52 protein-coding genes (2 of these 52 cut by a window edge) are annotated in these 57,671 nt (G+C 53.7%); 45 read left to right on the top strand and 7 right to left on the bottom strand.

Going from position 1 to position 57,671, the window contains the following annotated elements; all coding sequences use genetic code 11:
- On the bottom strand, positions 1-777 hold the 5' portion of the coding sequence (locus B5F35_RS00820; RefSeq protein WP_087237253.1) for a UTP--glucose-1-phosphate uridylyltransferase. It extends 99 nt beyond the left edge of the window; the window shows 777 of its 876 coding nt (coding positions 1-777); it begins with the start codon at positions 775-777; the stop codon falls past the left edge of the window.
- 62 nt (positions 778-839) lie between these two features.
- A complete protein-coding gene (locus B5F35_RS00815; RefSeq protein ID WP_087237102.1) occupies positions 840-1,985 on the bottom strand; it encodes an RING finger protein in 1,146 nt (381 codons plus the stop codon).
- Positions 1,986-2,248: 263 nt separating this feature from the next.
- Between B5F35_RS00815 and prfB the strand changes: the two genes are divergently transcribed.
- The 25 genes from prfB to hpf all read left to right on the top strand — a co-directional run bounded on the left by prfB (position 2,249) and on the right by hpf (position 30,878).
- The gene (gene prfB, locus B5F35_RS00810) at positions 2,249-3,379 is read left to right on the top strand and encodes a peptide chain release factor 2 (protein WP_087237100.1); all 1,131 of its coding nucleotides are present in this window, start codon (positions 2,249-2,251) and stop codon (positions 3,377-3,379) included.
- Positions 3,380-3,948: 569 nt separating this feature from the next.
- Entirely contained in the window at positions 3,949-5,898 is a 1,950-nt protein-coding gene (locus B5F35_RS00805) for a ribonuclease J (protein ID WP_442856406.1), read from the top strand.
- Between the two features lie 58 nt (positions 5,899-5,956).
- Positions 5,957-7,939 (top strand): DHH family phosphoesterase, encoded by a 1,983-nt coding sequence (locus tag B5F35_RS00800; RefSeq protein ID WP_242969339.1) that lies wholly within the window; start codon positions 5,957-5,959, stop codon positions 7,937-7,939.
- Between the two features lie 47 nt (positions 7,940-7,986).
- Positions 7,987-8,430: a 50S ribosomal protein L9 gene (gene rplI, locus B5F35_RS00795; protein ID WP_087237098.1), complete on the top strand. Its 444-nt coding sequence runs from the start codon at positions 7,987-7,989 to the stop codon at positions 8,428-8,430.
- 15 nt (positions 8,431-8,445) lie between these two features.
- On the top strand, positions 8,446-9,819 hold the full coding sequence (dnaB, locus tag B5F35_RS00790) for a replicative DNA helicase (protein WP_087237096.1): 1,374 nt from the start codon (positions 8,446-8,448) through the stop codon (positions 9,817-9,819).
- A complete protein-coding gene (tilS, locus tag B5F35_RS00785; RefSeq protein WP_087237094.1) occupies positions 9,809-11,194 on the top strand; it encodes a tRNA lysidine(34) synthetase TilS in 1,386 nt (461 codons plus the stop codon). The genes dnaB and tilS overlap by 11 nt, the downstream gene beginning before the upstream one ends.
- Positions 11,195-11,212: 18 nt before the next feature.
- The gene (gene hpt / locus B5F35_RS00780; RefSeq protein ID WP_087237092.1) at positions 11,213-11,752 is read left to right on the top strand and encodes a hypoxanthine phosphoribosyltransferase; all 540 of its coding nucleotides are present in this window, start codon (positions 11,213-11,215) and stop codon (positions 11,750-11,752) included.
- Positions 11,753-11,784: 32 nt separating this feature from the next.
- Complete coding sequence (ftsH, locus tag B5F35_RS00775; RefSeq protein ID WP_206423987.1) at positions 11,785-13,743, top strand: ATP-dependent zinc metalloprotease FtsH; 1,959 nt, start codon at positions 11,785-11,787, stop codon at positions 13,741-13,743.
- A gap of 136 nt (positions 13,744-13,879) precedes the next feature.
- A complete protein-coding gene (locus B5F35_RS00770; protein ID WP_087237090.1) occupies positions 13,880-15,859 on the top strand; it encodes a DNA gyrase/topoisomerase IV subunit B in 1,980 nt (659 codons plus the stop codon).
- A 14-nt stretch (positions 15,860-15,873) separates the two neighbouring features.
- Complete coding sequence (locus B5F35_RS00765) at positions 15,874-18,111, top strand: DNA gyrase subunit A (RefSeq protein WP_087237089.1); 2,238 nt, start codon at positions 15,874-15,876, stop codon at positions 18,109-18,111.
- Positions 18,112-18,263: 152 nt separating this feature from the next.
- On the top strand, positions 18,264-18,869 hold the full coding sequence (locus B5F35_RS00760) for a YcxB family protein (RefSeq protein WP_087237087.1): 606 nt from the start codon (positions 18,264-18,266) through the stop codon (positions 18,867-18,869).
- 161 nt (positions 18,870-19,030) lie between these two features.
- Complete coding sequence (locus tag B5F35_RS00755) at positions 19,031-20,599, top strand: sodium:solute symporter family protein (RefSeq protein WP_162611282.1); 1,569 nt, start codon at positions 19,031-19,033, stop codon at positions 20,597-20,599.
- A gap of 67 nt (positions 20,600-20,666) precedes the next feature.
- The gene (secG, locus tag B5F35_RS00750) at positions 20,667-20,915 is read left to right on the top strand and encodes a preprotein translocase subunit SecG (protein WP_087237083.1); all 249 of its coding nucleotides are present in this window, start codon (positions 20,667-20,669) and stop codon (positions 20,913-20,915) included.
- Positions 20,916-21,099: 184 nt separating this feature from the next.
- A complete protein-coding gene (gene rnr, locus B5F35_RS00745) occupies positions 21,100-23,133 on the top strand; it encodes a ribonuclease R (RefSeq protein WP_087237082.1) in 2,034 nt (677 codons plus the stop codon).
- 84 nt (positions 23,134-23,217) lie between these two features.
- Positions 23,218-24,960, top strand: a complete 1,743-nt coding sequence (locus B5F35_RS00740; RefSeq protein ID WP_087237080.1) for a putative polysaccharide biosynthesis protein — start codon at positions 23,218-23,220, stop codon at positions 24,958-24,960.
- Positions 24,961-25,001: 41 nt separating this feature from the next.
- Positions 25,002-25,709, top strand: coding sequence for a nucleoside triphosphate pyrophosphohydrolase (gene mazG / locus B5F35_RS00735; protein WP_162611281.1), 708 nt, complete (start codon positions 25,002-25,004; stop codon positions 25,707-25,709).
- Complete coding sequence (hbs, locus tag B5F35_RS00730; RefSeq protein ID WP_330396257.1) at positions 25,675-26,043, top strand: non-specific DNA-binding protein Hbs; 369 nt, start codon at positions 25,675-25,677, stop codon at positions 26,041-26,043. The genes mazG and hbs overlap by 35 nt, the downstream gene beginning before the upstream one ends.
- Positions 26,044-26,127: 84 nt before the next feature.
- Complete coding sequence (locus B5F35_RS00725) at positions 26,128-26,370, top strand: RNA-binding S4 domain-containing protein (RefSeq protein ID WP_087237246.1); 243 nt, start codon at positions 26,128-26,130, stop codon at positions 26,368-26,370.
- A gap of 162 nt (positions 26,371-26,532) precedes the next feature.
- Positions 26,533-26,811, top strand: coding sequence for a sporulation protein YabP (gene yabP / locus B5F35_RS00720; protein ID WP_087237074.1), 279 nt, complete (start codon positions 26,533-26,535; stop codon positions 26,809-26,811).
- On the top strand, positions 26,808-27,365 hold the full coding sequence (yabQ, locus tag B5F35_RS00715) for a spore cortex biosynthesis protein YabQ (protein WP_087237073.1): 558 nt from the start codon (positions 26,808-26,810) through the stop codon (positions 27,363-27,365). Before yabP ends, yabQ begins: the two co-directional genes overlap by 4 nt.
- Positions 27,366-27,381: 16 nt before the next feature.
- Positions 27,382-27,648: an FtsB family cell division protein gene (locus B5F35_RS00710; protein WP_242969338.1), complete on the top strand. Its 267-nt coding sequence runs from the start codon at positions 27,382-27,384 to the stop codon at positions 27,646-27,648.
- A gap of 32 nt (positions 27,649-27,680) precedes the next feature.
- A complete protein-coding gene (locus B5F35_RS00705) occupies positions 27,681-28,127 on the top strand; it encodes a S1 RNA-binding domain-containing protein (protein WP_087237069.1) in 447 nt (148 codons plus the stop codon).
- Positions 28,128-28,231: 104 nt separating this feature from the next.
- Entirely contained in the window at positions 28,232-29,380 is a 1,149-nt protein-coding gene (locus tag B5F35_RS00700; protein WP_087237067.1) for an amidohydrolase, read from the top strand.
- A gap of 11 nt (positions 29,381-29,391) precedes the next feature.
- Positions 29,392-30,234, top strand: coding sequence for a fumarate hydratase (locus tag B5F35_RS00695; RefSeq protein WP_087237065.1), 843 nt, complete (start codon positions 29,392-29,394; stop codon positions 30,232-30,234).
- A gap of 107 nt (positions 30,235-30,341) precedes the next feature.
- A complete protein-coding gene (gene hpf, locus B5F35_RS00690) occupies positions 30,342-30,878 on the top strand; it encodes a ribosome hibernation-promoting factor, HPF/YfiA family (RefSeq protein ID WP_087237063.1) in 537 nt (178 codons plus the stop codon).
- A gap of 68 nt (positions 30,879-30,946) precedes the next feature.
- Here the strand turns inward: hpf and B5F35_RS00685 are convergent, their stop codons facing one another.
- Entirely contained in the window at positions 30,947-31,615 is a 669-nt protein-coding gene (locus B5F35_RS00685) for a Crp/Fnr family transcriptional regulator (RefSeq protein WP_087237061.1), read from the bottom strand.
- A gap of 164 nt (positions 31,616-31,779) precedes the next feature.
- On the opposite strand from B5F35_RS00685, the gene pdaA reads away from it, so the two are divergent.
- The 5 genes from pdaA (at position 31,780) to B5F35_RS00660 (ending at position 38,076) form a co-directional block, all read left to right on the top strand.
- Entirely contained in the window at positions 31,780-32,586 is an 807-nt protein-coding gene (gene pdaA / locus B5F35_RS00680; protein WP_087237059.1) for a delta-lactam-biosynthetic de-N-acetylase, read from the top strand.
- A gap of 223 nt (positions 32,587-32,809) precedes the next feature.
- Complete coding sequence (locus tag B5F35_RS00675) at positions 32,810-33,181, top strand: BlaI/MecI/CopY family transcriptional regulator (protein WP_087237057.1); 372 nt, start codon at positions 32,810-32,812, stop codon at positions 33,179-33,181.
- Positions 33,178-34,425: a M56 family metallopeptidase gene (locus B5F35_RS00670; RefSeq protein ID WP_087237055.1), complete on the top strand. Its 1,248-nt coding sequence runs from the start codon at positions 33,178-33,180 to the stop codon at positions 34,423-34,425. The genes B5F35_RS00675 and B5F35_RS00670 overlap by 4 nt, the downstream gene beginning before the upstream one ends.
- Before the next feature lie 303 nt (positions 34,426-34,728).
- Positions 34,729-37,533, top strand: a complete 2,805-nt coding sequence (locus B5F35_RS00665; RefSeq protein WP_087237053.1) for an SH3 domain-containing protein — start codon at positions 34,729-34,731, stop codon at positions 37,531-37,533.
- A gap of 216 nt (positions 37,534-37,749) precedes the next feature.
- Positions 37,750-38,076 carry a helix-turn-helix domain-containing protein gene (locus tag B5F35_RS00660; protein WP_087237051.1) on the top strand — a complete coding sequence of 109 codons (327 nt, stop codon included), beginning with the start codon at positions 37,750-37,752 and terminating at the stop codon, positions 38,074-38,076.
- 64 nt (positions 38,077-38,140) lie between these two features.
- Here the strand turns inward: B5F35_RS00660 and B5F35_RS00655 are convergent, their stop codons facing one another.
- Entirely contained in the window at positions 38,141-39,673 is a 1,533-nt protein-coding gene (locus B5F35_RS00655) for a YifB family Mg chelatase-like AAA ATPase (protein WP_087237049.1), read from the bottom strand.
- A 217-nt stretch (positions 39,674-39,890) separates the two neighbouring features.
- On the opposite strand from B5F35_RS00655, the gene B5F35_RS00650 reads away from it, so the two are divergent.
- Both B5F35_RS00650 and B5F35_RS00645 read left to right on the top strand, forming a co-directional pair.
- Positions 39,891-40,487 (top strand): sigma-70 family RNA polymerase sigma factor, encoded by a 597-nt coding sequence (locus B5F35_RS00650; protein ID WP_087237047.1) that lies wholly within the window; start codon positions 39,891-39,893, stop codon positions 40,485-40,487.
- Positions 40,488-40,602: 115 nt separating this feature from the next.
- A complete protein-coding gene (locus tag B5F35_RS00645; protein WP_087237045.1) occupies positions 40,603-40,878 on the top strand; it encodes a zinc-ribbon domain containing protein in 276 nt (91 codons plus the stop codon).
- 66 nt (positions 40,879-40,944) lie between these two features.
- Here the strand turns inward: B5F35_RS00645 and B5F35_RS00640 are convergent, their stop codons facing one another.
- Positions 40,945-41,829 carry a LysR family transcriptional regulator gene (locus B5F35_RS00640; protein ID WP_087237043.1) on the bottom strand — a complete coding sequence of 295 codons (885 nt, stop codon included), beginning with the start codon at positions 41,827-41,829 and terminating at the stop codon, positions 40,945-40,947.
- Between the two features lie 158 nt (positions 41,830-41,987).
- Here B5F35_RS00640 and B5F35_RS00635 point away from each other — a divergent pair, with 158 nt between their 5' ends.
- The 4 genes from B5F35_RS00635 to B5F35_RS00620 all read left to right on the top strand — a co-directional run bounded on the left by B5F35_RS00635 (position 41,988) and on the right by B5F35_RS00620 (position 46,762).
- The gene (locus B5F35_RS00635; RefSeq protein WP_087237041.1) at positions 41,988-42,464 is read left to right on the top strand and encodes a MarR family winged helix-turn-helix transcriptional regulator; all 477 of its coding nucleotides are present in this window, start codon (positions 41,988-41,990) and stop codon (positions 42,462-42,464) included.
- Positions 42,436-44,202 (top strand): ABC transporter ATP-binding protein, encoded by a 1,767-nt coding sequence (locus B5F35_RS00630; protein WP_087237040.1) that lies wholly within the window; start codon positions 42,436-42,438, stop codon positions 44,200-44,202. The genes B5F35_RS00635 and B5F35_RS00630 overlap by 29 nt, the downstream gene beginning before the upstream one ends.
- Positions 44,202-46,112 (top strand): ABC transporter ATP-binding protein, encoded by a 1,911-nt coding sequence (locus B5F35_RS00625; RefSeq protein ID WP_087237038.1) that lies wholly within the window; start codon positions 44,202-44,204, stop codon positions 46,110-46,112. Before B5F35_RS00630 ends, B5F35_RS00625 begins: the two co-directional genes overlap by 1 nt.
- Positions 46,113-46,339: 227 nt before the next feature.
- The gene (locus B5F35_RS00620; RefSeq protein WP_087237035.1) at positions 46,340-46,762 is read left to right on the top strand and encodes a hypothetical protein; all 423 of its coding nucleotides are present in this window, start codon (positions 46,340-46,342) and stop codon (positions 46,760-46,762) included.
- Between the two features lie 82 nt (positions 46,763-46,844).
- On the opposite strand, the gene B5F35_RS18620 is transcribed toward B5F35_RS00620, so the two are convergent.
- Both B5F35_RS18620 and B5F35_RS00615 read right to left on the bottom strand, forming a co-directional pair.
- Complete coding sequence (locus B5F35_RS18620; RefSeq protein WP_162611280.1) at positions 46,845-47,021, bottom strand: hypothetical protein; 177 nt, start codon at positions 47,019-47,021, stop codon at positions 46,845-46,847.
- A gap of 20 nt (positions 47,022-47,041) precedes the next feature.
- On the bottom strand, positions 47,042-47,239 hold the full coding sequence (locus B5F35_RS00615) for a hypothetical protein (RefSeq protein ID WP_087237033.1): 198 nt from the start codon (positions 47,237-47,239) through the stop codon (positions 47,042-47,044).
- 182 nt (positions 47,240-47,421) lie between these two features.
- Here B5F35_RS00615 and recQ point away from each other — a divergent pair, with 182 nt between their 5' ends.
- The 9 genes from recQ to B5F35_RS00570 form a co-directional block, all read left to right on the top strand.
- Entirely contained in the window at positions 47,422-49,305 is a 1,884-nt protein-coding gene (recQ, locus tag B5F35_RS00610) for a DNA helicase RecQ (protein ID WP_242969337.1), read from the top strand.
- Between the two features lie 209 nt (positions 49,306-49,514).
- Entirely contained in the window at positions 49,515-50,957 is a 1,443-nt protein-coding gene (locus tag B5F35_RS00605) for a lipopolysaccharide biosynthesis protein (protein ID WP_140401111.1), read from the top strand.
- Positions 50,958-50,987: 30 nt separating this feature from the next.
- Positions 50,988-51,662 (top strand): HAD family hydrolase, encoded by a 675-nt coding sequence (locus B5F35_RS00600; RefSeq protein ID WP_087237030.1) that lies wholly within the window; start codon positions 50,988-50,990, stop codon positions 51,660-51,662.
- On the top strand, positions 51,659-52,534 hold the full coding sequence (locus tag B5F35_RS00595) for an FUSC family protein (protein WP_162611279.1): 876 nt from the start codon (positions 51,659-51,661) through the stop codon (positions 52,532-52,534). Before B5F35_RS00600 ends, B5F35_RS00595 begins: the two co-directional genes overlap by 4 nt.
- A gap of 26 nt (positions 52,535-52,560) precedes the next feature.
- The gene (locus B5F35_RS00590; protein WP_087237026.1) at positions 52,561-53,226 is read left to right on the top strand and encodes an acyltransferase; all 666 of its coding nucleotides are present in this window, start codon (positions 52,561-52,563) and stop codon (positions 53,224-53,226) included.
- Between the two features lie 8 nt (positions 53,227-53,234).
- Positions 53,235-54,080, top strand: a complete 846-nt coding sequence (locus tag B5F35_RS00585; RefSeq protein WP_087237024.1) for a pyridoxamine kinase — start codon at positions 53,235-53,237, stop codon at positions 54,078-54,080.
- A 45-nt stretch (positions 54,081-54,125) separates the two neighbouring features.
- On the top strand, positions 54,126-55,877 hold the full coding sequence (locus B5F35_RS00580) for an FtsW/RodA/SpoVE family cell cycle protein (RefSeq protein WP_087237023.1): 1,752 nt from the start codon (positions 54,126-54,128) through the stop codon (positions 55,875-55,877).
- Between the two features lie 6 nt (positions 55,878-55,883).
- Positions 55,884-57,257, top strand: coding sequence for a penicillin-binding transpeptidase domain-containing protein (locus tag B5F35_RS00575; RefSeq protein WP_087237021.1), 1,374 nt, complete (start codon positions 55,884-55,886; stop codon positions 57,255-57,257).
- Positions 57,258-57,408: 151 nt separating this feature from the next.
- Positions 57,409-57,671 carry the beginning of a type I phosphoribosyltransferase gene (locus B5F35_RS00570; protein ID WP_087237019.1) on the top strand. 379 nt of this gene lie beyond the right edge of the window, so only the first 263 of its 642 coding nucleotides appear in the window; it begins with the start codon at positions 57,409-57,411; its stop codon lies beyond the right edge, outside the window.

Here is a 57,671-nt window from a genome sequence, read left to right as displayed (position 1 = left end):
CTTGTTGCCCATATCGTAGCGCGTTCCTGTGAAATCCACGGCGACCATACCGCTGCGCCGCGCCATGGTGCACATGGCGTCCGTCAGCTGGATTTCTCCGCCCGCGCCCGGCTCTGTGTGGTCGAGAATATCAAAAATATCCGGTGTGAGCACGCAGCGGCCCAGGATGGAGTAGAGGGACATGATTTTATCCGGGGTGGGCTTTTCAATCATATCGGTACATTTAAAATAGTTGTCACGGATCGGTTCCACTTTCAGGGAACTGTATTTGGTGATGGCTTCGGCAGAGACCTGCTTGACGCCGAGCACACCGGTGCCGAATTCCTCATAGGCACGGATCAGCTGGCCGCAGGCGGGATCCTCTCCGATAATCACATCGTCACCATAGAGAACGGCAAACGGTTCGTTTCCGACAAAGGAGCGGGCGCGGCTCACCGCATGTCCCAGTCCGCGCGTTTCCTTCTGACGGACGAAATAGAAATTGGCAAGGTGCGAAATGTCCACCACCTCGCGCAGGATATCCGCCTTTTGCGCGCCACCGCTGGTCAGCTTTGCTTCGAGCTCCGGCACACGGTCAAAATGGTCCTCAATCAGTCCTTTGCCGCGGTTTGTGATGATCAGAATATCGGTGATTCCGGAACGAACAGCTTCCTCCACGATATATTGAATGGCGGGCTTGTCCACAATCGGCAGCATTTCCTTGGGCATGGATTTCGTGGCAGGGAGCACACGTGTTCCCAGTCCGGCTGCGGGGATCACCGCTTTTGTAATTTTCATTTTCACAAAACTCCTTCCTGATGGATCGCCGGACAGGTTCCGGCGTTTTTCGGGGAGACGGCTCAAATCAAGAGCCAAAGACGCGGCAGATAGACCGCCAGCATGTACGCAATCATCAAACCGACCGCAAGGGGAGTGTTGACACCGCCCTGAGTCCGCAGCTGCATTTCCCGATCAGCAGGCTCCGGAAAATTCGTGTCAATCGTTTTGATTTTGCGCGTGCAAAACTTTCCGTAGATTTTGTTGGCTTTTATACCAGTGATAATCATGATCACAAGCTGTACCACATTCAGGACGCGGGGAAGAAAAATCAGGATCAGCTCCCACGCAGGCTGCTGGGCCAGAAGAGAGCCAAGCTGCATGAGCTGTGCGGAGGAGGGCATCATCGTATCCAGATCGATGCCAACCTGGCTCATCAGCCGGAGAAGGATATCCTCGGACGCGTAGGAGCAGTAGAGGGAAAGAAAATAAATTCCCGCCATGACCGCGGTGAGGATTGCGCCGAGCTTATACTGCTTGCGGTAGAGCATCCAGCCGCCGGTGCAGAGAAAAGCGCAGAAATTGAACCGGTTGCGGCGGAATTTTTTCTGGTTGGTAAAGACCGGCAGATAATATTGTGTGTTGGCCTGCACAAATTTAGCCATGTCCGCAGCGGAAACGCCGTCCAAATCTTCGTCGGGCTTGACGCCGCCGAGCGGATCAAAGAAAAATGCGGCAGGACCGCCGGGAAACGGCTGATTGGGATTTTGCCCGTCCGGCCCGTTTCCGCCGTATGGAGAGGATTGACCGTATGGGGGAGTCTGGCCATAAGGCTGCCCCCATGGATTCTGGCTTTGCTGCTGTCCCTGTGGAAAATCGGTGGGGGAGGGGGCGGCGCCATAGCGGCTGTTGAACTGCCCATAGTTGTTTTGAGGCCCGATTGGAGGTTCCTCCGTCAGAGACATGCCGCAGTGGTCACAGAAAAGCGCGCCGGGAGCGTTTGACTTTCCACAGCGGGGGCAGCGCTTCTCTTCCGAAGAGCCGCTGGAAGCGCGGGGGTTTTTCCAGGCCTGACCGGTTCCATGCTTGTCGCTGAAAATACAGTGCCCTTCCTGCTGGTAGCAGTGCCTGTGGTAAGGAGCCCCGCATTCCGGACAGACGACGATATCGTCCTCCGCGCTGAAAGGCTTCCCGCACACGGGGCATTGAATGCCGGTATAGTCGATCATAAGCAGTATCCTCCTACAAAAGGGCGGCCTCGCCGTCCAAGGAATCCGGGTAACTGCATCTATTGTATATTTTTTTTTGAAAAACTGCAACTTGAAAATCAGGAAGTTTTCACGGTATTCACAATTTTTACAGCACGGCCATGAAAAAAGACGGTCTGTCTTTACATTTTTCGGAAAATCCCATATAATAAAAAAGAGTTTGCTTGTATCAATTTTAATCATCCCACAGAGAATGGGATGTGGAAAGGCTTGTGTGACCGGATATGCTGCAATTTGATGAAGTGCGACTGGAACTGGAGGGGCTTGAGCCGGAGATCAAGGATCTTGCCGAAGCGCTGGGGCTCAAGGCGATGGCGAATGAGGCGGCGGAGCTGGATATGAAAGCTTCCGAGCCCGGTTTTTGGGATGATACGCAGCGCTCCCAGAAGATCCTTCAGCGTTCCAGCTATCTGAAAAATAAAATCGCTGCCTATGAAAAACTGCAGTCCTCCTATGAGGACGCGCTTGCGCTTGTGGAGCTGGCCAATGAAGAAGGTGATCTCACCCTTCTTCCTGAAGCGCAGGAGGAGCTGGAAAAGATCCGTTCTTCTCTGGAGGAGCAGCGCCTGTCCACGCTTTTGACGGGAGAATACGATTCCAAAAACGCGATCCTTACGTTCCATGCGGGTGCGGGCGGCACAGAGGCGCAGGATTGGGCCGAGATGCTGTTTCGTATGTATAACCGCTGGGCGGAGCGCCACGGTTACAAGGTGACGACGCTGGATTATCTTGACGGCGAGGAAGCGGGCCTGAAAAGCGCCAGCATTCTGATCGAAGGAGAGAACGCCTACGGTTTTCTCAAGAGCGAAAACGGCGTTCACCGTCTGGTGCGCGTTTCTCCGTTTGACGCTTCCGGCCGCCGCCACACCTCCTTTGCTTCGCTCGAGGTGATGCCGGAAATTGACGACACCGTGGAGGTGGAGATCAACCCCGACGATATCAAGATGGAGGTTTACCGTGCCAGCGGCGCGGGCGGACAGAAGGTCAACAAGACTTCCTCTGCCGTCCGCCTGATCCACATTCCCACCGGAATCGTGGTTTCCTGCCAGGTGGAGCGCAGCCAGTATCAGAACCGTGACGTGGCTATGCGCATGCTCAAATCCAAGCTTCTCGAAATCAAGGAGCGTGAGCATCTGGAAAAGATCGAGGATATTAAAGGAGATCAGAAGGAGATTGCCTGGGGAAGCCAGATTCGCTCCTATGTTTTCATGCCTTACACGCTGGCAAAGGACCACCGCACCGGGTTTGAAAACGGAAATATCAACGCGGTGATGGATGGCGATATCGATGGCTTTATCAACGCATATCTGAAAGCACAGAGTCTTGGGACGCTGGGAAACTACGGCGACGAATAAACAGGAAAATAAAAAAGGGGACGCTGCGGCGTCTCCTTTTTGTTTATCTTTTGTGAAATGGGCAATACTAGCATTGACGGCCGTTTACATTCTGTTTTATTGCGGAGAGAAGCGAGGCATGTGAAATGGAATTTCCATAAAATAGGGAAGAAAACGCGGATGCGGGTGAGCGAATTTCACAATCTTGAAGATCGGTACGAAGGGAAGGGCATCGATCCGTCTTGACAGCACTTTAGAATGCATGTATTATTAATGTAATGTTTGTGTCCGGAATCTTTTCCCCCGTGTCTGCTCCTGCCGAGGCGTGTGAGCAAAAGGGGCGGGGAAGACCAGGGAGCTTGACTCTTTGGTGTTTGTGAGACAGAAAAACATAAAAAATTTGCCGCGAGGGCGGTGTGGGCGTTATGTCTGGCGCATGAGATGCGGCCGGACTCTTTTTCCTTATGCCCAGCGTTCCGCGGAGTTGGGGGTTATGTAATTTGTCAGATGAAAATGCAATCGGATTGTATGGGAAAATTGAACCGATCAGAAAACCGGCGGATCAGGAGATCGGAGGAAACGCTGTCTCTGTGACAGAGGTACAGAGCGCTTCCGGGGAAAACCGGCAGGAAGCACAGAAGGAGTCCCGCCAGCGCAAGCCGCGCCGCCGCGCGCCGCAGAAAACGGAAGAGAAGGCGGGCGTGCAGGAGAAGGTGAAAGCGGGCCGCACCGCCGCGCAGGAAGAGAAAAAATCGCCTGTCCGTGGGAGAAGGGAGCCCGCACAGAACGCGGCGCTGAAAAATACACAGAAACCGGCCCGGACGGCAGGAAGCAGGCAGCCACGCCAGCAGAACGGAAGAAGAGGTAAGGCTGCTCCCGCGAAGCCGCCGGTGCGGGTGTATTTTCTGGGCGGCTTGAATGAGATCGGAAAAAACTTTACGCTGTATGAATGCGGCGAGGATATGATCATTGTCGACTGCGGCATGGCATTCCCGGATGGTGATATGCTTGGTGTCGATCTGGTTTTGCCCGACTTCACCTTTGTGGAGCGCAACGCGGATCGGATCCGGGGAATCGTGATCACCCACGGGCATGAGGATCACATCGGCGCGCTGCCGTATCTGCTCAAGCGTGTGAACCTGCCCGTGTACTCCACACGCCTTACGATCGGCCTGATTGAAGGCAAGCTCCGGGAGCATGGCCTTCTGGGGAAGGCACGACTCAATGTGGCAAAGCCCGGCGACACTGTTCGCCTGGGCTGTTTCGATGTGGAGTTCATTCATGTGAACCATTCGATCCCGGATGCGGTGGCATTTGCCCTGCATTGCCCCGCAGGCATTCTGATCCACACAGGAGATTTCAAAATTGACTGTACGCCCGCGCAGGGGGAGATGATCGATCTTGGCCGTCTTGCGCAGCTTGGCAAGGAGGGGGTCCTGGCGCTTTTGCCCGATTCCACGAACGCGGAGCGTCCCGGTTTTACGCCCACGGAGCAGAAGGTGGACAATTCCTTTGAGAATCTGTTCCGCCGCGCGGAAAACAGCCGCCTGATTATTGCGACCTTTGCTTCCAACATCGGCCGCGTGCAGCAGATCATCAACTGTGCCGTGCGGTATGGCCGGAAGGTGGCTCTTTCCGGCCGATCGATGCTCAATGTGATGGGTATTGCGATGGAACTGGGATATCTGGAGGTTCCGGACGGCGTACTGATTGACATCGATATGATCAGCCGGTATCCGAAGGAGCAGATTGTGCTGGTGACAACCGGCAGCCAGGGAGAGCCGATGAGCGCGCTGGCCCGCATGGCCTTTGCGGATCACCGTAAGGTGGAGGTTGGCCCCGGCGACTTTATCATCATTTCCGCCAATCCCATTCCCGGCAACGAAAAAACGGTGGGCAATGTGGTTGACGAGCTGATGAAGCGCGGCTGTCAGGTGGTGTACGAATCCATGTATGAGGTTCACGTTTCCGGCCATGCCCGCCAGGATGAGCTGAAAATCATGCAGGGGATCGTGCGCCCGAAATATTTCATTCCGATACACGGCGAGCAGAAGATGCTGCAAAAGCATGCCGCTTTGGCCCGCAGCATGGGAATTCCGGACTCGCAGATCTACATCGGCGATATCGGCGATGTGCTGGAGATGAGCGAGAGCGGCATGAAGCAGGTCGGCACGGTTCCGGCCGGGCGTGTTCTGGTGGATGGTCTCGGCGTGGGAGATGTGGGCAGCGTTGTGCTGCGCGACCGCAAGCATCTCGGCGAGGACGGCCTGATCGTGGTGGTCTGCACAATTTCGAGAGAAACCGGCCATGTCGTGGCGGGACCAGACGTGGTTTCCCGCGGCTTTGTGTACGTTCGGGAATCGGAGCCGCTGCTGGATGATGCGCGCGCGCTGGTAAACCGTATTCTGAATGAATGTGCCGACAACGGTGTGCGTGAGTGGGGAACGCTCAAGACAAAGGCGAAGGATGCGCTGTCGCGCCTGCTTTATGACAGGACGCGGCGCAGTCCCATGATTCTCCCCATCATCATGGAGGTCTGATTCGGGCAAATTTGTGAGGATCGCGCCGAGCACGCGGACTTGTGAAGGAGTGGGCTGCTTGAAGAAAAAAAGGGTATGGGCTGCTTCCCCGGTGTTTTATATTTTGTCTGTCCTGCTGTTTGTGATGGCGGGAATCAGCTGGTTTCAGGGGAATACCGCGCTGTTTTGTGTGGAGCTTGTCGCGGCGGTGCTTGCCGTCGCGGCGGTGATCCTCTCCACAGAACACTTCAAGGCATATGTTGCAGCAGCTCTCAAAAGTGCAAAGTCCGTCCTTGGGGCGGAGGAGTTTGGAAATCTGCGCGATTTTACCATGCCGGTGGCCGTGATCGGCGAAGCGGATGATATCGTGTGGGTGAACGATGCGTTTCTGGCCACGGTGAGCCCGGGCCGTGAACTTCGCGGAGAAAGTGTGCTCAAGCTGATTTACCCCAAGACACTCCAGCAGCTTCTGGAGGCCGGCGGCACGGATATTGCACTGGAGGACCGCCAGTTTACCGTTTTTGCAAGCCGCACGGAGAGCGGCGCGATCCTGTATTTTGTCGACGATACATATTATAAGGAGATTAACCGCGAATTTGAGGAGACACGGCCCGTTGTCGCTCTTGCCTATTTTGACAACCGGGAGGAGCTGGCCCGTGATTCCAGCGGGATGGAGGACGCCAGAATCGCGTCCGAGGTGGAGTCGTGTGTCAACGAATGGGCGATTTCCATGGGAGGCTTCTGCAAGCGCCTTTCCGGTGGCCGTTATCTGATTTTGACAGATGAAGGACATCTGCGAACCGCGATGGAAAACCGTTTTGAGGTGCTGGATGCGGTGCGCCGCGTCAAAGGCGAGGAAAACCGCAGTGCGACAATTTCCATGGGTGTGGCGCGTGGGGCTGCGAGCCTGCAGGAGGCCGAACGCTGGTCAAGGGCGGCGCTGGATATGGCGCTGGGCCGCGGCGGCGATCAGGTGGCTGTCAAACAGAAGGGCGGCGCCTACTCCTTTTTCGGCGGCCTTTCCAAGGGAGTGGAAAAGCGCGACAAGGTGCGCACGCGCGTTATCGCCGCAACATTGGCCGACCATGCGCGCGCCAGCGACTGCATCTTCCTGATGGGGCATAAATTCTCCGATCTTGACGCTGTGGGCGCGGCTGTCGGTCTGTGGAGCGCGATGACAAAGGCGGTCGGCATGCCGGCTTATGTGGTGATCAATCGCGGCCAGACGCTGGCAGGGCCGGTGGTGGAGAGTATTGAAAGCCAGGGGCCTGATTCGCCCCATGTGTTCATCTCTCCGGCAGAGGCTTCTGCCATGGTAACGCCCAAGAGTCTTTTGATCGTGGTGGATACCCATTCGCAGGATTTTGTCGAAAGCCCCGAATTGCTCGATGCCTGCCAGCGCGTGGTGGTAATTGATCATCACCGCATGATGGTGCGCCACATCGAAAATGCTCTTGTTTTTTACCATGAGCCGTATGCCAGCTCCGCGAGTGAGATGGTAGCGGAGCTGGTGCAGTATCTCGGCGAAAACTGCCTGAACCGCCGGGAGGCGGGGGCGCTGCTTTCCGGTATCACGCTCGATACCAAGAATTTTGTGCTGAAAACGGGTGTGCGCACCTTTGAGGCCGCAGCCTACCTGCGTCGCCGTGGGGCGGATACGGTGGAGGTCAAGCGGATGTTCTCCGACTCGATCGATGCCTACAAGAAAAAATATGAAATTGTCTCGAACGCGGAGATTTCCGATAATTGTGCCATTGCCTCCGCGCGAGAGGAATTTTCCGACGTCCGCGTGATTTCGGCGCAGGCGGCGGACGAGCTTTTGTCCATCCAGGGCGTGAAAGCGTCCTTTGTCATTTTCCCAAGCGGCGGACAGGTCAACATTTCCGCCCGCAGCCTGGGTGAGGTCAACGTTCAGTTGATCATGGAGGCGCTGGGCGGCGGCGGCCATCTGACGATGGCGGCAACGCAGCTGACCGGCGTAGGAATTGAGGAGGGCCGCAGGCTTTTGAAGGGCGCAATCCGCAATGTGATGGAGCGCGCGCTTCCTGTGAAAGATTCCTGAGCAGGCGGCTTCGGATCAATGTAACAATGTAACAGGAGGGATTTTCCATGAAGGTTGTATTGCTGGAAGATGTAAAGGGAAGCGGGAAAAAGGGCGAGCTGGTCAATGTTTCCGACGGCTATGCCCGCAACTTTCTTTTCCCGCGTAAACTGGCCAAAGAGGCCAACGCGCAGGCAATGAACGAGCTCAAAAACGCGCAGGCCGCCGCCGAGCACCGTGTGCAGGTGGAGAAGGATAATGCGAATGATGCAAAGGCCAAGCTGGATGGCAAGAGTGTCAAAATTGTTGCAAAAGCCGGGCAGGGCGGCAAGCTGTTCGGTTCCGTGACCTCCAAGGAGATCGCAGAGGCTATCCGCGCTCAGTATCAGGTAACCATTGACAAGCGCCGGATCGAGTCCGCCGATATCAAGGCGTTCGGCACGTTCACCTGCGAAATCAAGCTGTATACCGGGATCAGTGCCAAGATCTACGTTGTTGTGGGCGAGGAATAAGAAGGAGCACAATTCATGGCGGATTTTACTGCGGATGCATATGGGGCGCTGAATCTGCCCTTTTCCCCGGAAGCGGAACAGTCTGTTCTCGGCGCTGTCCTGCTGGATTCCTCCTGTCTGGATACCGTGGCGGAACTTCTGCCAAGGCCGGAGTATTTCTATCAGTCGAACAACAGCATGATCTATGCTGCCATGCTCGACATGTTTACGCTCGGCCAGCCCGTGGACTTTGTCACGGTGTTGGAAAAGCTCAAGGAGCAGGAGGGCTTTGAACAGTCCGGCGCAAAGACATATCTCTTGCAGCTGGCCCAGCTGGTTCCTTCCATCACCAATGTGGAGACCTATGCCCGCATTGTACGGGATAAGTACGATGTGCGTACGCTGATTCTGACAGCTCGTGACATTGTGGAAGAGGCTTCCGCAGGAGGAGCCGACGCCTCCACGCTTCTGGATTCCGCGGAGCAGCGCATTTTTGATATCCGCCGCGGCAAGAATATGCAGGGGCTGCAAAAGCTCAACGAGGTGATTGTCCAGACCTTTGACCGTCTGGATCTCCTCAATTCGCCGGACAGCGAAAATTATCGGGGCGTCCCCACGGGGATCAAGGAGCTGGACGACACCATCACAGGCCTGAACCGGACGGACTTTATTCTGCTGGGCGCGCGCCCCGGTATGGGAAAAACCAGCTTTGCGCTGAACATCGCGCGCCATGCCGCTGTCAAGGCGGGGAAAACCGTGGCTTTCTTCTCACTGGAAATGGGCAAGGAGCAGCTTTGCTCCCGTCTGCTTTCCACGGAAGCTCTGGTAAGCGGTACCAAGCTGCGGACCGGCAAGCTGGAGAATGATGAATGGGTGCGCCTGGTGGAGGCGGGGGATATTCTTTCCCACGCCAACATCTATCTGGATGACACGCCGTCGATCACCGTGCCGGAAATGAAAGCCAAGCTGCGCCGCCTGCGGACGGTGGATCTGGTGATTATCGACTATTTGCAGCTGATGACAAGCGCCAGCCGCCGGGGGGACGGCAACCGTGTGCAGGAAATCTCCGAGATCACACGAAGCCTGAAAATCATGGCGAAGGAGCTGAACATTCCGGTTCTGACGCTTTCGCAGTTGGCCCGTGACAGTGAAAAGCGTACGAATCACCGTCCGGTTCTTTCCGATCTGCGTGATTCCGGTTCTATCGAACAGGATGCCGATATTGTGCTGTTCCTGTACCGTGAGGATTACTATTCCGCGGAAAATGAGCCGGGGCAGGAGACAGATCGCAACAGCGGCGAATGCATCGTGGCCAAAAACCGTCACGGGGAAGCCAAGACTGTGCCGCTGCACTGGCAGGGCGAATTTATGCGTTTTACAGCGCAGGAGGTTGTGCACCATGCCCCATGAGACGCGGGATGCGTCCATTGAAACAATTGAAGAAAAAATCAGAGGGGTAATCGCCCGGTATTCCATGCTTCCCACCGGAGCCGCTGTTATTGTCGGCTTTTCCGGTGGGGCAGATTCCGCGGCGCTTACCCATTTCCTTTCTGTGCACAGGAAAGAATACAGTATTTCACTGAAAGCCGCTCATGTCAATCATGGCCTGCGGGAAGCGGCAGGCAGGGACGAGGAGGCGGCCCGCATTTTCTGCGAGGAAAGAGGGATCCCCTTTTTCTCCCGCCGCGCGGATGTCGGTACGCTGGCCCGCGAACAGGGCCTTTGCGTGGAAGACTGCGGGCGCAGGCTCCGGTATGCCTTTTTCCGGGAACTGGCCGGGGACGATCCGAACGCCCGCATTGCCACGGCACACACGGCTTCCGACCATGCGGAAACCATGGTGATGAATCTGACGCGTGGCGCGGGGGCAAGAGGCCTGAGTGGGATTCCTCCGGTAAATGGATCGGTGATCCGCCCCCTGATCGCGCTGACGCGGGAGGAAGTGGAGCGGTATTGCGCATGGTATGACCTTCCCTATGTGCAGGATGAATCCAACTTTGAGGAGATCTATGCGCGCAATCGTGTGCGGCGCAGGGTGATTCCGGTGCTGCGGACACTCAATCTTTCTTTGGAAAGCAGTATGCTGCGGGCGGCGGAGCTTTTGCGAGAGGATGACGCGCTGCTGTGTGATCTGGCCCGGGACGCAATGGAGCAGTCGCGGCATGGTGGCGGCTGGAAGCTTTCCTCTCTGCGCGCGCTGCCGCGTCCCATCCTTTCCCGCGCGCTGATTTTGATGGCGAAGGAAGCAGGTGCGGGCCGTCTGACGCATGAACAGGTGGAGGATATGGAACGCGCTGTGCAAAATGGCGGCGCGGCGACGGTGGCGGGAGGAATACAAATCCTTGCAAAGGGCAATACTCTTTTTGCGCAGTCTCCGTCCCCGTGTCAGAGCGGGTGGAGCGTTCCTCTCCGACCGGAAGGAACGCTTTTACCGGATGGCAGAACGCTCCGTATCCGCATATTTCATGCGGGGGAAGCAGAAAATCAACAGAAATTTTATAAATTCCTGTTTCATAATCCCGGCAACTATGATACAATACAGAATGATATGGTCGTGAGGACTCGTTTGCCAGGCGATCGCTTCCGTCCAGCGGGCCGTGGGGTGACAAAACCTCTGCGCCGCCTGCTGGCCGAGGATGGCGTACCGCCTGCCGCCCGGGATCACCGGATTCTTCTGGCGGAAAGCGGAGGGGAGATCCGCTGGGCAGAGGGGCTGGGACCGTGTGAAGCGTGGGATGCGCGCGGCTGTATGGCTGGGGTGTTCCTCGTGGAAATAGAGAAATGAAGTAAGGAGTTAACGTCAATGGATCAGGACATTCAGGAAGTTCTGTACAGTCAAGAATATCTGGCTGGGGTCGTGAAGGAGCTGGGACGCAAGATCAGCGAGGATTACAAAGGGAAAAACCTCCTGATGGTCAGCGTGCTCAAAGGCAGTGTTGTCTTTATGGCCGATCTCATGCGCGCGATCACCATTCCGTGCAGCATCGATTTTATGTCTGTCAGCAGCTATGGCTCAGGGGTAAAAACGAGCGGTGTGGTCAAAATCATCAAGGATTTGGATATCAATCTGGAAGGGAAGGATCTCCTTCTGGTGGAGGATATTCTCGACAGCGGCATGACGCTTCATTACATACGCGACATGCTGAGCCAGAGAAACCCCAGAAGCATTCGGCTCTGCACGTTGTTTGACAAGCCGGAGCGCCGCACGGTCGACATTGCCGCCGATTATTTCGGAGCGGTGGTGCCGGATGCGTTTATTGTGGGCTATGGGCTGGATTACGACGAGAAATACAGGAACCTCCCCTATGTGGGAATCTTGAAGCCGGAGGTTTATGAAAAATAATTCTGCGATTCCCGAAAGGAGAGTGAACCTGTTTGGATAATAAATACAGATGGAAAACCCTGCTTTTGCCGGTGGCTGTGGCGCTGGTGTTTCTGTTCCTGATCTTTTCCTTGCTGGGCGGAAACTCGCGCTCCGGTATTGCGTATTCAGAAGTGATCCAATATTTTGAGGATCAGAAGGTGACGGGGTATTCGCTGGACTTCGGTTCCGGACGCCTTCAGATGACGCTCAGCGATCCGGCGGGCGCCGTGGTGATCTACGATGTCCCCAACATTGAGATGTTCGTCAATGAGACGGCTCCCTATGTGCAGGAATACAATGAGGCACACCCTGACGCCAAGATGGTGCGCGACTGGATCCGTCCGTCCGAGGCCAATTCCTGGATAGCGACGCTGCTGCCGATGATTGTGGTGCTGCTGTTGGGCGTCCTGCTGTGGTGGTTCATGATGAAGCGCATGAACTCCGTGATGGGCGATTCCGGCAAGCAGATGAACTTCGGCAAGGCGAAGGTTAAGCAGATGGCGGACGAGAAGCGCAAGACCACCTTTGCGGACGTCGCGGGAGCCGATGAAGAGAAAGAGGAGCTGCGCGAGATTGTGGAGTTCCTCAAAAACCCGAAGAAGTATAACGAGCTTGGCGCACGGATCCCGAAGGGCGTGCTTTTGGTGGGCCCTCCCGGTACCGGTAAAACACTGCTTGCCCGCGCGGTCGCGGGAGAAGCGGGTGTGCCATTCTTCTCGATTTCCGGTTCGGACTTCGTGGAAATGTTCGTCGGTGTCGGCGCGTCGCGTGTGCGCGATCTGTTCGAGCAGGCGAAAAAGAATTCGCCTTGTATTATCTTTATTGATGAGATTGACGCAGTGGGCCGTCAGCGCGGTGCCGGTTTGGGCGGCGGTCACGATGAACGTGAACAGACGCTCAACCAGCTGCTTGTGGAGATGGATGGTTTCGGCGCAAACGAAGGCGTTATTATGATCGCCGCGACCAACCGCCCGGATATCCTCGATCCCGCTTTGATGCGTCCCGGCCGTTTTGACCGTCAGGTGACAGTTGGCTATCCGGACGTGAAGGGCCGTGAGGAAATCCTCAAGGTTCATGCGCGCGGTAAGCCGATCGCGCCGGACGTGGATCTGCGCACGATTGCGAAATCGTCTGCCGGCTTCACCGGCGCGGATCTGGAAAACCTGCTCAACGAAGCAGCCCTTCTGGCTGCGCGCCGCAATCTCAAAGCCATCACCATGACGGAGATTGAGGAAGCGACGATCAAGGTTGTAGTTGGTACGGAAAAGAAGAGCCATGTGATGACCGAACGCGAGAGAAAGCTGACGGCTTACCACGAGGGTGGTCACGCCGTGGTGACGTATTTCTGTCAGACACAGGATCCGGTTCATCAGATTTCGATCATCCCGCGCGGCATGGCAGGCGGCTATACGATGCAGCTGCCTGCGGAGGACCGCTCCTATCGCACCCGCACGGAGATGCAGGAATCCCTGATTGTTCTGCTCGGCGGCCGCGTGGCGGAATCGCTTACGCTGGATGACATCTCCACGGGTGCCTCCAACGATATTGAGCGTGCGACCAAGACGGCCCGCGCGATGGTAACGAAATACGGTATGAGCGATAAGCTGGGTGCGATTGCTTACGGCCGCGACGACAGCGAGCCCTTCCTTGGCCGTGATATGGGCCATATCCGCGACTATTCCGAAGCGACAGCCTCCGCGATTGACGCGGAAATCAAGCATATTGTCAATACGGCTTATGAGCGTACGGAAAACATCCTGAAAGAGCACATGGATAAGCTCCAGCAGGTGGCACAGTTCCTGTACCACAATGAAAAGATGAGCGGGGATGAGTTCCGCGCCGTCATGGAGGGAAATCTGGAAGCCCTTGGGGATAAAAATCCGGAAAAGCTGGCAGAGGCCGCACAGTCTGCCCCGGAGGAGCAGGCAAGTTCACCGGAGCAGCCGGCGCAGAGCCCCTCAGAAGAATAATGCGGGAGAGGGAAATGAGCTTCATTTCCCTTTTTTCCTGTCCGTTTCCGGAAAAGTGCGGAAGAAGTGGAAAAGGGCCGCAGGATGAGGGTGGAGGAAGGTTGAATTTTATGGGTAAGGAGAAGACGAAACAGCTATGGCGGTGAAAAAACCGGTATACAATAATGAAAGTATTTCCATGCTCAAGGGGGCGGATCGTGTCCGTCTGCGTCCCGCCGTTATTTTTGGTTCCGACGGCATTGAGGGCTGTGAGCATTCTGTTTTTGAGATTCTATCCAACTCGATTGATGAAGCGCGCGAGGGCTACGGCAAGGAGATTACCGTTACGCGCTATGAGGATCTTTCGGTGGAAGTGGAGGACCATGGACGCGGTATCCCGGTGGATTTCAATAACCGTGAGCAGCGGTATAACTGGGAACTGGTGTTCTGCGAAATGTACGCGGGCGGTAAGTATAACAACGCTTCCAACGGCAGCTATGAATATTCGCTCGGCTTGAACGGCCTTGGCCTGTGCGCAACCCAGTACGCATCGGAGTATATGGATGTGGATGTGCGCACCGGAGATACCCGTTACACGCTCCATTTTGAGAAGGGCGAGAATGTCGGCGGGCTGCATCAGGAGCCGTACAAGGGAAAATCCGGCACCAAAATCCGTTGGAAGCCGGATCTCTCTGTTTTTACGGATATCAATATCCCGCTGGAGTATTATCTCGACACCATCAAGCGCCAGGCCATCGTCAACGAGGGGATCCGCTTTGTGCTGCGCAATCAGGCAGGCGGAAAGTTTGAAACAACGGAATTCCTGTATCAGCAGGGCATCGTGGATCATGTCAGGGAGCTGGCGGGAGAGGAGGCGATGACCTCCGTGCAGTTCTGGCAGGCGGAGCGCAATGTCCGCGATCGCGACGACAAGCCGGAATATAAGACGAAGATCAATGTGGCTCTTGCGTTTTCAAACCGGAACCATCAGATCGAATACTATCACAATTCCAGCTGGCTGGAGCACGGCGGCGCGCCGGACAAGGCGGTGCGCAGCGCGTTTGTCAGCCAGATTGACGCCTATCTCAAGCAGACGGGAAAGTATAACAAGAACGAGAGCAAGATCACCTTTGCAGACGTGGAGGATTGCCTTCTGCTTGTGATTTCCTCCTTCTCCAACCAGACCTCCTACGAGAACCAGACGAAGAAAGCTATCACCAACAAAGGAATCCAGGAAGCGATGACGGAGATGCTCCGCCATCAGCTGGAAATCTATTTCATCGAAAACCCGGTGGAGGCCGAGCGCGTTGGCGCGCAGGTGCTGGTCAACAAGCGCAGCCGTGAGGACGCGGAGAAAACGCGCCTGAACATCAAGAAGAAGCTTACCAGCAACATGGATGTCACAAGCCGTGTGGCGAAGTTTGTCGACTGCCGCAGCCGCGACGTGAACGAGCGGGAAATCTTCATCGTGGAGGGCGACTCCGCGTTGGGAGCCTGTAAACAGGCGCGCGATCCCGATTTTCAGGCCATCATGCCGATCCGCGGAAAAATCCTCAACTGTCTCAAGGCAGATTACGACAAGATTTTCAAAAGCGAGATCATCACCGATCTGATCAAGGTGCTCGGCTGCGGCGTGCAGGTGAAATCGAAGGCGAACCGTGATCTGTCCTCCTTTGACATGAACCTGCTGCGCTGGAATAAGGTGATTCTCTGTACCGATGCTGATTTTGACGGCTTCCAGATCCGCACGCTGCTTCTGACGATGCTGTACCGGCTGACTCCTGATTTGATCGAGGCCGGCAAAGTGTTTATCGCGGAATCGCCGCTGTTTGAGATCAACACGAAAAACGAAACGTATTTTGCCTACACGGAGCAGGAAAAAACGGAGATTCTCAAAAAGCTGGAAGGGAAAAAGTTTACACTCCAGCGCAGCAAGGGGCTGGGTGAGAACGAGCCGGACATGATGAACCTGACCACCATGAATCCAAAAACCCGCCGCTTGATCAAGGTGATGCCGACCGACGCGGAACAGACCGCGCAGATGTTTGATCTGTTGCTGGGAGATAATCTCAGCGGCCGGAAGGATTACATCGCGGAGTTCGGTCATCTGTATATTGATGAAGCGGACGTGAGCTGAGAGGAGGGACGAGAATGGCCAGAAAAAGAAATGACAGCGGGGCTGCCCGTCCTTCCGGAGCGGTGCATGGTGTGATCGAGCACGCCGGAGAGGTGATGGAGCAGCGGATCACCGATACGCTGGAAAAGAACTATATGCCCTACGCCATGAGCGTTATTTTGTCGCGTGCTATCCCGGAGATTGACGGCTTCAAGCCGTCTCACCGGAAGCTGCTCTTCACCATGTATAAAATGGGGCTGCTCGGTTCCGCCCGTACCAAAAGCGCCAACATTGTCGGCCAGACGATGAAGCTGAACCCGCACGGCGACGCCGCGATTTACGATACCATGGTGCGCCTGAGCCGCGGCTATGAGGCACTGCTGCATCCATTTGTCGACTCCAAGGGCAACTTCGGCAAATTCTATTCGCGCGATATGGCCTGGGCGGCTTCCCGTTATACGGAAGCACGCCTGGACAATATCTGTCAGGAGCTGTTCCGGGACATCGACAAGGATACGGTTGACTTCGTAGATAACTACGACAACACGCTCAAGGAGCCAACGCTTCTGCCCGCCACCTTCCCGTCGGTGCTGGTAAACGCCAATACCGGTATTGCGGTCGGTATGGCAAGCTCCATCTGCCCCTTTAACCTGGCGGAGGTCTGTCAAACGGCAATTGGACTCATCCGCGATCCGGATTTTGACGTGCTCTCCACGCTGCAAGCCCCGGATTTTCCGGGCGGCGGTCTGATCGTCTACGATCGGAAGCAAATGGAGGAAATCTACGCCACGGGACGCGGCAGCTTTCGCGTGCGTTCGCGCTATACCTATGACAAGTCCGCCAACTGTGTGGATGTCACGCAGATTCCGCCCACCACGACGGTGGAGGTAATCGTCGAAAAGGTAATCGATCTGATCAAGCAGGGCAAGCTCAAGGAAATCGCCGATATCCGCGACGAAACCGGTTTGAACGGTCTGAAAATCACGATCGATCTCAAGCGCGGCGTGGATCCCGACAAGCTGATGCAGAAACTGTTCCGGATGACAGCGTTGGAGGATAGTTTCTCCTGCAACTTCAACGTCCTTGTTGGCGGAACCCCGCGCGTCATGGGCGTGCGGGAACTGCTTGGGGAATGGACAGCGTTCCGTGTGGAGTGCGTGCGCCGCCGCACCTATTATGACCTTTCCCGCAAGCGCGAAAAGCTGCACCTGCTGCGCGGCCTGCAATCCATCCTGCTCGACATTGACAAAGCGGTTCGGATTGTTCGCGAAACCGAGGAGGAATCCGAGGTGGTGCCGAACCTCATGATCGGCTTCGGCATTGACGAGACGCAGGCGGAATATGTGGCGGAGATCAAGCTGCGCCATCTCAACCGCGAATATATCCTCAAGCGCACGGAGGAGATCAGCCAGCTGGAGAAGGATATCGCGGATCTCCAGGAGATTATGGACAACAAGTCCAAGGTCAAGTCCATCATTATCTCCGAGCTCAAACGGGTTGCCTCCGATTACGGACAGCCCCGGCGCTCCATGCTGCTGTATGCCAATGAACTGGAGGAATCCGTCGAAGAGGAGGAAATCCCAGATTATCCGGTGAACCTTTTCTTCACCCGCGAGGGCTATTTCAAGAAGATTACCCCGCTGTCTCTGCGCATGAGCGGCGAACAAAAGCTGAAGGAGGGAGACGAGATCGTTCAGACGCTCGAAGCGACGAACGCCTGCGATCTGCTCTTCTTTACGGATCGCTGCCAGGTGTACAAGACGCGGGCCAGCGACTTTTCCGACACCAAGGCCAGCGTGCTGGGTGAGTTTATTCCGGCCCGTCTCGGCATGGACGAGGGGGAGAACGCTGTGTTTATGGCGGTGACCAAGGATTACACCGGCTGGATGCTGTTCTTCTTTGAAAACGGGAAGGTGGCCAAGGTGGAGCTGTCCGCCTACGAGACCAAGACAAACCGAAAAAAGCTGCTGGGGGCGTACAGCGACAAGTCTCCGCTTGCCTGCGCGCAGCAGCTTTCCGAGGACGGAGAGTTCCTGGTTACCAGCTCCCAGGGAAGGCTGCTTCTTTTCCATACCGGAGCTGTGGCCTCTAAAGCGACGCGCAACACGCAGGGCGTGCAGGTGATGACGCTGAAAAAGGGCGCGCGTGTCCTGTCTGCCGTTCCATATCAGGAGGACATGCTGAAAAAGCCAGACCGCTACCGCAAAAACATCCCGGCGACCGGTGCTCTGCCCTTGCCGGAGGAAACAGAAGGCGAACAGATGACGTTGTAAGGGCAAAAAAGAACCCGCCCGGGCCAATAGCCGGGGCGGGAGGCAGTCCGAAGCGGCAAACGCAGGTTCACTTGGGACTTCCGCTTCTTAGTATGGCGCAGGAACGATGAAATATACTATGTGTTTGTTTTGAGTGGGCTGGAAAAAGGAGTGTGAGGAACATAGATCATTCTAATGCGAGATTTGAGATACAGAATAAGTATAGCATAGAAGATTTTTCGGATCTTTGGCTTGCTTTCCGTTTGAAAACTCCGGGGAAAGCGCCGCCTAAACAGCTTTCCTCCCACGGTATGAGAATGTTGGCCTGGTTCATGATTTTGACTGGCGCGATGATAGAAATTGTTTATCTGTGGTTGCGTTCAATTATTGACCTCCCTTTCTTTCAGTACGCATGGATTTTTAGTATTGCAGGTATTATCTTATTGATTCGAGGTGTGCCGCGTAATCCTCGTTGGGTGCAAAAAGCATGGAAAAATTATGAAAAACAGCAATATAGATCTTTGATTGTTCGTTTTATGGAAGAAGAGTTTGAAATTTGTTCTCACAATCAATCAGGGAAAAGCGACTGTCGGTATAGTTACTCTTTTGTTGATCGGGTGTGGGAGGATGAAAAGCATTTTTATATCAAAGGAAAACCAAATCCATTATACATTCTGCAAAAATCTGGCTTTATTCAGGGAAGCTTGTCCGATTTTCCTGAATTTCTAACAGAGAAGACAGGTCTGCCGGTTCAATGGGTAAATGGAGCCCGCACCTGATTAACATAGCAATTTCCCAAGTAGGCACATTATGGATGGAAAATGAAAAAGGTTGACGAATTATCATAATGGAATGTCTTGACATCCGGCGCTGCGTTCGGTATAATAATCTTACTTTATCAGGCAAAAGCTTTAAACCGCTAAAATACGAGGTGAGGGAGTTGCCAAAGGAAGCAGCCATCTGGATGATCATTGCCCTGTATATCGCAGCGATGGTGTGGGTAGGTGTGCAGGGAGCGCGAAAGACGAGAACGCTCACAGATTTTGTGGTGGGAGGACGCCGTGCCGGACCATGGGTTTCAGCATTTGCGTATGGAACCACCTATTTTTCCGCTGTGCTGTTTATCGGCTACGCAGGCAGCAGCGGCTTCCGGTTTGGCCTGTGGGCTGTGCTGGTGGGTTTGTCCAACGCGCTGATTGGCGCGCTTCTGGCCTGGAAACTGCTTGCGCCGAAAACACGCGATGTGACACGCCGCCTGAAAATCAAGACAATGCCGCAGATGTTTGAAAAGCGCTACCAGTCCCCGCGCATGAAAACCTTTGCCGCTCTTTTGATTTTTATCTTTATGGTGCCGTATTCCGCCAGCGTCTACTCCGGCTTGTCCTATCTGTGCGAAATCGCGCTGGGAATCCGCTACGAGTGGGCGATGCTGGCGATCGCGGCGGTAGCGGCGGCTTATCTCATTGCGGGAGGATACATTGCTTCCCTGCGCGCAGACCTGATCCAGGGGATCGTGATGATCGGCGGCGTGCTGCTGATGGTTGGCTTTGTGCTGGCTTCCCCTGAGGTGGGCGGCTTTTCCGTCGGGATGGAACGTCTTACCGGGATCATGGAGGAAGCGGGCATCCTGTCGCTGGATGGAGCAGGGACAGCGCAGCTCATTGGTCTGTGTCTGCTGACAAGCGTTGGTACCTGGGGAATGCCGCAGATGATTCAGAAATTTTATGGTGTGGCCGATCAGAAGGCGATTCGGGCCGGAACAGTGATTTCCACCGCATTTTGCGCCATAATTTCGGTCTGCGCCTATTTTATCGGTTCGCTGACTCGATTATTCTTCACGGAAACGCCGGCAGGCGGGACGGATCAGATGATCCCGATCATTCTGGATCGGACGCTGCCGGTTGTGCTGCTCGGTGTAGTGCTTGTTCTGGTCCTTTCTGCGTCGGTTTCCACCTTGTCCGGCATCACCCTTTCCGCTTGCTCTGCGATTTCGATGGATCTGATCGCTGCGCGCCGCAAGCAGGAGGACAAGAACAAAACCTTGCGGCAGACAAGGGTGCTCTGTTTGGTATTTATTGTGCTGTCATTCCTGATTGCTGTATTCAAAACGCCCATTCTGACGCTGATGTCTTTTTCCTGGGGGACGATTTCGGGCGCTTTTCTGGCGCCGTATTTCCTCGGGCTGTGGTGGAAGCGGATGAACCGTACGGGAGCCTGGGCCGGGATGCTTGTCGGGGCTGCGGTTTCTCTGGTTCTTGCGGCGGCGTCCGGTTTTGACAGCGGCAGCGCGGCCTTGTTTGGCGTGATCGCGATGGCTTCCTCGTTCGCGGCTTGCCTGATTGCGACTCCGATCGGCTGCAAGCTTGGCGGAGCTTTCGCGCAGGTTCCTCCTGAGTTTTTTGATCCGGATTTTTCCCTGCAAACAGGAGAGGGAAAGCAGGCGTCCGCTGTTTCGGAGCAGGCGGCCGCTGGATCGCAAAACGGCGCGCGAATCCGGGCGAAAAATTAGCTTGCAAACCACAGTCGAATGTGTTATGATACTTTAAGATCGATATTTATGCTTTCGGAGGTGCCTTATGCCAGCAATCCAGATTGTTTTTGGGGTCATCCTTCTGCTGTTTTCCATTGCGATTACGATTATCGTGATTCTGCAGGAAGGCCACCAGCAGAATATGGGCGCCATCACCGGCGGCGCGGATACGTTCCTTTCCAAGAACAAGGCTCGTTCGGTTGACGCGTTTCTGGCCAGATGGACAAAAGTGATCACCATCGGCTTCTTTGCTCTGGTTGTTGCGATTAACATTTTTATGTTCTTTGCACAATAATGGCGATCGCCCCCGCCTCGGCGGGGGTTTTTTCTTTGCCTTTTGTGGAGAGTGAACAAAAGGTATTGGGAAACCAACCATGCGGCAGAATAGAGTGCGGAGAGAAAGTTTTTTCGGATCTTAGGGCACAGGCTGGCAGTGAAGGCGCAGTGTGAGAAGATGTGTGAAGAAAAGTGGAGGAATCATGGGGAAAAAATTTAAAGGAAAGCAAAAGAGCAGTTTTCGCCCGCAGGGGAATCATTTTCATGAAAGAAAAACCTTTGCCGCACCGGAAAAACCGGTGATGAAACCTGTGGAGAAAAGAAAAGTATCGGCAAAGATTGTATCACTGTCCCGGAATTTTGCGTTTGCCCGTCCGGATGACGGAGGGGAGGATATGTTCATCCACGCGGATCGTCTGCACGGTGCATTTTTGGGGGACAGCGTGGTTTTGACCAATATTATCCAGCAGGAAAAAGGGCCGAGCGCGGAGGTGGAGGAGATCACCGCAGAGGGAAGCCGCTTCCTCACGGGAACCCTGCGTCATGATGAATACGGTACACTCTTTCATGCCGACGCGGCGCTGCGCTATGCGCTGGCGCTGGCCAAAGGCAGCCTGACTGGGCTCCATGACGGCGACAAGGTGCAGGTGGAGGTTGTTCCCGGCAGCCATGGCGAATATCTGGGCCGCGTGCTCAAGCTGTACGGACGCGGGGACAGCGCGCGAGTCTGTGCGGATGCCATCATCGACGAAAACCGGATCCGCCGGGAGTTCCCGGAGGAGGTGAAGGAGGAGGCATTGCGGCTCAAGGATCGGCAAATTCTTCCCGAGGAGCTTAAAGGCCGTCTCGATCTGCGCAAAACGGCTATTTGTACGATCGACAGCGCTTCCGCGAAAGATCTGGACGACGCCATTTCTGTCTCGCGTACGCGTACCGGTTATAAGCTGGGCGTGCACATCGCGGACGTTTCCCATTATGTGAAGCCGGGAAGCGCGATCGATTGCGAGGCTATGGAGCGCGGCACCTCCGTCTACTTTGCCGACCGCGTGATCCCAATGCTTCCCGAGGAACTTTCCAATGGTGTGTGCTCGCTCAATGCGGGGGAGGACAAGCTGACCTTTTCCGTCCTGATCTGGATCGATCTGGACGGCAATATCGAAAAATATGAATTCCATAAATCGGTGATTCATTCCAAGGTGCGCGGTGTGTACTCGGAGGTCAACGAGATTTTCGCCGGGAAAGCTTCCAAGGAGCTTAAAGAAAAATATGCGCCTGTGCAGCGTTCCCTGAGCATGGCCCGCAAACTGGCTACGCTTTTGCGTCAGAAGTCCAAGGAGAGCGGCACGGTTGATCTCGCCAGCAGCGAGTCAGTGTTTACCGTAGATGAAAACGGTGTCTGCATCGATGTAAACCCGCACACAACGGGAGAAAGCGAGCAGATGATCGAGCAGCTGATGATTATGGCAAACCGCGCTGCTGCGATGCTGGCGGAGAAGCATCAGCTTCCTTTTGTCTACCGCGTCCATGAGAAGCCTAATCCAGATCGTGTGGACAGTCTGGCCGAGCTGGTCACGGCTCTGGGATTTTCCGCGAAGCCGCTGGAGCACCGCGGGGACGTCAAAACGGGGGATCTCGCTGCCGTGATGCGTCAGGCGGAGGGGACAACCTCGGAGCGTGTGATCTCGCACCAGATTCTGCGTACCATGGCAAAGGCGCGGTACGATACCGCCCCGATCGGCCATTTCGGCCTTGCGCTTGCCGATTATTGCCATTTCACCTCGCCTATCCGCCGTTATCCGGATACCTCGATCCACCGGATCCTCTCCTTCTGGCTGAAAACGCAGAACCGTGGAGAGTGTGTCGCCCGTTTCCAGACCTTCGCGCAGGAGTCCGCGGCGCAGTCCTCGGACTGTGAGGTGCGGGCCATGACGGCGGAGCGCAGCGCGGAGGACTGCTACATGGCGGAGTATATGCGCGCTCATCTCGGCGAACATTTTCTCGGCGTCATCAGCGGCGTGACTATGCGCGGCGTATTTGTACAGCTGCCGAACACAGTGGAGGGCTTTGTGCCGGTGGAAAGCTTTCCGGACGCGCATTTTCGCTTTGACGGCGCGGTGACGCAGGTGGACGAGACGACGGGCCGCCGCCTGACTATCGGACAGGAGCTTCCCGTCAAAGCCGTTGCCGCCGACGTTTCCAGCGGGCGGATTGATTTTATGTACGATCCTGAGCCGTAAAAAAGAGGTCATATCGCTTCCTTCCCCACCGTATATATAAGAAAAACGGCGCTTGTCTGCGCCGGAAAGCGGGGAGAGCGGCGGATGAAAAAAAGAGGGCAGGGATTTCTTGGGGGAGCATTGATCCTTCTGATTGCGGTTGGCCTGGTGAAGGTGATCGGGGCCTTTTTCAAAATCCCGCTCAATGCCATCATCGGGGATGTGGGTATGGGTTACTTCGGAACAGCGTACACCATCTACCATCCGATTTTCAGTTTGGCGACTGCCGGATTTCCGGTAGCCATCGCTCGCATGGTGTCGGAAAATCTGGAACGTAAACGCTATCGGGATGTGCGGCGGCTGCATGCTGTCTCCATTCCGATTTTCCTTTTGCTCGGCACGCTGGCCTGTGCACTGATGCTTCTGGGATCCGCGCCCTTTCTCGCCTTTATCAACCGGGCGGATCAAAACGCGCTGCCCGCTGTGTACGTCCTGGCTCCCGCTGTGTTTTTCGGTTCCCTTTCCGCGATTTACCGCGGATATTACGAAGGCTTGGGAGATATGCGCCCCACCGCGTTTTCCGAGGTGGCGGAGGCGCTGTGCAAGCTGATTCTGGGGCTTTTGACCGCGTGGGCTGTGATGGATCGTGCCATGGAAGAGTTCGTGTCGTCGGGAACGGTGTTCGGACAGGCGGTTTCCTCCATGGACTACGCCCGCTCCGCCGCTTTGCCATGGGCGGCGGCGGGGGCTATTCTGGGCGTCACAGTGGGATCGGTGATCAGCCTGCTGACTTTGTGGGTGTATCACCGCGTGCAGGGAGACGGGATTACGCAGGAGCAGCTTCGATCTTCCCCTGCTCCGGCCAGACGCCGGATTTTGGTGCGATCGCTGATCCGCACGGCGATTCCCGTGGCACTGGGGGCGCTGGCGGTCAACCTGTCCAGTCTGGTGGATACCGCCTTTCTCCAAAATCGGATTTCCACCGTTATGACAGAGCATGCCGGCGTGCTGCTGGGCATGTACGGAGACTTTCTTCGCCCGGAGGATATTGCGCAGGGAAGAGTGCCGACAGCGCTGTTTGGATGCTATACCAATGCCCTGACGCTTTTTATGCTGGTTCCCGCGCTGACGCAGGCATTCGGCGTGTCGGCGCTGCCCAGCGTAACGGCGGCCTGGACGAGCGGGAGCCGGCCCAAGCTTGAGAGCAGCATCGAGAATGTGCTGCGGATTGTAGCGCTTATCACCATGCCGGCAGGGATTGCGCTCTCTGTCCTCTCAGGGCCGATCGCGTCGCTGCTCGGCTATAATCCCATTACAGGGAAAATACTGGTCCTGCTTGGGTTGGGTTCCATCTTTGCCGCGGCCAACATTCCCATCAATAGTATGCTGCAGGCGGTGGGGAGGCTGGATTTGCCCGTCAAGCTGCTTTGCGTCGGGCTGGTGATTAAAATTGGCCTCAATTATGTGCTGACGGGAATTCCGGAGATCAATGTGATGGGAGCGGGATTCGGTACGCTCGTCTGTTACTTTTTTCTCACCTTTTTCGGTTTGGCAGCACTGGGAAAGGAAACACATATGGAGCTGCGCCTGTTCCGCTTGTTTGGAAAACCGTTTCTGGCTTCCGTGGCAGCGGCCGCTGCCGGATGGCAGGTGTCCCATTTGGTGCAGCGTGTTTTGCCCGGACGTTGGGAAGCTCTGTTTTCCATGGCCGCGTTTGTGCTGGTCTATGTTTTCTGCGTGCTGTTTCTCCGAATTTTGAGAAAATCCGATTTACAAGCCCTTCCAGGGACAGAAAAAATTACGAAAATACTTGAAAATCATCATTGGATCGGGTACAATAAACTCTAAACTGTGATGAAATTGTGATGAAAAGCAGAGGGGAATGTGCCTTGGATTTCGTTCAGAAGGAAACCTACACGATGGAAGATCTGCTGGCTGTGATGGAACGCCTGCGGGCGCCGGACGGTTGTCCCTGGGACAGGGAACAGACGCATGAGTCTATCCGTCAGTGTTTTCTGGAGGAAACCTATGAGGCGCTGGAAGCGATTGACAACAAGGACGTGGAGCTTCTCGAGGAGGAGCTGGGAGACGTTTTGTTTCAGGTTGTTTTTCATGCACAGTTGGAGAAGGAAAAGGGAACCTTTTCCTTTGAGGATGTCACAGACGGTGTGGTGCGGAAAATGATCCTGCGCCATCCGCACGTGTTTGGAGATGTTTTGGTGAATGGCACAGGAGATGTGCTGCGCAACTGGGACGCCATCAAGAAATCCTCCAAGCACCAGAAATCCCAGACAGAGGTGCTGCAAAGCGTGGCGCGGACGCTTCCGGCTCTGATGCGGGCGCAGAAGCTTCGCCATAAAGCTGCGTCCACGGAGCCGTTTACGGCACAGGACTGCTTGTGTGAGGCGGGGGAAGCCCTTGCGGGCCTGTCTTCCCTCTCGGGCAGAACCAAAGAAGAGCAGAAAGCTCTGCTGGGACAGCTTCTTTTCGCAGCCGCGGGATTGGCAGATGCTCTCGGTGTGGAAGCGGAGGAATCGCTGACACGGACGAGCGACGCTTTTCTTGCCGAGTTTGCAGAAAAGGAAAACACAAAATAAAAGATGTAATTTTCGGGCTCATGCTCCGATAATTAATAAATTTGTGGAGGTCAAAAGAATGAATAAAACCGAGTTGATTGCCGCTGTTGCGGAGAAAGCCAGCATTTCCAAGAAGGATGCCGACAGCGCCGTGAACGCTGTTCTTGATACCATCGTGGAGGCTCTTGCCGCTGACGAGAAGGTTCAGCTTGTTGGTTTCGGCACGTTTGAGGTTCGCTCCCGCAGCGCCCGTCAGGGCCGCGACCCCAGATCCAACTCTCCGATCACGATCCCGGCTTCCAAGGTTCCCGCTTTCAAGGCCGGTAAAGCGTTCAAGGATTCTGTCGCGAAGTAAGGTTTTCAAAATAAACGAGGGCTGCGGACGAAGCGCGCGAAAGCGCGCCGGATGCAGCTCTTTTTTTATTGGGAGGTGAAATGGATGAGACTTGACAAATATTTGAAGGTATCCCGCTTGATCAAACGCCGCACGGTGGCAAATGAAGCCTGCGACGCCGGGCGTGTCCTGGTCAACGGCAAGCCTGCCCGTGCGTCGTATGACGTGAAGGTGGGTGACGTGCTGGAGGTGCAGCTGGGAGCACGCACCTTGAAGGCACGAATTCTTTCCGTTTCCGAGTATGCCAAGAAAGAGGAGGCGGGAGAACTTTACGAGTTCCTCGACTAAGGGAATGTTCTGCCGTCCTCCCTGCATACACATTACTATCCTCAATGGGTCAGGCCGGACGGGGAATGTGTCCGTCCGGCTGCCGTGCCCGGCGAGGAGGCCTTCTGGCGGGGTGTGTTTCCGCCCGCTTGCGGAGGTCTTTGCCAAGCGGAGGGAAATGGGATGACGGAGGAAAAAAAGCAGGGAAAACTGCCGCACAGTGTGATTTTGGAAAACCGGCGCGCGTTTACAGCCACAGGGGTTTCCAATGTGGACAGCTTTGATGAACAGACAATCGTTGCTTACACCGATTTGGGTGAATTGATCATCAAGGGAAGCGGACTGCACATCAACAGGCTGAACATGGAAACCGGAGAACTGACCCTGACGGGAGAGGTTTCCTCTCTGACTTATACAGAGGGGAGGCAGGGAGGCGGTGTGCTTTCCCGGTTGTTTAAATGACAGAGCTGAATCTTCCTTTAGAGGAACAGCTGCACGGTTTCCTGATTGCGGTTGCGGCGGGTGTTTTGCTGGGGGCTCTTTATGATGCGGTCCGTGTGTACCGAATTCTGATGCGCCCGCCGAAACGGCAGGTCTTTTTTCTGGATACAGCCGTGCTGGTTCTCTGTTCCTTTCTCACCTTTCTCACCGCTCTGGCGTCATGCAGCGGTGTGCTTCGCTTTTACCTTTTTCTGGGGGAAGGTCTGGGGTGGTGCCTGTATGCGTTTACCTTGGGGAAGATTACCGTTCGGCTTGCTTCGGCGGTTTTGTGGGTTTTGGAACGATTGCTGTTCCGTCCGGTACAATGTTTGGCCGCTTCCGGAAAGGCTCTTCTGATCCGTCTGTCCGGCAAGGCGAAAGCTTTTCTGAAAAAAATCCTGAAACAGCGGAAAAAAGCCTTGAAACCGCCCGGGAAAGTAGTGTATAATCGGAGTGGATCTTCGCGGAAGATCAAACGAAAGAGAATTCCTGCGCGAAAGGATGGTGCGGAGCTTGCAGGTCATACAGAACCATAAAAAAAGAAAAACAAGCTTGTTGCTGAAAATTGCGATCTGTGCGTTTGCGGTTTATATGATTGCGGCTCTTATCAACCAGCAGGTGCAGATCAGCGAAAAGTCGAAAGAGCTCAGTGAGATGCAGCAGCAGCTGGAGGAACAGAATATCCGGAATGAGGAGCTGCGCCGCGCCCTTTCAGACGGTTCGGAGCAAAACAGTGAATATCTGGAACGCTACGCCAGGGAAGAACTTGGATATGCCAAACCTGACGAGCGCGTTTTTGTCAATATCGCCGGTAATTAAGACCCACATATTAAGGAGGATAAAACAAGTTTATGCAGCTTGAGGTAGGAATGGTCCTGGAAGGAAAAGTGACGGGGATCACGAAATTCGGCGCGTTTGTGGAACTGCCCGGAGGACGCACGGGAATGGTACATATTTCTGAGGTGGCCTCCACCTTCGTCAAAGAGATTCGCGATTATGTGACGGAGAATCAGACGATCAAGGTCAAAATCCTCAATATCAACGAGGATGGAAAGATCAGCCTTTCCATGAAGCGCGCGGTGGATCCGCCGCCGAGAACGGGAAATTCCGCACCACGCCAGCAGCGTCCCGGACGTCCCGGCAATTATGAGTGGCAGAGCCGGAGAAACGAAGGCGGCTCTTTTGAGGAAATGATGTCCCGCTTTAAGCAGACCAGCGATGAGAAAATGTCCGATCTCAAGCGCTGCATGGAATCGAAACGCGGCGGGTTCTCCCGCCATGGCGGTTCTCAGAAATAATACGGCCGAAGGCTTTCATGAGGAAGCGGAGTGGAAACACTGCTCCGCTTTTTTTGCCCGTAAACGGCGAAAAATGTAGAAATAGAATGGGGAGCGTGGATTCGTTGTTCTTTACCAACGCAGTGATTCACACCATGGCCGGTGTGACGCTGAAAAATGGCTATATGCGGATAGAAGGCACGAAAATTATGGAGATCGGCGCAATGCCGGTGGAAGCAGACGGCGAGGTTGTCGATCTGCAGGGTGCTCATGTCTATCCGGGCTTTATTGACGCGCATACCCATATCGGGATGTGGGAGGACGGCCTTTGCTTCGAAGGGGATGACGGCAATGAGGAGACGGATCCGGTTCAGCCGCATCTGCGTGCCATTGACGCTGTGAACCCTATGGATCGTTGCTTTTCCGAAGCGGTGGACGCGGGGATTACAACGGTTCTGACCGGTCCCGGCAGCGCCAATCCCATCGGCGGGCAGTTTGCCGCTCTCAAAACCTTCGGAAAGCGCGTGGATAAAATGATCGTGCGTGCTCCTGTCGCGATGAAAATGGCGCTGGGAGAAAACCCGAAGAATGTCTATCATGATAAGAACCAGGCTCCGTCCACGCGTATGGCGACTGCTGCCTTGATCCGTGATCAGCTGATGAAAGCGAAGCGGTATGAGGAAGCTGTTGTGCGCGCGGAGGAGGACAGCGAAATCGATCCCCCCGAGTATGATGGAAAGTGCGAAGCGCTTCTGCCCGTCCTGCGTGGAGAGGTCAAAGTGCATTTCCATGCGCATCGGGCCGACGATATCTTTACCGCCATGCGCATCGCGGCGGAATTCCAGCTGGACTATGTGATTGTACATGGCACAGAAGGCGGTCTTGTTGCGGACGAGCTGGCTGAAGAGCATGTGCGTGTTCTCTCCGGCCCGCTGCTGTGCGATCGTTCCAAGCCCGAACTGCGCAATCTCACTCCCGCGACGCCCGGAAGCCTGACGCGCGCTGGAGTCCCCACCGCGATTATCACGGACCATCCTGTTGTTCCGATTCAGTATCTCCCTCTGTGCGCGGCACTGGCCGTGCGGGAGGGGATGGATGAGGAGGAAGCTCTTGCCGCCATCACCTGCAATCCGGCCAAAATCTGTGGGATCGATGATCGTGTCGGCAGTCTTGAGATGGGAAAGGACGCTGATTTTGTCGTCTTTCGTGCCAATCCGCTGTCCCTTTCCGCCAAGCCGGAGATGGTTTATATCAGCGGGAAGCGTGTTCGCTGAGGGAGGCTGTTATGCGGGAACTGCATGTCAAAGAAATTACGGATGCGGTAGCGCGTCTGTGTGTGGAAGCAAATCGTGAGCTTCCGGCAGATTTGGAACAAAAAATTCAGAATGCCGCAGAGACAGAGCACAGCGCGCTGGGGCGTGCGGTGCTCTGTGATCTGTGTGAGAATATGCAGGCGGCACGCCGTTTGGGCCTTCCTGTGTGTCAGGATACAGGAATGGCGGTTGTGTTTGCGGAGGTGGGCCAGGATGTTCACCTTGTGGGAGGTTCCTTTGAGGACGCGATTCACGAGGGAGTGCGCCTTGGTTATACAGAGGGCCTTTTGCGCTGCTCCGTTGCTGCGGATCCTATCCGGCGAGGCAACACAGGGGACAATACTCCCGCGATTGTGCATACCCGCCTGGTTCCCGGCGATCGCGTCACGCTGACGGTGGCTCCCAAAGGCTTTGGCAGTGAAAATATGAGCCGTCTTCGCATGATGACTCCCGCTGCAACAGAAGAGGATATTATCTCCTTTGTCGCGGAAACGGTTCGGGAAGCCGGAGGAAATCCCTGTCCGCCGGTGGTGCTCGGCGTTGGAATCGGGGGCGATTTTGAGCAGTGCGCGCTTTTGGCGAAGCAGGCTCTCTGCCGTTCGGTGTCGAAGCGCAATGCCGATCCCTACTATGCCGCCCTGGAGCAGAAAATGCTCGAGGCGGTCAATCAGCTTGGAGTGGGTCCGCAGGGCTTCGGCGGTGATACAACGGCGCTTGCGGTGAACATCGAGTGGGCGCCAACGCACATTGCCGGCCTTCCCGTGTCGGTGAATGTCGGATGTCATGTAACCCGCCATAAAATAGTCACAATTTAGGCATAAATTTTATTTACTTTTTTATCCTGTATTGCTATAATAAAGGTGCAGACTTATCCCTGCGCCGGATTCTCCGGCATGATACGGAATGGCAAGGAGATGTTACAATGAGAATCAGCATTACTGGAAGAAAAGTCAATCTCAGGGATAATTTCAAACAGCTTGCCCAGAAAAAGCTTTCGCGTTTTGAACGCATTTTTGATGAGGATGCGGAGGCAAATGTCGTCGTCACGGTGGAGAAAAACCGCCAGACAGTTGAGATAACGATCAAGCAGCGCGGCATGATTTATCGTGCCGAGGCCACCGAGCTGGAAATGAACGAGGCGTTGGATCGCGTGATCAGCGCTTTGGGACGCCAGATTCGAAAGAATAAGGCGAAGCTGGATAAGCAGATCCACTCCGCGGCTTTGGATCAGTATGTGATGGATTATTACAATTCCGAGGAGGAGCCCGAGGAATACAACGTGGCTCGTGTGAAGCGCTTCCCGGTCAAACCGATGCACGTGGAAGAGGCAATTCTGCAAATGAACATGCTGGATCACCAGTTCTATATGTTCCGCAATGAAGAGTCCGGGGAGATTAATGTAGTTTATGCCCGCCGTGATGGCGGCTATGGTCTCCTGGAGCCCGACGAAGAAGAATAAGAACCTGAACTTCCTAAAAAGGAGGCACAGCCAAGCGCTGTGTCTCCCTTTTTCTGTCTATATCGGTTTTAGCGGCGGGCTGTTCCCGCAAGCCGTTCGAGCCCCTCGCAGTTTTTCAAAAGAATGGTTCCGCGGGCGGTTTCTGTGAGCCCTTCCGCCTGAAAATGCTTGAGCATCCGGGAAACCACTTCTCGTGCGCTCCCCAGGTGACGTGCGATCTGATCGTGGGTGATGTGCAAATCATCCCGGCCCTCCACGTCTCGTTCCTCCAGCAGGAAAGCGGCAAGCCGTGCGTCGAAGCTTTTGCTGAGAACCTGATCCAGCAGCCACATGACCTCCGAGAAACGGGAAGCCATCAGCTCGTTTGTATAATTTGCAATGGGAAGCGAGGAAGTCATCAGCTTTTGGTAGATCTGCGGTGGAATTAGATATGCCGCTGTTGATTCCTCTGCTTCCACATACACATCCATCTGAAGGCTGTGAAGCATACAGGATGCGGAAAAGAGACACAAATCGCGCTCAAACAGGCGATAGAGCGTGATTTCCCGCCCCTCCTCCGTGCAGGTAAAGACCCGCAGAAGCCCTTTGGAAATCAGCAGAAGGCCGACGCAGTCGCCGCTGCCGCTGTGGATCCGGGCGCCTTTTTCAAAGTGATGCAGGGTGGCTGCTTTTTCCAGCGTTTCTTGCTGTGCCTGCGTCAACTGGTTCCAAACAGGAAAAAGTTCTTTGAATTCCATGTTGTCTCCCCATTTTTGTCCTGCGCTGTAAAGCCGTTTTGCTTCTTACATACAGGATAGTTTAAAGATATTATAGCATAGGAAGGAAGACAGCGGCAAGCGTCCTTCCATGGGAATAATGCAGAGAGGAGGCACATATGCATGAAGAGGAAAGGGGTGGGAGTATGTTTGCTATCATCAGAAAACGCCATATCATTGCAGCAGCCGCGGTGGTCCTTGTCCTTGCAATGCTTCCCCTTGGGATGAGAGGATTCCGGGCAGGAGCGGTGCAGGCTTCCGCTCAGACAAATCCAAACTGGGGGCTCAGCTTTCAAAAGGAGGGGGAAACTCCGGTTGGCAATGCTTCCTCGGACTATTTGGCACAATATAACGCTTATTATGTGGGGGATTCCTCAGAGAAAAAAATATACCTGACGTTCGACGCGGGCTACGAAGCCGGTTATACCGCTTCCATTCTGGACACTCTGAAAAAACACAATGTCAAAGCCGCTTTTTTTGTGGTGGGAAATTATCTGGAAACCAGCCCGGACCTTGTAAAGCGCATGGTGGAGGAAGGGCATACCGTGGGAAATCACACATACCATCACTATGATATGTCGAAGATTTCGGAAATGGACGCGTTCCGCCAAGAGATGGAGAGTGTGGAGACAAAATACAAAGAGATTACGGGCTTGGAAATGGAGAAGTTTTACCGGCCACCACAGGGGAAATACAGTGAGCCAAATCTGCAAATGGCACAGGAGCTGGGCTATACCACTGTGTTTTGGAGTCTGGCCTATGTGGATTGGTATCAGGATAATCAGCCAACAAAGGAGCAGGCGTTTGAAAAGCTGCTTCCCCGTATGCATCCGGGAGCGATTGTTTTGCTGCACAGTACCTCCAAAACAAACTGTGAGATTTTGGATGAGCTTCTGACAAAATGGGAGGAAATGGGATATACCTTTGGCACGGTACAGGAATTAATCAAATAATGGGAAGCTTTGTAAGCTGTTTTAGCAGAAGGCAGGAAATCTGAACAGATTTCCTGCCTTTTTGGTTTAGAGTAATGAAGTGTACAGCTTGACAAATTTACTCTAATTTGTTAGAGTAAAAGAGAACTCTAATATAGTAGAGCGAAGGAAACATCAAGCGATCTCCGGGAAGAAAACAAAGGTTTCAAAACCTGGATGCCCGCGTGAAAGGAGAATGACGCAAATGGAGATCCCGAAGATTTTTGAAAGTGAGTATCGTTTCTGCTTGATTCTGTGGGAGAAGGAGCCCATCCGAAGCAGTGAGCTGGTGGCTCTCTGCCGTGAGCGGCTGGGTTGGAAACCAACCACCACCTACACGGTGATCAAACGACTCTCTGAGAGGGGCATACTGAAAAATGAAAACTCCATCGTAAGTTCTTTGATCACGAAAGAGGAAGTGCAGGCAGCGGAGATTGACGAGATGGTGGAAAAGAGGTTTGAGGGGTCTATCCCGGCTTTTTTGGCAGCGTTTACGAAGCGCCGCCGTCTTTCCGAAAAAGAGATCGACGAGGTACAGGAGATGATTGATCGGTATCGGGGAGGGGAGGAACCATGACGGAGCTGTTTTTTGCTGCGGTCAATCTGAGCATCCAGGCGGGGTGGCTGGTGCTGGCTATTGTGGTGCTGCGATTTCTCCTTCGACGGGTTCCGCGGTGGATTTTCCTGTTGCTTTGGGGGATGGTGGGATTGCGCCTGGTGCTTCCCTTCTCCGTAGAAAGCGCCTGGAGTCTGATTCCGAGTGCGGAAACGATCAGCCCCTCTGTTTTATATATGGATGTTCCTCAAATTCGAACCGGTCTTCCGATCGTGAATCAAACAATCAATCCGATGCTCGAAGAAACGCTGACGCCTACGGTGGGTGCGAGCGTCAATCCCATGCAGGTACTGGCGGCTGTCCTTTCCTGGCTATGGGTGGCTGAACTGGCGGGAATGCTGTTGTATCTGGGAGTCAGCTGGGGAAAGCTCAGCCGCCGCCTGCGTACAGCGGTGCGCTTGCAGGATTGTGTATATCAGAGCGAGCAGGTGCGTTCCCCCTTTGTTTTTGGGTTTCTGCATCCCCGCATTATTCTGCCGTTTTCTCTTTCAGAGAGGGACAGGCCGTTTGTCATTGCGCATGAGAAATCCCACATCCAGCGGGGGGATCCCTGGATCAAGATGGCCGCATTTCTTTTGCTGTCTGTCTACTGGTTCCATCCGCTGATCTGGCTGGCTTATTTTCTGCTGTGCCGTGATATGGAGCTGGCCTGCGACGAGCGGGTGATCCGAGGGCTTGATCGGGAAGGACGCGCCGGATACTCGCAGGCGCTGCTCTCCTGCAGTGCGGTACACCGTGGAAATCCGGTTTGTCCGGTAGCGTTTGGGGAATTCAGTGTCCGAAAACGTGTCAAGGCTGTGCTGCGGTATCGCAAGCCCTTACTGTGGGTGACAGCTTTGGCTGTCGTGGCTGTGGCTCTTACCGCTGTTTGCTTTCTCACCACGCCGCAGATCCGCCCCACCATGGAATGGGCGCAAAATCTTTCCGGCGACGATATCGTATCTGCCGAATTGGTTGTTATGCCGCAGGCCACGGACAAACAATATCGGGTATTTGATGAAAATGAATTTGCCGGGATAGCGGCCCTGATTAACGGAAGCCATGGACGGTATGTGGCGGAGCCTGAAAATCTGGCGGGAGGCTCCATACAGTTCCATATTACAACATCGGATGGTGTGGAACACACGGTCAGCAACATGGGGAACACCTATCTGTATATTGATGGAGATACTTTTTCTGCTGGTTACGGCTGGCTTTCTTCCTAGGACGCACCGTATGGTGAAGGTAATGCTCCTCTGCCGGAGCAAGCTGAGAAAGTATCCGCCACCGGCGCGTGGAAATGGTTTGATATGTGGCAGGGAGAAGAACCTTTTACAGAAAATGCGACGCTTGAGACGACTCTTGCGGCGGCCTTCCTATGGCCGCCGCCTTTTTGCGTTCTTTGCCGGGTGGAAACGGGAGGAAACTCTTGAAAGAGAATAGTGTTTCCGATATAATAAATAGATAAAGTGTCGAAATAGGTTTGTTTTCCGCAGGAGCGGTTTTGTTTGACAGGAGTTGAAAGACAGTTGAATTGGAAAAAACATCAGAAAAGGCGTACAGCAGCGGCTGTATTGTGCGCGGCGTCGCTCTTTTTTTCCTTTCCCGCACCTTTAAGCCAGTCTGTTTCAGCGGCGTCCACCGCTACAACGACTGTATATCTGAACCTTCGTGACAGCGCGAGCATGAGCGGCCGCGTTTTGACGACGCTCTCCACAGGAACGCAGCTTACCGTCCTGGATAATTCCAACGCGGAGTGGGTCAAGGTTCGCACTTCCTCCGGACTGGAAGGCTGGTGCAGCAGGGAATATTTGTCCATGGCAGGCAGCACCTCATCCGGTTCCGTTTCCATGACTCCCGGTTCCACAGCGGTTACCACCGCCTATTTGAATCTGCGTCAGGCGGCAGGCACAAGTGCTACCATTCTGACAACCATGCCGCAGGGAGCGATTGTAAGCGTGCTGGAAAATCCGTCGAATGGATGGGTGAAGGTCCGCACTGCTTCCGGGCTGGAAGGGTACTGTTCAACGGAATATCTGTCCGTCAATGCTGCGTCTGATTCGACCGGCTCCGGTTCTGGTTCCGGCAGCTCCTCAACGATTACAGTGGCGGTGACAACGGCCAATCTGAAACTTCGGACAGGGCCGGCGGTAAGTTATACAGCTTTGGTGACAATGCCGCAGGGAACCAAGCTAACGGTTGTCGATAATTCCAATGCCGGCTGGGCCCAAGTGCAGACGCCGGATGGAAAAACTGGGTGGTGCAGCAAGGAATTCCTCACCATTACCACAGAGGCGGGATCTTCCGGCTCCACATCTTCGGCTCCTGCATCGTCCGCGCCTGCGTCGTCTGCCCCCGCTTCTTCGGCTCCGGTGTCATCCTCTGCATCCTCGGGAACCCCGCTGGAACCAAAGCCCGATCCCTCGGATCCTTCCGGAACCGAAAAGACCACAGCGACCACAACGGCCAATTTGAAACTGCGTACCGGCCCTGGTACCAATTATGATATGATACTCATCCTGGCAAACGGGACAGAGCTTACTGTGACGGACAATTCCGATCCCGGCTGGGCCAAGGTGCGGACCGCTTCCGGCAAGGAAGGCTGGTGCAGCAAGGAATATCTGCGAATTGTAACAACAGGCGGAGGTTCCTCCGGTTCCGGTGGATCATCCGGAAGCTCGTCCAGTTCAGAGAGCTCATCCAGCTCCTCTTCGGGTTCCGGTGGTTCGGATTCCGATCATACCATTGTGGGGGCTGTGGTTAACGCGGATGCACTCCGGCTGCGTGCCCAGAAAAGTACCTCCAGCGCCATTCTTGCCACCTTGCCGAAGGGAACACAGGTTTCCGTTCTGGACGCTTCGGATCCGGAATGGGTTCAGGTCAAGACAACCAATGGTTTGACTGGCTATATGAGCGCCGAATATCTGACGCTTCGTTATTCCGACGATCCGGAAACCACACTTCCCAGCGGGAACATCACGCTTTCCAATACCACGGGAACAGTAGCGCAGGGAAAAACATTCTATTTGAAGGCATCCGGCGTCTCGTCTGTTTCCTGGAGCAGCAGCAACACCACAGTTGCGACGGTGGAAAACGGCTTTGTGGAGGCTCTCAGCCCCGGTACAGCGGTAATCACCGCTTCCTATGGTTCTTCCTCCGCCTCCTGTACCGTGACGGTTACACAGTCGCAGGGGATCCGCACGGCATATACTTCTCCGAATATTGCCGCAGTCGGTCAGAGCGTCAGCCTGATTGCCGTTACAGACGCAGACTGCGATGCAGTACGCTTCTATATCACAGAAGCGAATGGATCCACACGGACAGTGGAAGCCACATCCTCCACAACAGAGACAGTGACAGTTTCCGGTAAAACCTATACAACGAAAAAATGGACGGCTAACGCGGTGTTTCAGGGAACGGGAAAAATTCCGGTCAAGGCAGTTGCTTCCCGCAATGGTTCCTGGGGTTCTGTAACCTTTGAGACAAGCGCCTTCATTTCTTCCACCGCAGACAGACGGCAGTCCACTTCGGAGGAACGGCGTGCCAGCGATGAAATGATTCAGATGATTGCGAACTGGGAAGGCTATGCTTCTACGGTGTATGCCGACACGCTGACCACCACCGGAGTCCCGACAATTGGATACGGCTATACTTTTGGTGCAGGTTCCACCTTCTATAATCATATTTCCAAGACGGAAGCCTGGTCGCTCTTGGTAAACCGGATCAACGAAGGTTCTTATACCTCGGAGGTCAACAAGTTCATCCAAAACAACAAGCTGCTGATGAATCAGAATCAAGCGGATTGCCTGATCAGCTTTGGCTACAATGTGGGTGCGGGTTATTGGAACAGTACTTCCACCATGGATGTAAGAACTATTATGCTCAATGCTGTGGTTCCGCCTGCTATTCCCTCGCAGGGGCTGGCAGCAACGGTCAGCAAAAAAACAAGTTTGTATCAGTCGGCCAGCAGAACATCCTCCGTTGTGTCGGAGCTCTCTCTGAATACTGCTGTCACCGTATTGGAGAGTAATTTTACCAATATACAGGATGGCTGGTATCGGGTGCGGACTTCCTCGGGACAGGAAGGCTGGGTGAACTCCGGCTATATCACTTTCCAGGATCAGTCGGGGCTGGTGCACGATCTCAGCTATACCAACGCATATGCGTTTGGCACAGATCTGATCCGCTGGAATATGGCGGGAGGAAAGCCGTATGCAGGCTTGTTCTACCGCCGGCTGGGAGAAGCCAATGTATACAATTATAACGATTATTCGGCAGTAAGATATAACAAATATGGCTATACCTATCCATCGGCTTTTGCAGGATATAACTGAGTTCCCTGGCTGCCGGGCATGTCAAACTGGACATGCCCGGCAGTTTTTTGCAAAATTTGCAGGAAAACGGGAAAATATGGCAAAAAAGATGGTTAAAATTTCATGAAAGCGACCGAAAATTAACCTATGTTATTTCTTTTTCTCTTTATCCTCGCTATAATGATACAGCACAAAACAGTTTTTCAAAGATATCAGAAAAGTTGGATGTGAGGGAGAATGGAACGTTTTGGAGTAAAGCTGCGCCAGCTCCGGGAAGATAAGGGGCTCACACAGCAGGAATTTGCCTCATTGCTGGACATGAACCGCGCCACTATCAGCCACTACGAGAGCAATTTGTCTTATCCTTGTGCGGATGTTCTCGTCAAAATGGCAAACTTTTTTCATGTATCCGTGGATCAATTGCTGGGGCGAAGCGGGATCAGTGTGGATGTGTTTGATGGACTGACGGAAGAGCAGATCCAATCCGTCCAGGAGATTATGCGTCAGTATCGGGACATGAATCATCGGCTTTCTCAATATGAGCACTCTCATTGTGAATCATAACGCAATAGAAAACGGCGTCCTGCCGATCGGTTTGGAGATCCGGCGGGACGCCGATTTTCTATGGTCATAGCTCTTTGGTCCAGTATTTTCGATCCAGACTCCTGTACTGCACTGCTTCTGCCGCATGCTCCGGAAGAATATCGGGGCTTGCGTCGAGATCCGCAATGGAACGGGCTACCTTTAACACGCGGTCATAAGCACGTGCGGAAAGGCCAAGCTGATCAAACGCACGGCGCAGCAGCTCCCGGGCTCCCGGTGTCAGGCGGCACAGTTCCGTGAGAAGATCCGGCGTAATGTTGGCGTTGCAGGTGATTCCGGTTCCGGCAAAGCGTTCCCGCTGGCGTTCTCTGGCCTCGTTGACACGCTTTTTGATGTGGGAGGAGGGTTCCGCTTTTTCGTCTGAGGCAAGCTTGTCGAATTCCACGGGAGGAACCTCCACATGAATATCAAGCCGATCGAGCAGCGGACCGCTGACGCGCGAAAGATAGCGGCTGACTGACTTTGAAGAGCAGGTGCAGGCGCGGGTAGGGTGTCCGAAGTAGCCGCAGGGACAAGGGTTCATTGCAGCCACCAGCATAACGGAGCAGGGGTAGGTGATACTCCCGTTGACGCGCGAAATGGTAACGGTTCCGTCCTCAATTGGTTGGCGCAGAACCTCCATGGCGGCGCGCCCGAATTCCGGAAGCTCATCCAGAAACAAAACGCCATTGTGGGCGAGCGAGAGTTCGCCGGGGCGGGGGATCGTGCCGCCGCCGGAGAGACCCGCGGAGGAAACTGTGTGGTGCGGCGCGCGAAACGGGCGGGTTCGGACGAGAGAAGCACCGGGAGGAAGGATCCCGGCAATGGAGTGGATCTTGGTGGTTTCTACCATTTCCTCAAAGCTCATATCAGGCAGAATAGACGGCAGCCGCTTTGCCAGCATGCTTTTCCCGGTTCCCGGACTGCCGATCAGCATGACATTGTGGCCGCCTGCTGCTGCAATTTCAAGGGCGCGTTTGGCTTCCTCCTGACCGCGCACTTCGGAAAAGTCGGGCAGGGGAGAATGGGGAGCTTCCTGATCGTTCGAGGGGAGAGCGGGAGCAATCGCCCGGGTTCCGGTGAGGTGCTCAAAAAGCTCCTTTACATGGCGGACGGGATACACACGGATCCCGTCTACTACAGCGGCTTCCTGTGCGTTTGCGGCAGGGACAAAAACTCCCTGAAAACCATCTTCCCGCGCTTTGATCACCATCGGGAGAACACCCCGCACAGGACGCACCTCGCCGGAGAGGGAGAGTTCCCCAAGAAAGACAAAGCCGGGATCCGGCGCACTGAGCTGTCCCGAAGCAATCAAAAGAGCAACAAAGAGGGGAAGGTCATAGAGAGAACCTTCCTTGCGTTTGTCCGCAGGAGCCATATTGACTGTGATGCGGGCCACTGGAAAATCAAAGCCGGTATTTTTAAAGGAGGCGCGAATTCGATCGCGGGATTCTTTTACGGAGGCATCCGGAAGCCCCACAACGTCAAAAGAGGGCAGACCTGTGGATAAATCTGCTTCAATTTCAACCAGAAACGCATCCATGCCGTATAAGCCCATACTGCGGACCTTGGATACCATTTTCATCCCTCATTTCGCTCAATTCCAGTTTATTATATCGCTGTTGGTCCCGTGGTATAATTATCCAAAAGAAATATAAATGGGAAAAATGAGTTTTTTAAACCGGATAAATCAGCAAGAAGTGATGAATTGAGAGTAAAAAACAAGAAAATCAAGTTGATTTTTTTAGCAAAATGCTGTATGATAAAGCAGGATTATAGAAAGCGAGAACCAGTCCATGCAGTTGGAAGAAAACGAAAATAAAATTGACTTTACAGATGGAGAGCTTTGCAGCCGGGTTCAGAACGGAGATTCTCAGGCCTTCTGGGAGCTTGCAGAGCGCTATATGGCTTTTATTCGGGGAAAGGCTTCCCGTTACCGCAGCGGCTTGCTGGATGAAGAGGATCTTTCCCAGGAAGGTCTTTTGGGTTTGTTGGCTGCCGCCCGGTTTTATCGTGCGGACGGAAAAGCGGAATTCCGCACCTATGCGGATGTATGTATTCGCAACAAGATGATTACTGCGCTGCGCCGTGCGGAACGAGGGGGAAGTACGGCTTCAGCCCATCTTTCTCTCAGCCGTGAGGAGGATCTGCTGCATATCCCGGCGGGGGATGACGCGGATCCGCAGGCACATTTGGCAGACAGTGAATCCTATGAGGATTTACTCCGCAGAATTGTACAGATCCTTTCTCCGATGGAGCAGGAAGCTTTGTTTCTGTATCTGAAGGGATGCAGCTATACAGAAATGGCAAAAATCTTGCATACAACGGAGAAAGCCGTGGACAATGCCCTCCAGCGGGCCCGATCGAAGCTCAAAAGGCTGTATCCGCGGTAACACCCATACAGAAATCCATATGCCCCGGTAGCTTAGCAATAGAGCGTTGTTTTTCAAAGGCGGCGGTGTAAATCCGTCCACGGGCAAATTTCTATCTTGAAGTGAGGTAAGGAACATGTACGAGGACAAGACTCTCATCTGTAAGGAATGCGGCAAAGAATTTGTATTCACAGCCGGGGAACAGGAGTTTTATGCATCGAAGGGATTTGTCAATGAACCCCAGCGCTGCAAGGCCTGCCGTGATGCCCGCAAAAGTGCTGCCAGAGGCGAACGCGAAATGTACACAGCCGTTTGCGCGAATTGCGGGAAGGAGGCCAGGGTGCCTTTCCAGCCTCGCGAAGATCGCCCGGTTTATTGCAGTGAATGCTTCGCCAATATGCGCGGAGAGTAAAAGCATCATATCAAAGAGCCCGAAGCCAATTCTAAGGCTTTGGGCTCTTTTTTGCGCTTATGAGTGTTACTCTGCTGCAGCGTCCTCCCGCATCAGACGGATGAAGCTCCGCAGAGGAGCGTTTCCTTCCAGTGTCTTGTAGTACACACCAAAGGAGAGGGGATCCGCGCCGATGATAGGGATGCGTGCCAAGGGCAGGAAAGGAGGGATTCCCCAGTCTGGGACAATCGCAATTCCAAATCCCGCCTGCACCAGTACAGCGGCGGCCTCCAAAGATTCGCAGAAATGAAAATCCGATCGGGGGCGTTCTCCCATCAGCTGGCCCTGCAGCCGTGTGATAACCGCCGGACAGGTGGAAGGGTCGGTGAGTACCAGCTTTTCCTTGGTCAGTTCCTCTAAAGAAATGGATTCCCGTTCGGATAAAGGGTTCTCCTCCTGACAAATGCATATCACACGGATCCGTCTCAGTTCCCGATAAGTGCCAGGTGCTTTTCCGCCTGTGATCCCCTTGAATCCCAGCACTGCGTCGACCGCTTCCTCCTGAAGCAGGCGGTACAGCTGCTGGTAAGGGACAACCTGAAGCTGGGGGTGCAGGTGGGGGTGCAGTTCCGCCATGCGGCGAAAGGCGCCTGCCAGCATAAACAGGTGGGCGTAGTTGTGGCAGCCAATGGAAATAGGCTCGATGACCTGTGCGTTGGGATCCTGAAACCGTTTCTTTGCGCGTTCTGAAATGGCGAGCATTCCCTTCGCGTCCGTCAGGAAAAGATATCCGGCGGGCGTCAGATTGACTGTGCGCGTGGTACGGCGGAACAGCTTGACGTTGAGTTCAGCTTCCAGCGTGCGGATCTGATGTGTTACAGCAGGCTGTGTGATGTTCAGCTGTTGTGCTGCACGGGCAAAATTCAGATGTTCGGCTACAGTCAAAAAACAGTGAAGCTGAAAGGTGTTCAAAGGATTTCCTCCTGTTCGTTTTTCTTATTAATAAATATTATTTATTGATGATAACATATTTTGAATTCACATACAACGAAAAACATGTAAAATAGTTTTGTAGCGTACGGTCAGGGACAGAACAAATTGGGCGCACGGGCCGGAAAGGAGAGAAACGGATGGCGGGAGAAGAAAGTCTGATTTTACTAATTAAGCAGCTTCATCTGGCGCTGGAGCAGTGTGCGAAGGAGCAGCTGGAGGGCTGCGGAGTCTCTCCCATGCAGGGCCTGATTTTGGGGTATCTTTTTTCCCGGAAAGGGGAGAGTGTATATTCCGTTGATTTGCACGCGCACCTCGGTATCTCCAAATCCGCGGTTTCTTCTGAGCTGCGAAAGCTCAAGGAGAGTGGATATCTGACATTTCACGAGAATCCGGAAGACGACAGGAAAAAGCGGATTGTTTTGACGGAGAAAGCAGACGGAATCCGCAAAATACTCGGCGAGGCCCTTCGGAAACGCGAGGAATCCATTTGCCGCGGTATTCCGGCAGAATCCGTCGAGAGCACAAGAAAGTGCCTGCTTCTGATGAGAGCAAACATGAAGAAAGAATGTGGAAGGAGGACGACGCATGGTAAGTACCTTGTTTCGACAAATTAAACAGTATAAAAAAGCATCTTTGCTGACGCCGTTGTTTACCACTCTGGAGGTGGTGATGGAGGTGGCGATTCCGTTCGTCATTGCTTATATCATTGACAAGGGAATCGCGGTCGGAGATATGGGGCAGGTGTATTTTTATGGAGCCATTATGCTGGTGATGGCATTCCTAAGCCTGCTGTTCGGAGCACTGGCAGGAAAATATGCAGCAGCTGCTTCTTCCGGCTTCGCATGCAATCTCCGCGAAGGCATGTATGAAAACATCCAGCGCTTTTCTTTTTCCAATATTGATAAATACAGCACTGCCGGTCTTGTTACCCGCATGACAACGGATGTGACCAACGTACAGAATGCCTATCAGATGGTCATCCGTATTGCGGTGCGTGCCCCTGTCATGCTGCTTTGTTCCCTTGCGATGTGCTTTTTCATTGATGTGGAACTCAGTTCCATCTTTCTTATTGCAATCGCTGTGCTGGCTGCCGGTCTGATTTTCGTGATGCTGACCACCATGAAAATTTTTGACCAGGTGTTCCGTAAATACGATGACCTTAATGCCAGCGTGCAGGAGAATGTGTCTGCAATCCGCGTTGTGAAAGCGTTTGTGCGGGAAACGTATGAGAACGAAAAATTCACCAAAGCCGCAGAGCGTCTGTACCATATGTTTGTAAAAGCGGAAGGAAGGCTGGCTCTGAACAACCCGATCATGATGCTGGTGATTTACGCCTGCATGATTGGATTGTCCTGGTTCGGCGCTCAGCACATTGTGAGCGGTATTCTCACCGAGGGTGAGCTGACCTCCATGTTTACTTACGTCATGAGCGTCTTGATGTCTCTTATGATGCTTTCCATGATTTTTGTTATGCTGACCATGAGCCTTGCGAGCGGCCGGCGTATTGTAGAGGTACTGGAGGAGCAGCCGGATATCACGAATCCGGATTCTCCCGTTTTCGAGGTATCGGACGGCGCTATCGACTTCAACCATGTCAGCTTCTCGTATAAGCATGGCAGCGGCGAAGAAACGCTTCATGATATTGATCTCCACATTAAAGCAGGTGAGACAATCGGTATCATCGGCGGTACCGGCTGCGGAAAAACCAGCTTGGTCAGTCTGATCAGCCGTATGTACGACGTGGATAAAGGCTCCGTTGTGGTTGGCGGAAAGGATGTCCGGGAATATGATCTGGAGGTTCTGCGCAACTCGGTTGCCGTGGTACTTCAAAAGAACGTTCTGTTTTCCGGCACCATTCTTGACAATCTGCGCTGGGGCAAGGAGGATGCCACGGAAGAGGAATGCAAAGAGGTCTGCCGTCAGGCATGTGCGAGTGAATTCATTGAGCGCTTCCCGGACCAATACAACACCTGGATCGAGCAGGGCGGCGCAAACGTTTCCGGCGGTCAGAAGCAGCGTCTCTGCATCGCCCGTGCACTGCTCAAGCATCCGCGTGTACTGATTCTCGACGACTCAACAAGCGCCGTCGATACAGCTACCGATGCAAAAATCCGTGAGTCCTTTGCACAGAAGATTCCCGGCACAACAAAGCTGATTATTGCGCAGCGTATTTCCAGCGTTCAGAGCGCGGATCGCATCCTTGTTCTGGATGATGGACGGATCAACGGGTTTGATACGCACGAAAATCTGCTTCGTACCAATGAAATTTACCGTGATATTTATGAAACACAGACGCAGGGAGGCGGCGATTTCGATCAGCCGAACGGGACTTCGGAAGGAGGTGCTGAATAATGCCGGGACCGATGAGAGGAGCACCCATGTCGCTTAAAAAGGTAGATACCAAAATGCTGGGCCGTGTTCTGGGACGTGTCTTGGGTTATATGCTCAAGAAATACTGGTTCCCCTTCCTTTTGGTGGTTATCTGCATTGTGGTGACCGCGATCTCCACGCTTCAGGGCGTTTTGTTCATGCAGAAGCTGTATGACGATTATATCGCACCGCTGCTGCAATCGCAGACGCCCGATTTCTCCAATCTGGCATCCGCGCTGTTCCAAGTGGGAATTGTCTATGCCATTGGCATTGTCTGCGCATATGCTTACAACCGCATTATGGTCAATGTCAGCCAGGGCACGATGCGGAATCTGCGTATCGAATTGTTCCATCATATGGAATCTCTTCCGATCAAGTATTTTGATACGCACGCCCACGGCGATATCATGTCCATCTACACCAACGACGTGGATACCCTTCGTCAGCTGATCAGCCAGAGCATTCCGCAGATCATCAACTCTCTGGTCAGTGTGGTGACAACCTTCATCAGCATGTTTGTGCTCAATCTTCCGCTGACTATTCTGACGCTGGTGATGATCGGCGTGATGCTGTTTGTTACCTCGAAGATCGCGGCGAAATCCGCTCTTTATTTTGGCAAGCAGCAGAAGGATCTCGGCCGTGTGAATGGCTATATCGAAGAAATGATGGATGGCCAGAAGGTGGTCAAGGTATTCTGTCATGAAGAGAAAAGTATCGAGCAGTTCAAGAAGCTGAACGATGACCTGCGCGAGAGCGCCAAAAACGCCAATACCTTCGCTAACATTACCATGCCGATCAACGCGAACATCGGAAACATCAGCTATGTGCTGTGCGCTGTGGTAGGTTCCGTGATGGCGTTGAGCGGTTATGCTGGACTGACACTCGGCACACTGATCACCTTTATGACGCTGAACCGGAACTCAAGTATGCCGGTAACGCAGATCAGCCAGCAGCTCAACAGTATTGTGATGGCAATGGCCGGTGCGAACCGTGTATTCCAGCTGATCGACGAAAAGCCGGAGGAGGACAATGGCTATGTCGAGCTGGTCAACGCAAAGGAAAACCCGGATGGCAGCCTGACAGAGACAAAGGAACGCACGGGGATCTGGGCCTGGCGGCATCCGCACAAGGCTGACGGCACCGTCACATACACAAAGCTCGAAGGGGATATCACCTTCAACGACGTGGATTTCGGTTATACGGAGGATAAGATCGTCCTTCACAATGTGAAGCTGTACGCCACACCCGGTCAGAAGATTGCTTTTGTCGGCAGTACCGGCGCGGGAAAAACGACGATCACCAATCTGATCAACCGTTTTTACGACATTCAGGACGGAAAGATCCGGTACGACAATATCAATATCAATAAGATTAAAAAGGCCGATCTGCGGCGCTCACTTGGCATTGTGCTTCAGGATACCCATTTGTTTACCGGTACCGTTATGGATAACATTCGTTATGGCCGTCTGGATGCAACAGATGAGGAATGTATTGCCGCCGCGAAGCTGGCAAACGCGGATGGCTTTGTCCGCCGCCTGCCGGATGGCTACCAGACCATGCTGACAGGAGACGGGGCAAACCTCAGCCAGGGGCAGCGCCAGCTGCTTGCTATTGCCCGGGCGGCTGTGGCAGATCCGCCGGTTCTGATTCTGGATGAAGCCACATCCTCGATTGATACCCGCACAGAGAAGCTGGTGCAGGAGGGAATGGATCGCTTGATGAAGGGGCGCACAACCTTTGTGATCGCGCACCGCTTGTCCACTGTCCGCAATTCCGACTGCATTATGGTGCTGGAGCAGGGCCGTATCATTGAGCGCGGTACACATGATCAGCTGATCGAGGAAAAGGGCCGCTATTATCAGCTCTACACAGGAAACTCCATCGGTGCCTGAGCTTTTTTACAAAAACAGGCGGAGGAAAATTCCGGAATTTTGTAAAATTTTCGTGATTATATACAAATTAGTAGAAAATATTTTTCCTTAAAGAAATGATTTTATCACCTTTTCTTCACAAATCTATGATACAATAAAAGAAAATGAAGTGGAGAGCAGCCCCGATCGTGAGACGCGGAGTCTTTCCAAAGCTTCAAGCATTATGTGAATATTGGAGGAATTTTATCATGAAAGCCAAGTCTCTGCATTTCTCGAAAAGTGGTTCCGCTCAGGTGATTGCGTCCGAGCTCGGACGGATCCATCAGTGTGTCTGCGATCAGATTCCGCCCGCCTATCCCTGCGAAGGTGAAAAGGTTATTTTCATCGGCGTGGAGATGAATGGTAAGCTCCCGGGCCCGGTGGATCATTTCTGCCGTGATCTGACGCCTGCCCGTGCACAGAATGTTGCATTCTACATCATCAATGGAAATGGCAACACTTCTGGCCTTGATGAAATCAAGAAGGCGATGGAATCCAAGGGTGTCCATATGATTCCGGATGTTCATTCCGTCGCTGTCAAAAGCTCTCTCTTCAAGAAGGGTATGCCGACGGATGCCGATGTGAAGGCCGCTGTGGATTGGGCGCAGAAGATCGTGGATTCCGGGCTGTAAAAAATTGATATCCATATAAAGTAAGCGCCCCGAAGGATGCAACTCCTTCGGGGCGCTTTTGTTTGGGGTGGATTCGCTGTGATTATTCGCGCATTTTCAGGATTTCGACCTCATGATCAAAATCTCCGGCCGTAATATCACGGCGCAGCAGTTCCAGCTGTTTTTCTTCAGGCAGAGAATTGAAATACTCTCTCGCACGGCTGCTTCCCCGGAACGGATCTGCCAGCGCGAGCGGGTAAAGAGAGAACGGAAATTGCATAGCTGTCTCCTTTCCGGCACTCAGAACGCCTGCGGATATTCCTGGATAGAGGCGGCAAGGCTGTCCGCCAGACGGCGCAGTTCATCCTTTCCCTGGGCGTGGCGCGCCCGAAGAAACAGGGCCTGACGTTCTTCACTGCCCATAGCACGGAACGCTTCCGATGCCGCGGGATTTTCCGCAATTGCGAACAGGAACCCTTCAGGAAATCCATAAGCCATCCTGTCCAGCTCCTTTCGTTTACAGATGCTGTTGCGGCGTTTCAGCCGCTTCCCTATTGTTTGAAAAAATGTTCCGTTTACCCGTGGCAATCACTGGGTGGGAAAAAGGAGAGGTTTACAAAAACAAGGAAAAAGTGGATAATAGAAAAAGTTATTTCACGCAATCAAGCAAAATGAAGCAGGTGGATCGATTGGTACAGGACAAATGGCAGGTTCTTCGGGAATACTTTGGATATTCTTCATTTCGGAGTGGGCAGGAGGAGCTGGTGGATGGCCTTTTGGCGGGGCGCGATGTGTTCGGGCTGATGCCGACGGGAGCGGGAAAATCGCTTTGCTATCAGGTTCCGGCGCTGGTGCTGGACGGTGTAACGCTTGTAGTTTCTCCGCTGATTTCCCTGATGAAAGATCAGGTTTCTGCTCTTATTCAGTCTGGCGTCAAAGCAGCTTATCTTAACAGCTCTCTGACGCCGGGACAATTTCGCCTGGCGCTTGAGCGCGCCTCACAGGGCTGGTATAAAATCATTTATGTGGCTCCCGAGCGTCTTTTAACGGAAAGTTTTTTTCGTGTAGCGGAACGATTGCCGATCTCGCTTGTCGCGGTGGATGAAGCCCACTGTGTGTCCCAGTGGGGGCAGGATTTCCGTCCCAGCTATCTGAAAATTCGGGAGTTTCTGAATTCCCTTCCCCAAAGACCGCCGGTAGGGGCTTTTACTGCAACCGCCACCGCCCAGGTGCGGCGTGATATTGTGGAACTTCTGGACTTGCGGGAGCCTGTATCCGTGTGTACCGGCTTTGATCGTCCCAATCTTCGTTTTGAAGTGAAAAAACCGGCGGACAAATATGCGGCTCTTGTTTCGCTTTTGCAGGAGGAAAAGGGGCAAAGCGTGATTGTGTACTGCCTGACCCGGCGCACGGTTGAGGAAGTATGTGAACGCTTGTGCCGGGAGGGATTTCCCGCCGTGCGATACCATGCTGGCCTGACGGATGAAGAGCGCAGGGAGAATCAGGATGCTTTTTTGTATGATAAAGCGTCTGTGATGGTGGCGACCAATGCGTTTGGGATGGGGATCGATAAATCAAATGTGTCAATGGTTGTCCATTATAATATGCCGAAAAATATGGAAGGCTATTATCAGGAAGCGGGCCGTGCGGGGCGCGACGGTTCTCCGGCCCGCTGTGTCCTGCTCTATTCCGGACAGGATGTGGTGACAAACCGTCTATTGATCGAGCGTTCCAGCGGGGAAAACGAGGAGCTTGAGGAGGAACAGCGCGAGCGAGTACGCAAGCAGGAGGAGGAGCGGCTGAAAAAAATGACATTTTACTGTTTTGCCTCCGATTGTCTGCGGGCCTATATTCTGCATTATTTTGGAGAGCAGGCGCCCCGGCGTTGTGAAAATTGCAGTACCTGTCTGCAAGGCGGAGGGGAACGCGATGTGACAAAAGAGGCAGAGCTGCTTCTTTCCTGTGTGCGGGCCTGCGGGCGTGGGTATGGGAAAAAGACAGTGGCAGCTCTCCTTGCAGGCGGAGCCGCGGCAGCCGCCAACGACACCGTCCGGCGCCGTTCTTTGGATCAGCTTCCTCAGTATGGCGCTCTTTCCGGGTTTTCGGTGAAAGAGATTCTTTCTTTGATCGACCATGCCATCGGACGCGGCCTGATGGAAATCACGGAAGGTGACTATCCTCTCCTTGCTTTGACACAGGATGGGGAGTCATTTTTGCAGGAAGGCGGACAGATTTCCATGTGGATGCCGGAGAAAGAAGAAGAAAAGAGGACCTTGGAAAAGCGGAAGTTCTCTGTGAAAAGCAGGGAGGAAGAAATGACGGAGCGCCCCGAGCTGTATGAAAAGCTGCGGGTCCTGCGCGCCCGTCTTGCTGCCCGGGCTGGAGTGCCGGCCTATGTGGTGTTCACCGATCGGGCGTTGCGGGAAATGGCGGGACTGCTCCCTTTGGATGAGCAGGAGCTGCTTGCGGTTAACGGTGTGGGGCGGGCCAGACTGGAGCGATACGGCGGAGAGTTTTTGCGTGTCTTGAACGAATATGCACAGGAGCATGGAAAAAATTCATAATTCCGTCATCTTTTTTTGATGCAAATTACCATTATTTTCTGTATAATAAAAAGAAATATGCGCCGAATCCAAACGCCGTTTTTCTGAAATTCCCGCAAGCCAGAGAACGGCGCATTGCAATTCCGGCGGGAAAAAGCTATAATACCCTAAGTGGGACAGCCCTTCGGGTGGGATTGCCCGGGAAATCTAACAGGAACAGAGGAATTGCGTTGAACAAATACAAACGCCTGATTTCAAATACCCTCATCTTTGCGATTGGCACCTTCAGTTCAAAGGTGCTCAGCTTCCTGCTTACTCCGCTGCTTTCTTACGCCCTCTCTCCGGCGGAGTTCAGTATCACCAACATGATCGTGGATATGGGCAATCTGCTTCTGCCTGTGGTGACGCTTGGCATTATCAATTCCATTATCCGTTTTGGTCTGGATAAGAGCATTAAAAAAAGCGATGTGTTTTCGACAGGATTCTTCACCATCCTGTCCGGCTTTTTGTTGCTGCTTGTGCTCCAGCCGGTCATTGTCCCTGTCCTCACACCCGTTATGGAGGTTATGGAGATTAATCCGGCCTACGTGTCGAAATACATGCTGTATCTGGTTTGTTTTGTCGGCATGTCCTCCATGCGGTCATTGTTTTCGCAGTTTACCCGCGCCCGTGGGATGGTGCGCCTGTTTGCAGTGGATGGAATCTTGAGCACCTTCACAACGGTTTTGTTTTCCTGTCTGTATGTTATGGTGTTTCAGATGGGGGTTGTGGGTTATATTTCCGCCATCATCACCTCGGACGCATGTTCTGTGGTATTTCTCGCGCTGACCACGGGCAACCTGCGCTATCTGCGCCCGATGCGCGTGGACCATGCCGTTCCGGTGGCGATGCTGAAATACTCCATCCCAATGGTGCCGAACACAATTTTCTGGTGGATCACCAATATTTCCAACCGATTTTTGATTGCGGCCATGATGAGTCAGACTGATGCAGGCCTTTACGTTGCGGCGTATAAGGTGCCAAATTTGATTGTGCTGGTGTCCGGCATTTTCATGGATGCATGGCAGATGAGCGCCGTAACGGAGACCAAGGGGAAAAACCGGTTCTTTTCGCGGGTCTTTACTGCGTATTATGCATTGATGTTTATGGCGGCGTCGGGTGTGATCCTGTTCAGCAAGGTTATTACGCATATTTTGGTGGCGGAGGACTATTATCCTTCCTGGCAGTATATTCCCTTGCTGGTGGTGGCGACTGTATTTACCTGTCTGGTTAATTTTCTGGGCAGCATTTATATGATGGAGAAAAAGAGTGTTCATTCTTTGATGACAGCGATTGTTGGCGCAGGTGTGAACATCGGGCTGAACTTTGCCTTGATTCCACTTTGGGGTGTGAATGGCTCTGTGCTGGCAATGCTGATCAGTTATCTGGTGGTTTTCCTGATCCGTATGGTGGACACCAAACGTTATGTCCGGATGCGGGTCAGTACTCTGCGATTAACGGTCAACACGCTTTTGCTGCTCATACAGGCGGTTCTGATGGTTTTTGAGGTTCCGCTCTGGATTTTGTGGGAGATCCTGCTGACAGCTCTGATGCTGGTTTTGAATATGAAGGAAATTTTGGAAAGTGTGAAGAAAATTTTGCACAGAGGAGAAAATTCTCCCGGTCGGGCGTGATTTTGCTGTGTGGTAAAGGGAGTTGGAACTATGGTTCAACTTTGTATTTTTGATCTTGATGGAACGCTGGCCAATACGCTGGATTCCATTGCGGGGTTTGCCAATGAAGCGCTGTGCCGCTGCGGCTGGAAACCGATCCTTCCCAAGGAAGATTACCGTTTTCTGGTAGGGAACGGTGCGGATTGCCTGATGCGGCGGATGCTGTCCCATACAGCGGGCGCATACACAGAGGAGGATGTGCTTCGTCTGCGAAGTGTGTATGATGATCTGTATGGTGCGGACCCTATGCGTGAGGTAAAGGAATATCCCGGCTTGTTCACAGTGCTCCGTACTTTGAAGCAGCAGGGAATCCGATTGGCAGTTTTGTCCAATAAGCCGGATCGCGATGCCTGCGCCGTGGTTTCCCATTTGTTTCCGGAGAACTTCTTTGCTTGCTGTTACGGCCAGCGGGAGGAAATTCCCCGAAAACCTGCGCCGGACGGCGCGCTGCTGATCGCAAAGGAACTTGGCATTGCACCGCAGAACTGCCTTTATATCGGAGACAGCGGCGTGGATATGGAGACCGGCCGCGCGGCGGGTATGAGAACAGTCGGCGTTTTATGGGGGTTCCGGGACAAGGAAGAGCTGATGGAGCACGGTGCGAACGCGTTGGCAAAAGCTCCGGAGGATCTGCTGCTCCTGGCTGGAATGGAGATACCGCAATGAAGGCGCCCGCCTGGCTGGAGGGGAAGCGTTTGGCGCCTGGGCTGCGTGTCATCAAAACAGGAATGGCTGTCACCCTGTGCCTCTTCCTCTCCTACACTCTGCCATTTGGGCAGCCATTCACCAGCGCCATTGCTGCCGCGGTCATGATGGGAAAATCCATTGACGTGTCGCTTCGCACAGCGAGGGATGGTACGGTGGGAACCCTGCTGGGGGCTGCTGTGGGGCTTTTGTTCTCACTTTGGGATCCCGGCAATGCGGGTCTTTGTGGGATCGGTGTGATTTTAACGCTTTATCTGTGTGTCATGCTGCATCTGGAACGGGGAACGCTGTTGGCGGAGGTTGCTTTCTTTGCCGTGACGCTTATGCCGCCCGGCGGACCATACTGGCTTCATGCGCTGACCTGTGCGGCAGACGCGCTCCTTGGAATTTTGGTGGCGCTGGCAGTCAATTTGATTGTGATGCCCCATCATTATGCCGGAGAGGTTCGTGAAAACTATCAGACCCTCTGCGCGGTGGCGGCGCAGGCGCTGCATGCGGCGCGGGCAGGAGCTCCAGCTCCTTGCAAGGAGTTGGCGGGGCAAACGGAGAAGCTTTCGCAAAGCATACAGGCCTATGTTTCCGAGCGCCGTTTGCTGCGAGGCAGTGATGAGGAAATCTTTCGGATTTCCTGTAAATTAACGCAATTCCGGGAGTTTGCACAGGAGCTGGGAAATGTTCAGCTTTTGCTTTCCCCCGAAAATGGACGGATTCCCGATGAAGAACGCGAAATCATCCGGCGCTATCATATGGCGCGGCTGGAAGCTCTCGCGGTTGCTTGTCTGCCTTCGAAGGAGGAGCGGGAGCGCAAGGGTACGTCCATGGCAAAAGAATAAGTTTATCGGTTCAGGAGGAATTTGTGATGGAAGAAGCAAAGATTGTTCATTTGTATGATTTGTCGCACACACAGGCGGCTTCTCTGCTCAGTCAATATGAGTATCCGTGGGAAGCGCTGGCCAAAATAGGAGAGTTCATCCTGCAGCTTGGACAGTCGCTTTCACAGGATGAGTACGCTCATCCCTCTGAGGATGTCTGGATTTCCAAAACGGCCAAGGTATACCCCGGTGCCTATATTGCTGGCCCAGCCATTATTGGCCCGGGAACAGAGGTGCGTCCGGGAGCGTTTGTAAGAGGAAAGGTTCTTGTTGGAGAAGGATGCGTGGTAGGCAATTCTACCGAACTCAAAAATGTCATTCTTTTTGACGGTGTACAGGTGCCGCACTACAACTATGTGGGTGATTCTATTCTCGGCTATAAATCCCATATGGGCGCGGGTTCCATCACCTCCAATGTAAAATCCGATAAAACGCTGGTGACGGTGCGCGGCGGTGAGGAAGCGATCGAAACGGGCCTGAAAAAGATGGGGGCCATGCTCGGAGATTTTGTTGAAGTAGGCTGTAATTCCGTTCTCAATCCCGGTACGGTGATCGGCCGGCACAGCAATGTTTACCCGCTTTCCATGGTGCGCGGGTTGATCCCTGCCGGGCATATCTTCAAGCGCCCCGGCGAGGTCGTGGCTAAGCGGTGACGGATGCCATGCAGAAAACAGCCGCGGCTGTACACGACCTTTCCGGCTTCGGGAAATGCTCCCTGACTGTCATCCTTCCGGTGCTTTCCGCGGCGGGGATCGCATGCAGCGCTGTTCCCACAGCGGTTCTCAGTTCCCATACAGGCGGCCTTTCCGGTGTCTACCATCAGGATTTTACGCAGGGAGTGCGAGCGTTTACACGTCAGTGGAGTGATCTTTCGCTTCGTTTTGATGCTCTTTACACCGGTTATATGTCCTCTCCAGGACAGATTGCCGCCTGTGAGGAGCTGGTGAGCTCTCTTCGCCGTCGGGATACGCTGTTTCTGGCAGATCCGGCGCTGGGGGATCATGGCCGCTTGTATCAGGGTATCTCAAAGGAAACAGCGGATGCGATGCTCTCCTTCTGCCGGGGAGCTGATCTGATTCTCCCCAATCGGACAGAGGCCGCCCTGCTGCTCGGTGAGGAGCTGCGGGATGAGATGCCGGAGAGAGCGGAAGCAGCCCTGCTGCTGCCGCGATTGGCTCAGCTTGGACCGCGCCGCGTCGTTCTGACCGGTGTTTCTTTTTCACAAGAAAGCATCGGGGCGGCATGTTATGACGCGGAAACGGGAAAAATAGATTTTGCTGCCGCTCCGCGTGTGCAGGGGCATTTTCATGGAACAGGTGATTTGTTTGGAGCCGCTCTCTTGGCAGGATTGCTGTGTGGACGTGCTTTGCCGGAGGCGATGCAGATGTCCGTCCATTTTGTCAGCCGATCGATTTTCCGTACTTGGCGGGCCGGAACCGATCCGCGCTTTGGCGTTGATTTTGAAGAGGAGCTGCCCGGCCTGATGCGGGAGCTTCGGTTGCTGTGACACGGCATATCCGCTGCTGTCCAACAGACAGGAGGTGAATCTGCGGTGCCGGATTTTCAGTCATTTTCGGTTTCTATCCTTTATGTTCTGCGGATTTTTATTCCGCTGCTTTCCATTTATGTCTTGGTCCGTGCCTTCCATTCCATTAAGGCAGGCCGGAGGCGGGAAGAACCGGTAATCGTGCTGCAAAACACGGTGACAAAGGAAACTGTACCGGTTTTGTATTGGGAGAATTCCATCGGGCGCAGCCGAAGCTGCGATATTGTTCTGGCGGACGCCACAGCCAGCCGTGATCATGCTGTGCTGATGCGTCGGGAGAGCGGTTGGCTGGTGACGGATACCGGCTCAAAGGCCGGAACCCGGGTCAATGGGCGGATGGCGAACAAGCCGGCTTCCGTTGTTCCGGGAGATGTCATCACGATGGGATCTACCTCATTGATGCTCAAGCGTACCAGTGAAGCAAAGCTTCCGCAGCAGAAGCGGCGTGTCCGCCACGCCGCTTCTCCATTTGGCTTGCTGCTTACGGTGAGTGTGATTCATTTTTTCCTTTTGCTGCAAGCTTGTTTTGGGGGAGGCGATTTCTCTCTTTTGCCGGTTCTGCCGTTTTTAGCGGTTCAGGTAATGCAGTGGTCCCTTTATGTATATTCTATGAAGAAACTGGACCATGTAAGCTTTGAATTGGAAACGATCGCCTGTCTGCTGGCGGGAACGGGAATTATGCTCCTTTCGGGTATGCGGGGTAAACTGTCTGAGGGGCAGGAGGCCCCTGGTATGTGGGCAGTGGTGGATCCCACCATGAGCACAGTATATATGCAGCTTCTTACGATGCTGATGGGGATCCTTTTTTTCTGCGTTTTAATATGGTTTATGGGAGATTTGGACCGGGTAACCAAATTCCGTCCTTGGATTGCCGGAGCGGCAGTGCTGCTTTTTGTGATCAATCTTGTGTTTGCTACGGCGGTGCATGGGGCCGGCAACTGGATCTCCATTGGTCCTGTTTCGGTACAGCCTTCCGAATTTATCAAGGTGGCGTTTGTTTTTGTCGGGGCAGCCACATTGGATCGGCTTCAGACCAAACAAAACCTGACGGCTTTTATTGCCTTTACCGGTGTCTGTCTGGTCAGTTTGTTTCTGATGAAGGATTTCGGGACAGCCTGTATTTTCTTTGTGACCTTCCTGTTTATCTCTTTTATGCGATCGGGCAGCATCCGCACGATTGTGCTGGCTGTTGCTGCGGCGGTGTTCGGCGCTTTTCTGATTCTCAAGTTTCGCCCTTATGTGCTCAGCCGTTTTCAGGGCTGGCGGCACGTCTGGGAATATGTCAACGAAAGCCAGGGGTATCAGCAGGTGCGTGTGCTTTCCTATGGTGCAAGCGGCGGTTTGTTTGGTATGGGGATTGGAAACGGCAAGCTGGGAGCGGGACGTTCCGGCTCTCCCATTTTTGCCGCGAACAGCGATCTGGTGTTTGGTATGCTTTGGGAGGAACTGGGACTGCTGATGGCGGTTGTGGTAGTCTGTGCGATTGCTTTGCTGGTATTCTGTGCCCGCTCGGACGCAACGAGAAGCCGCTCCACCTTTTACTCTATCGCTGCTTGTTCCGCCGCAGGGCTGCTGCTGTTTCAGGCCTGTCTGAATGTGTTCGGTGTTGTTGATGTTCTGCCGTTGACAGGAGTGACGCTGCCGTTTATCAGCGCGGGCGGTTCCAGCATGGTGTCGGTCTGGGGCATGCTGGCTTTTATCAAGGCAGGTGACGAGCGGACGTATGCGGCACGCCGCCCAAAACGGAAACGGAGGTGACGGCGCGTGAAAACAACAGGGACACGATCGCTGATTCTCATTCTTCTCACGCTTGCGTTTGCAGGAGGTATGCTGCTTTTTCTTGTGGAGTTTGTCCGCGATGGAGGAAGCTGGGCGATTCAGCCCTTCAATAAGCATATTACACAGGGAGAAAGCCTCTCCGGGCGTATTTTAGATCGGGATGGGACAGTGTTGGCTTACAGCGATGAGACAGGCCGTGTTTATCACGATGACCAGACTGTTCGACTTGCCATGCTGCACACAGTTGGGGATACGCGCGGATATATTGCGACCTCCGCCCAATATCTGTACCGTGCGGATCTTTCCGGCTACAATCTGGTAACCGGGCTGGTTTCGCCATTTGGAAAATCCAATGGAAGCGATGTGAAGCTGACGCTGGACGCGGATCTGTGCAAAACAGCGTATGAAGCGCTGGGGGGGAAGAAAGGCGCGGTTGTGGTTTATAATTATAAAACGGGGGCTATCCTGTGTGAGGTCAGCACGCCCTCTTTCGATCCGGGCGCACCGCCTGCGGATCTGGACACAGATGAAACCGGAAAATATGAAGGAGTTTATCTGAACAATGTGCTTTCTTCCACGTATACGCCGGGTTCGGTGTTCAAAGTAGTGACAACGGCGGCTGCCATTGAAAATATTCCGGATCTTGATAGCAGGACGTTCACCTGCAACGGCAGTGTAGTCATCAATGGCAATCAAATCAACTGCCTTGCCACGCACGGGCAGATTGACTTCAAAACAGCGCTTTCCCATTCCTGCAATGTGGTGTTCGGTGAGCTCGCCGTGGAACTCGGAGAGGAAAAAATGACCGCAATGACCAACCAGATGGGATTTAATACCAGTTTTGAATTTGATGGGATCCATACGGCCAAGAGTGTTTATCAGGTCAAAGGCGCGTCGGATGATGCTCTGGCCTGGAGCGGCATCGGTCAATATACCGATCTGGCGAATCCCATGCATATGGCAATTCTGATGGGAGCTGTGGCGAATGGCGGAACGCCGGTTCTTCCGCATTTTGTGGACAGCATTACCACGAGCTTTGGTCTTGTTACGCATATGGGATATCCGCAGGAAGGGGAACGGATGCTTTCGGCTTCCACTGCGGATCGGCTGAAAGGATATCTGCGCAATAATGTCTCCAGTTACTATGGAGACAATCTGTTTCCCTCTGGGATGGAGGTATGTGCCAAGACGGGAACCGCCGAAGTAGGGGAAGGGAAGGCCCCCACCGGCTGGATGATAGGTTTTTCCGCGAACAGCTCCACTCCATACGCTTTTGCTGTCGCAGTGGAGGAGGGAAGCTCGGGAATTGGTTCCGCCGGCAGCGTGGCGAGTGCCGTGCTGAACCGATTGGCAGCTTGAGATTTTGGGTGTTAGAAAAGGAAAAAGCTTATTCCTTGTGTCTGTTACTAAAAAAGATTGCGATTCTTTCTTGATTTTTTAGATAATAATGCTATAATAAAACAAGAAAGTAATTCCAGTATTCCCATTTTATTTGGAAAGGGTTGATCCCATGGAAAACAGAAGCATTCAAATCAAGTGCAGCAAAAACAAAAACCTGTCTCTGCGTGTCATCCCCGGCCATTTTGCGACGAACCATTCTCACATTAATTATTATATAGATATGACTGGTATCAAATATCACAGCCTGATTGCAAAACAGGCCGGTGAAACGATGGCTCAAAACTATGCAAACAATACCATCATTGATACCATTATCTGTATGGATGGCTGTGAGCTGATCGGCGGCTTTTTGGCTAACGCATTGAGCAAATC

This window comes from Anaeromassilibacillus sp. An200 (genome assembly GCF_002160025.1).
GTDB lineage: Bacteria > Bacillota > Clostridia > Oscillospirales > Acutalibacteraceae > Caccousia > Caccousia stercoris.
Note: the sequence above shows the minus strand (reverse complement) of the source record. Positions and strands in the feature narration are given on the sequence as shown.

Excerpts from the sequence above, each read along its gene's own strand:
- B5F35_RS00655 (WP_087237049.1), bottom strand. The coding sequence starts at position 39,673 with ATGGTATCCAAGGTCCGCAGTATGGGCTTATACGGCATGGATGCGTTT.
- B5F35_RS00725 (WP_087237246.1), top strand. The coding sequence starts at position 26,128 with ATGAGACTTGACAAATATTTGAAGGTATCCCGCTTGATCAAACGCCGC.
- B5F35_RS00815 (WP_087237102.1), bottom strand. The coding sequence starts at position 1,985 with ATGATCGACTATACCGGCATTCAATGCCCCGTGTGCGGGAAGCCTTTC.
- tilS (WP_087237094.1), top strand. The coding sequence starts at position 9,809 with ATGCCCCATGAGACGCGGGATGCGTCCATTGAAACAATTGAAGAAAAA.
- yabP (WP_087237074.1), top strand. The coding sequence starts at position 26,533 with ATGACGGAGGAAAAAAAGCAGGGAAAACTGCCGCACAGTGTGATTTTG.
- yabQ (WP_087237073.1), top strand. The coding sequence starts at position 26,808 with ATGACAGAGCTGAATCTTCCTTTAGAGGAACAGCTGCACGGTTTCCTG.
- B5F35_RS00670 (WP_087237055.1), top strand. The coding sequence starts at position 33,178 with ATGACGGAGCTGTTTTTTGCTGCGGTCAATCTGAGCATCCAGGCGGGG.
- rnr (WP_087237082.1), top strand. The coding sequence starts at position 21,100 with ATGGGGAAAAAATTTAAAGGAAAGCAAAAGAGCAGTTTTCGCCCGCAG.
- B5F35_RS00765 (WP_087237089.1), top strand. The coding sequence starts at position 15,874 with ATGGCCAGAAAAAGAAATGACAGCGGGGCTGCCCGTCCTTCCGGAGCG.
- B5F35_RS00620 (WP_087237035.1), top strand. The coding sequence starts at position 46,340 with ATGAAAGCCAAGTCTCTGCATTTCTCGAAAAGTGGTTCCGCTCAGGTG.
- B5F35_RS00585 (WP_087237024.1), top strand. The coding sequence starts at position 53,235 with ATGCAGAAAACAGCCGCGGCTGTACACGACCTTTCCGGCTTCGGGAAA.
- B5F35_RS00660 (WP_087237051.1), top strand. The coding sequence starts at position 37,750 with ATGGAACGTTTTGGAGTAAAGCTGCGCCAGCTCCGGGAAGATAAGGGG.
- pdaA (WP_087237059.1), top strand. The coding sequence starts at position 31,780 with ATGTTTGCTATCATCAGAAAACGCCATATCATTGCAGCAGCCGCGGTG.
- B5F35_RS00695 (WP_087237065.1), top strand. The coding sequence starts at position 29,392 with ATGCGGGAACTGCATGTCAAAGAAATTACGGATGCGGTAGCGCGTCTG.
- B5F35_RS00675 (WP_087237057.1), top strand. The coding sequence starts at position 32,810 with ATGGAGATCCCGAAGATTTTTGAAAGTGAGTATCGTTTCTGCTTGATT.
- B5F35_RS00590 (WP_087237026.1), top strand. The coding sequence starts at position 52,561 with ATGGAAGAAGCAAAGATTGTTCATTTGTATGATTTGTCGCACACACAG.
- secG (WP_087237083.1), top strand. The coding sequence starts at position 20,667 with ATGCCAGCAATCCAGATTGTTTTTGGGGTCATCCTTCTGCTGTTTTCC.
- B5F35_RS00635 (WP_087237041.1), top strand. The coding sequence starts at position 41,988 with ATGGCGGGAGAAGAAAGTCTGATTTTACTAATTAAGCAGCTTCATCTG.
- prfB (WP_087237100.1), top strand. The coding sequence starts at position 2,249 with ATGCTGCAATTTGATGAAGTGCGACTGGAACTGGAGGGGCTTGAGCCG.
- B5F35_RS00705 (WP_087237069.1), top strand. The coding sequence starts at position 27,681 with ATGCAGCTTGAGGTAGGAATGGTCCTGGAAGGAAAAGTGACGGGGATC.
- hpt (WP_087237092.1), top strand. The coding sequence starts at position 11,213 with ATGGATCAGGACATTCAGGAAGTTCTGTACAGTCAAGAATATCTGGCT.
- B5F35_RS00770 (WP_087237090.1), top strand. The coding sequence starts at position 13,880 with ATGGCGGTGAAAAAACCGGTATACAATAATGAAAGTATTTCCATGCTC.
- B5F35_RS00650 (WP_087237047.1), top strand. The coding sequence starts at position 39,891 with ATGCAGTTGGAAGAAAACGAAAATAAAATTGACTTTACAGATGGAGAG.
- rplI (WP_087237098.1), top strand. The coding sequence starts at position 7,987 with ATGAAGGTTGTATTGCTGGAAGATGTAAAGGGAAGCGGGAAAAAGGGC.
- B5F35_RS00625 (WP_087237038.1), top strand. The coding sequence starts at position 44,202 with ATGCCGGGACCGATGAGAGGAGCACCCATGTCGCTTAAAAAGGTAGAT.
- hpf (WP_087237063.1), top strand. The coding sequence starts at position 30,342 with ATGAGAATCAGCATTACTGGAAGAAAAGTCAATCTCAGGGATAATTTC.
- B5F35_RS00740 (WP_087237080.1), top strand. The coding sequence starts at position 23,218 with ATGAAAAAAAGAGGGCAGGGATTTCTTGGGGGAGCATTGATCCTTCTG.
- B5F35_RS00595 (WP_162611279.1), top strand. The coding sequence starts at position 51,659 with ATGAAGGCGCCCGCCTGGCTGGAGGGGAAGCGTTTGGCGCCTGGGCTG.
- B5F35_RS00645 (WP_087237045.1), top strand. The coding sequence starts at position 40,603 with ATGTACGAGGACAAGACTCTCATCTGTAAGGAATGCGGCAAAGAATTT.
- dnaB (WP_087237096.1), top strand. The coding sequence starts at position 8,446 with ATGGCGGATTTTACTGCGGATGCATATGGGGCGCTGAATCTGCCCTTT.
- B5F35_RS00685 (WP_087237061.1), bottom strand. The coding sequence starts at position 31,615 with ATGGAATTCAAAGAACTTTTTCCTGTTTGGAACCAGTTGACGCAGGCA.
- B5F35_RS00615 (WP_087237033.1), bottom strand. The coding sequence starts at position 47,239 with ATGGCTTATGGATTTCCTGAAGGGTTCCTGTTCGCAATTGCGGAAAAT.
- B5F35_RS18620 (WP_162611280.1), bottom strand. The coding sequence starts at position 47,021 with ATGCAATTTCCGTTCTCTCTTTACCCGCTCGCGCTGGCAGATCCGTTC.
- B5F35_RS00630 (WP_087237040.1), top strand. The coding sequence starts at position 42,436 with ATGGTAAGTACCTTGTTTCGACAAATTAAACAGTATAAAAAAGCATCT.
- B5F35_RS00600 (WP_087237030.1), top strand. The coding sequence starts at position 50,988 with ATGGTTCAACTTTGTATTTTTGATCTTGATGGAACGCTGGCCAATACG.